General features: G+C 70.7%; 43 protein-coding genes, 1 rRNA gene and 1 riboswitch. Of the genes, 23 read left to right on the plus strand and 21 right to left on the minus strand.

Going from position 1 to position 57,671, the window contains the following annotated elements; translation table 11 throughout:
* Window positions 1-84 (plus strand): 5S ribosomal RNA (gene rrf / locus ACIREE_RS00005); the annotation flags it as partial.
* Window positions 85-218: 134 nt separating this feature from the next.
* Here the strand turns inward: rrf and ACIREE_RS00010 are convergent.
* Genes ACIREE_RS00010 through ACIREE_RS00030 form a run of 5 tightly spaced genes read right to left on the minus strand, consistent with a single transcriptional unit; the run spans window position 219 to window position 5,872 of the window.
* Window positions 219-1,529, minus strand: coding sequence for a DUF58 domain-containing protein (locus tag ACIREE_RS00010; RefSeq protein ID WP_404144305.1), 1,311 nt, complete (start codon window positions 1,527-1,529; stop codon window positions 219-221).
* A gap of 24 nt (window positions 1,530-1,553) precedes the next feature.
* Complete coding sequence (locus ACIREE_RS00015) at window positions 1,554-2,543, minus strand: AAA family ATPase (protein WP_404144307.1); 990 nt, start codon at window positions 2,541-2,543, stop codon at window positions 1,554-1,556.
* A complete protein-coding gene (locus tag ACIREE_RS00020) occupies window positions 2,543-3,838 on the minus strand; it encodes a DUF4350 domain-containing protein (protein ID WP_404144309.1) in 1,296 nt (431 codons plus the stop codon). The genes ACIREE_RS00015 and ACIREE_RS00020 overlap by 1 nt, the downstream gene beginning before the upstream one ends.
* Window positions 3,835-4,527: a DUF4129 domain-containing protein gene (locus tag ACIREE_RS00025; protein WP_404144311.1), complete on the minus strand. Its 693-nt coding sequence runs from the start codon at window positions 4,525-4,527 to the stop codon at window positions 3,835-3,837. Before ACIREE_RS00025 ends, ACIREE_RS00020 begins: the two co-directional genes overlap by 4 nt.
* Before the next feature lie 4 nt (window positions 4,528-4,531).
* A complete protein-coding gene (locus tag ACIREE_RS00030) occupies window positions 4,532-5,872 on the minus strand; it encodes a glycerophosphoryl diester phosphodiesterase membrane domain-containing protein (protein ID WP_404144313.1) in 1,341 nt (446 codons plus the stop codon).
* 140 nt (window positions 5,873-6,012) lie between these two features.
* Here ACIREE_RS00030 and mtnA point away from each other — a divergent pair, with 140 nt between their 5' ends.
* From mtnA to ACIREE_RS00065, 7 genes are all read left to right on the plus strand, one after another.
* Complete coding sequence (gene mtnA / locus ACIREE_RS00035; RefSeq protein ID WP_404144315.1) at window positions 6,013-7,200, plus strand: S-methyl-5-thioribose-1-phosphate isomerase; 1,188 nt, start codon at window positions 6,013-6,015, stop codon at window positions 7,198-7,200.
* A gap of 4 nt (window positions 7,201-7,204) precedes the next feature.
* Window positions 7,205-7,894 (plus strand): two-component system response regulator MtrA, encoded by a 690-nt coding sequence (mtrA, locus tag ACIREE_RS00040; protein ID WP_363198911.1) that lies wholly within the window; start codon window positions 7,205-7,207, stop codon window positions 7,892-7,894.
* Between the two features lies 1 nt (window position 7,895).
* The gene (gene mtrB, locus ACIREE_RS00045; protein WP_404144317.1) at window positions 7,896-10,049 is read left to right on the plus strand and encodes an MtrAB system histidine kinase MtrB; all 2,154 of its coding nucleotides are present in this window, start codon (window positions 7,896-7,898) and stop codon (window positions 10,047-10,049) included.
* An 85-nt stretch (window positions 10,050-10,134) separates the two neighbouring features.
* Window positions 10,135-11,901 (plus strand): LpqB family beta-propeller domain-containing protein, encoded by a 1,767-nt coding sequence (locus ACIREE_RS00050; protein ID WP_404145258.1) that lies wholly within the window; start codon window positions 10,135-10,137, stop codon window positions 11,899-11,901.
* 127 nt (window positions 11,902-12,028) lie between these two features.
* A complete protein-coding gene (locus tag ACIREE_RS00055) occupies window positions 12,029-12,817 on the plus strand; it encodes a ComF family protein (RefSeq protein WP_404145260.1) in 789 nt (262 codons plus the stop codon).
* A gap of 337 nt (window positions 12,818-13,154) precedes the next feature.
* Window positions 13,155-13,856, plus strand: a complete 702-nt coding sequence (hpf, locus tag ACIREE_RS00060) for a ribosome hibernation-promoting factor, HPF/YfiA family (protein WP_404144319.1) — start codon at window positions 13,155-13,157, stop codon at window positions 13,854-13,856.
* A 220-nt stretch (window positions 13,857-14,076) separates the two neighbouring features.
* A complete protein-coding gene (locus tag ACIREE_RS00065; RefSeq protein WP_404144321.1) occupies window positions 14,077-14,826 on the plus strand; it encodes a response regulator in 750 nt (249 codons plus the stop codon).
* 47 nt (window positions 14,827-14,873) lie between these two features.
* Here ACIREE_RS00065 and ACIREE_RS00070 read toward each other — a convergent pair whose 3' ends face one another.
* Together ACIREE_RS00070 and ACIREE_RS00075 are read right to left on the minus strand one after the other, a co-directional pair.
* A complete protein-coding gene (locus ACIREE_RS00070; RefSeq protein ID WP_404144322.1) occupies window positions 14,874-16,037 on the minus strand; it encodes a winged helix-turn-helix domain-containing protein in 1,164 nt (387 codons plus the stop codon).
* A 119-nt stretch (window positions 16,038-16,156) separates the two neighbouring features.
* Window positions 16,157-16,729, minus strand: a complete 573-nt coding sequence (locus ACIREE_RS00075; RefSeq protein WP_404144323.1) for a GNAT family N-acetyltransferase — start codon at window positions 16,727-16,729, stop codon at window positions 16,157-16,159.
* A 197-nt stretch (window positions 16,730-16,926) separates the two neighbouring features.
* Here ACIREE_RS00075 and secA point away from each other — a divergent pair, with 197 nt between their 5' ends.
* Complete coding sequence (secA, locus tag ACIREE_RS00080) at window positions 16,927-19,737, plus strand: preprotein translocase subunit SecA (protein ID WP_404144325.1); 2,811 nt, start codon at window positions 16,927-16,929, stop codon at window positions 19,735-19,737.
* 77 nt (window positions 19,738-19,814) lie between these two features.
* Here the strand turns inward: secA and ACIREE_RS00085 are convergent, their stop codons facing one another.
* Entirely contained in the window at window positions 19,815-20,252 is a 438-nt protein-coding gene (locus ACIREE_RS00085; RefSeq protein WP_404144327.1) for an Rv3235 family protein, read from the minus strand.
* Between the two features lie 311 nt (window positions 20,253-20,563).
* Here ACIREE_RS00085 and ACIREE_RS00090 point away from each other — a divergent pair, with 311 nt between their 5' ends.
* The 3 genes from ACIREE_RS00090 to ACIREE_RS00100 all read left to right on the plus strand — a co-directional run bounded on the left by ACIREE_RS00090 (window position 20,564) and on the right by ACIREE_RS00100 (window position 24,254).
* Window positions 20,564-21,079 (plus strand): DUF6912 family protein, encoded by a 516-nt coding sequence (locus tag ACIREE_RS00090; RefSeq protein WP_404144328.1) that lies wholly within the window; start codon window positions 20,564-20,566, stop codon window positions 21,077-21,079.
* 39 nt (window positions 21,080-21,118) lie between these two features.
* Entirely contained in the window at window positions 21,119-21,793 is a 675-nt protein-coding gene (locus ACIREE_RS00095) for an HAD family hydrolase (protein WP_404144330.1), read from the plus strand.
* Between the two features lie 169 nt (window positions 21,794-21,962).
* The gene (locus tag ACIREE_RS00100; protein WP_404144331.1) at window positions 21,963-24,254 is read left to right on the plus strand and encodes an ATP-binding protein; all 2,292 of its coding nucleotides are present in this window, start codon (window positions 21,963-21,965) and stop codon (window positions 24,252-24,254) included.
* A gap of 932 nt (window positions 24,255-25,186) precedes the next feature.
* Here ACIREE_RS00100 and ACIREE_RS00105 read toward each other — a convergent pair.
* A complete protein-coding gene (locus tag ACIREE_RS00105) occupies window positions 25,187-25,753 on the minus strand; it encodes a DJ-1/PfpI family protein (protein ID WP_404144333.1) in 567 nt (188 codons plus the stop codon).
* Between the two features lie 443 nt (window positions 25,754-26,196).
* On the opposite strand from ACIREE_RS00105, the gene ACIREE_RS00110 reads away from it, so the two are divergent.
* The 4 genes from ACIREE_RS00110 to ACIREE_RS00125 all read left to right on the plus strand — a co-directional run bounded on the left by ACIREE_RS00110 (window position 26,197) and on the right by ACIREE_RS00125 (window position 34,075).
* Window positions 26,197-31,137 carry an NAD-glutamate dehydrogenase gene (locus tag ACIREE_RS00110; RefSeq protein WP_404144334.1) on the plus strand — a complete coding sequence of 1,647 codons (4,941 nt, stop codon included), beginning with the start codon at window positions 26,197-26,199 and terminating at the stop codon, window positions 31,135-31,137.
* A 190-nt stretch (window positions 31,138-31,327) separates the two neighbouring features.
* Complete coding sequence (locus ACIREE_RS00115; protein WP_404145261.1) at window positions 31,328-32,125, plus strand: polyprenol monophosphomannose synthase; 798 nt, start codon at window positions 31,328-31,330, stop codon at window positions 32,123-32,125.
* Window positions 32,122-32,577 (plus strand): GtrA family protein, encoded by a 456-nt coding sequence (locus ACIREE_RS00120; protein ID WP_404144335.1) that lies wholly within the window; start codon window positions 32,122-32,124, stop codon window positions 32,575-32,577. The genes ACIREE_RS00115 and ACIREE_RS00120 overlap by 4 nt, the downstream gene beginning before the upstream one ends.
* The gene (locus ACIREE_RS00125; RefSeq protein WP_404144337.1) at window positions 32,561-34,075 is read left to right on the plus strand and encodes a hypothetical protein; all 1,515 of its coding nucleotides are present in this window, start codon (window positions 32,561-32,563) and stop codon (window positions 34,073-34,075) included. The genes ACIREE_RS00120 and ACIREE_RS00125 overlap by 17 nt, the downstream gene beginning before the upstream one ends.
* 6 nt (window positions 34,076-34,081) lie before the next feature.
* Here ACIREE_RS00125 and ACIREE_RS00130 read toward each other — a convergent pair whose 3' ends face one another.
* A complete protein-coding gene (locus ACIREE_RS00130) occupies window positions 34,082-34,486 on the minus strand; it encodes a VOC family protein (protein WP_404144339.1) in 405 nt (134 codons plus the stop codon).
* Between the two features lie 145 nt (window positions 34,487-34,631).
* Here ACIREE_RS00130 and ACIREE_RS00135 point away from each other — a divergent pair, with 145 nt between their 5' ends.
* The gene (locus ACIREE_RS00135; RefSeq protein WP_404144341.1) at window positions 34,632-35,618 is read left to right on the plus strand and encodes a helix-turn-helix transcriptional regulator; all 987 of its coding nucleotides are present in this window, start codon (window positions 34,632-34,634) and stop codon (window positions 35,616-35,618) included.
* Here ACIREE_RS00135 and ACIREE_RS00140 read toward each other — a convergent pair.
* The 4 genes from ACIREE_RS00140 to ACIREE_RS00155 all read right to left on the minus strand — a co-directional run bounded on the left by ACIREE_RS00140 (window position 35,591) and on the right by ACIREE_RS00155 (window position 41,343).
* Window positions 35,591-37,255: a glycosyltransferase family 2 protein gene (locus ACIREE_RS00140; RefSeq protein WP_404144343.1), complete on the minus strand. Its 1,665-nt coding sequence runs from the start codon at window positions 37,253-37,255 to the stop codon at window positions 35,591-35,593. The genes ACIREE_RS00135 and ACIREE_RS00140 overlap by 28 nt on opposite strands.
* Complete coding sequence (locus tag ACIREE_RS00145; RefSeq protein WP_404145263.1) at window positions 37,255-39,480, minus strand: CDP-glycerol glycerophosphotransferase family protein; 2,226 nt, start codon at window positions 39,478-39,480, stop codon at window positions 37,255-37,257. The genes ACIREE_RS00140 and ACIREE_RS00145 overlap by 1 nt, the downstream gene beginning before the upstream one ends.
* A 113-nt stretch (window positions 39,481-39,593) precedes the next feature.
* Window positions 39,594-40,421: an ABC transporter ATP-binding protein gene (locus tag ACIREE_RS00150; RefSeq protein ID WP_404145265.1), complete on the minus strand. Its 828-nt coding sequence runs from the start codon at window positions 40,419-40,421 to the stop codon at window positions 39,594-39,596.
* 4 nt (window positions 40,422-40,425) lie between these two features.
* Window positions 40,426-41,343: an ABC transporter permease gene (locus ACIREE_RS00155; protein ID WP_404144345.1), complete on the minus strand. Its 918-nt coding sequence runs from the start codon at window positions 41,341-41,343 to the stop codon at window positions 40,426-40,428.
* 174 nt (window positions 41,344-41,517) lie between these two features.
* Here ACIREE_RS00155 and ACIREE_RS00160 point away from each other — a divergent pair, with 174 nt between their 5' ends.
* On the plus strand, window positions 41,518-42,141 hold the full coding sequence (locus ACIREE_RS00160; protein ID WP_404144347.1) for a TetR/AcrR family transcriptional regulator: 624 nt from the start codon (window positions 41,518-41,520) through the stop codon (window positions 42,139-42,141).
* Between the two features lie 366 nt (window positions 42,142-42,507).
* Window positions 42,508-43,284: a class I SAM-dependent DNA methyltransferase gene (locus ACIREE_RS00165; protein WP_404144349.1), complete on the plus strand. Its 777-nt coding sequence runs from the start codon at window positions 42,508-42,510 to the stop codon at window positions 43,282-43,284.
* Window positions 43,285-43,303: 19 nt separating this feature from the next.
* Here the strand turns inward: ACIREE_RS00165 and ACIREE_RS00170 are convergent, their stop codons facing one another.
* Window positions 43,304-43,792: a carboxymuconolactone decarboxylase family protein gene (locus tag ACIREE_RS00170; RefSeq protein ID WP_404144351.1), complete on the minus strand. Its 489-nt coding sequence runs from the start codon at window positions 43,790-43,792 to the stop codon at window positions 43,304-43,306.
* Window positions 43,793-44,010: 218 nt separating this feature from the next.
* Between ACIREE_RS00170 and ACIREE_RS00175 the strand changes: the two genes are divergently transcribed.
* Window positions 44,011-44,904, plus strand: coding sequence for an RNA polymerase sigma-70 factor (locus ACIREE_RS00175; RefSeq protein WP_404144353.1), 894 nt, complete (start codon window positions 44,011-44,013; stop codon window positions 44,902-44,904).
* 30 nt (window positions 44,905-44,934) lie between these two features.
* Here ACIREE_RS00175 and ACIREE_RS00180 read toward each other — a convergent pair whose 3' ends face one another.
* Entirely contained in the window at window positions 44,935-45,981 is a 1,047-nt protein-coding gene (locus tag ACIREE_RS00180) for an NlpC/P60 family protein (protein ID WP_404144354.1), read from the minus strand.
* Between the two features lie 298 nt (window positions 45,982-46,279).
* Between ACIREE_RS00180 and ACIREE_RS00185 the strand changes: the two genes are divergently transcribed.
* Window positions 46,280-46,633 (plus strand): hypothetical protein, encoded by a 354-nt coding sequence (locus ACIREE_RS00185; protein ID WP_404144356.1) that lies wholly within the window; start codon window positions 46,280-46,282, stop codon window positions 46,631-46,633.
* Here the strand turns inward: ACIREE_RS00185 and ACIREE_RS00190 are convergent.
* Window positions 46,611-47,663, minus strand: coding sequence for a tellurite resistance/C4-dicarboxylate transporter family protein (locus ACIREE_RS00190; protein WP_404144358.1), 1,053 nt, complete (start codon window positions 47,661-47,663; stop codon window positions 46,611-46,613). The two genes, ACIREE_RS00185 and ACIREE_RS00190, sit on opposite strands and share 23 nt — an antisense overlap.
* Before the next feature lie 25 nt (window positions 47,664-47,688).
* Window positions 47,689-48,882 carry an NlpC/P60 family protein gene (locus ACIREE_RS00195; protein ID WP_404144359.1) on the minus strand — a complete coding sequence of 398 codons (1,194 nt, stop codon included), beginning with the start codon at window positions 48,880-48,882 and terminating at the stop codon, window positions 47,689-47,691.
* Window positions 48,883-48,888: 6 nt separating this feature from the next.
* Window positions 48,889-49,058: riboswitch (cyclic di-AMP (ydaO/yuaA leader) on the minus strand.
* A gap of 254 nt (window positions 49,059-49,312) precedes the next feature.
* On the opposite strand from ACIREE_RS00195, the gene pcrA reads away from it, so the two are divergent.
* The gene (gene pcrA, locus ACIREE_RS00200; protein ID WP_404144360.1) at window positions 49,313-51,850 is read left to right on the plus strand and encodes a DNA helicase PcrA; all 2,538 of its coding nucleotides are present in this window, start codon (window positions 49,313-49,315) and stop codon (window positions 51,848-51,850) included.
* A 76-nt stretch (window positions 51,851-51,926) separates the two neighbouring features.
* Here the strand turns inward: pcrA and ACIREE_RS00205 are convergent, their stop codons facing one another.
* Both ACIREE_RS00205 and ACIREE_RS00210 read right to left on the minus strand, forming a co-directional pair.
* Window positions 51,927-53,369 (minus strand): peptidoglycan DD-metalloendopeptidase family protein, encoded by a 1,443-nt coding sequence (locus tag ACIREE_RS00205; RefSeq protein ID WP_404144362.1) that lies wholly within the window; start codon window positions 53,367-53,369, stop codon window positions 51,927-51,929.
* Between the two features lie 274 nt (window positions 53,370-53,643).
* Window positions 53,644-54,711, minus strand: a complete 1,068-nt coding sequence (locus ACIREE_RS00210) for a lipase family alpha/beta hydrolase (protein WP_404144364.1) — start codon at window positions 54,709-54,711, stop codon at window positions 53,644-53,646.
* Window positions 54,712-55,120: 409 nt separating this feature from the next.
* Between ACIREE_RS00210 and ACIREE_RS00215 the strand changes: the two genes are divergently transcribed.
* On the plus strand, window positions 55,121-55,537 hold the full coding sequence (locus ACIREE_RS00215; protein WP_404144365.1) for a cobalamin B12-binding domain-containing protein: 417 nt from the start codon (window positions 55,121-55,123) through the stop codon (window positions 55,535-55,537).
* Between the two features lie 213 nt (window positions 55,538-55,750).
* Here the strand turns inward: ACIREE_RS00215 and ACIREE_RS00220 are convergent, their stop codons facing one another.
* A complete protein-coding gene (locus tag ACIREE_RS00220; RefSeq protein WP_404144367.1) occupies window positions 55,751-57,349 on the minus strand; it encodes a DUF5691 domain-containing protein in 1,599 nt (532 codons plus the stop codon).
* Between the last annotated feature and the right edge of the window lie 322 nt (window positions 57,350-57,671).

A 57,671-nucleotide genomic window follows, 5' to 3' on the forward strand; every position in this document is an offset into this window, starting at 1 on the left:
TACATTTCGAACCCGGAAGCTAAGCCTCACAGCGCCGATGGTACTGCAGGGGGGACCCTGTGGGAGAGTAGGACGCCGCCGAACTAAATTTGATAGACAGAAAACCCCCGTCCGGGGATACCGGACGGGGGTTTTCTGCGTTTACGGCGACGTTTGGTTTTCGTGTTTTTGAAGGTTCGGTCCGGTCCGAATAGATACCGGACCGGACTTCGGGGCATTTAGAGGCGGCCGGCGGATTTCAAGGACAGATACGCATCCGCGAGGGCGGGGGCCAACGCAGAGGGGGTCGCGTCCACGACGGTGACGCCGTGACGGGTGAGCTTGTCCGCGGTACGGAGACGTTCTGCTTTGGCCTGGGCCGCTGAGGCCGCGTTGTACAGGGACTCCGTGGTGCCCCGCGACGCGGCCATCATGTCGACCTCGGGATCGGCCACGGAGGCGACGATCACCTTGTGGCGTTTCGTCAGGCGGGAGAGGACCGGGAGGAGGCCCTCCTCGACCGGGGCTGCCTCCAGAGACGTGAGAAGGACGATGAGGGAGCGGCGGGGGGCCGTGTGGAGGGCCGTGGCGGTGAGGCCGCGGGCGTCTGTTTCGACCAGCTCGGGCTCAAGGGGGGCCATGGCGTTGACCAGGGCCGGGAGGACCTGTCCTGCGGTGCGGCCCTGGACCAGGGCGCGGACGCGACGGTCGTAGGCCAGGAGGTCGACGCGGTCGCCGGCCCGGGAGGCCAGAGCCCCCAGGAGCAGGGCCGCGTCCATCGAGGCGTCGAGGCGCGGCGCGTCACCGACTCGACCTGCGGAGGTGCGGCCCGTGTCGAGGACCAGCAGGATGCGGCGGTCGCGTTCCGGGCGCCAGGTGCGGACGGCCACCGCGGAGTGGCGGGCTGTCGCGCGCCAGTCGATGGAGCGGGTGTCGTCCCCGGGGACGTACTCGCGGAGGCTGTCGAATTCGGTGCCCTCGCCTCTGGTCAACACGCTGGTGCGACCGTCGAGTTCGCGTAGGCGGGCCAGTTTGGAGGGGAGGTGTTTGCGGCTGTGGAACGGCGGGAGCACGCGGACCGTCCAGGGGACGGCGTGGGTGCCCTGGCGAGTGAACAGGCCGAGCGGCCCGTACGAGCGGATGGTCACGCGGTCCGCATGGCGGTCGCCTCTGCGGGTGGGCAGCAGGCGGGTCGTGACGCGGCGGCGTTCGCCCGCGGGGACCGTCACGTGGTGGCGGGACGCGTCGTGTTCCGTGCCAGGGAGCCAGGCGCTGGGGGGCCATGCGTCGCGCAGGCGCGCGCGCAGGGGGCGGCGCGACGGGTTGGTGATCGTCAGGGTGACATCGGCCGGGTCTCCCAGGCGTACGGAGGTGTCGCCGGAGCGTGTCAGGCGCAGGCGGCGTACGGGAGCCGCCAGGGCGAAGTCGCAGGCGCAGGCCAGCGCGAGGGGCGTGTTGACGGCGAGGATGCCCGTCCAGCTGGGCTCCCAGATCCCGATGGGGAGGGAGCCCAGTGCGGCGAGCAGGGCCGTACGTCCGGTGAGGGCCATGTCGTTGTCGTCTCCGGCCTCGGGTCAGCGGGGGACGGGGACGTGGGTGAGGAGCGCGTTGATGACCGCGTCCGGGGTGACGCCTTCCATCTCTGCCTCCGGGCGCAGCTGGATGCGGTGGCGGAGCGTGGGGAGGGCGAGGGCTTTGACGTCGTCGGGGATGACGTAGTCGCGGCCGGTCAGCCAGGCCCAGGCACGGGCCGTCGAGAGCAGGGCCGTGGCGCCTCGCGGGGAGACGCCGAGGGTGAGCGACGGCGATTCGCGGGTGGCGCGGCAGATGTCGACCACGTAGGCCGTGATCTCGGGGGAGATCGTGGTCTTCGCGACCGCGGACCGGGCCGCGTCGAGGTCGGCCGTGGTGGCCACCGGGCGGATGCCCGCCGCGTGCAGGTCGCGGGGGTTGAAGCCGGAGGCGTGGCGGTTCAGGACGTCGATCTCGTCCTGGCGGGTGGGGAGGGGGACGTTCAACTTGACGAGGAAGCGGTCCAGTTGGGCCTCGGGGAGGGGGTACGTGCCTTCGTACTCGACCGGGTTCTGGGTTGCCACCACCATGAACGGGTCGGGGAGTGGGCGCGGGGTGCCGTCGACCGTGATCTGGCGCTCCTCCATGGCCTCCAGGAGGGAGGACTGGGTCTTGGGCGGGGTCCGGTTGATCTCGTCCGCGAGGAGGAGGTTGGTGAATGCCGGGCCGGGCTGGAAGGAGAAGCGTGAGGTGTGGGTGTCGTAGACCAGCGAGCCCGTGACGTCGCTGGGCATCAGGTCCGGGGTGAACTGGACGCGCTTGGTGTCGAGTTCGAGGGATGCGGCGAGGGCTCGTACCAGAAGCGTTTTCGCTACGCCGGGGACTCCCTCGAGGAGGACGTGGCCGCGGCAGAGCAGGGCCACGACCAGGCCCGTGACGGTGGGGTCCTGGCCGACCACGGCCTTGGCGATCTCGGCGCGCAGGGCTTCCAAAGAGGCCCGTGAGCTGCGGGGATCGGTCGTGGGCCCGGCATTGTCAGTGGTCGGGTCCATCATGAATGGCGTACCTCTCTTTCGAGGGCGTCGAGGTGGTCGGCGAGTGCGATGAGCGCTGCGTCGGTGGTCGGCGGTGGGCCGAAGAGGAGGGTGTGCAAGTCCTGGGTGGGCGTCGGGAGTTGGCGTGCCAGGGCGGGGAGGAGCGTCTCCGGTGAGTCTGCCTGGGACGGGGGGACGCCGATGAGGGGGGCGAGCTTGGTGCGGGTGGAGATACGCAGGGCCGTGGCGGCGCGGTCGCGGGCGTTCGCCTTGCGGTAGAGGCGGGCGCGGCCTTCGACGGTTTCGGAGGCGCGGATCGCGACGGGCAGCCGCTCGGCGACCAGGGGGCCCAGGCGGCGTGCGCGCCACAGGGCGGCCAGGGCTGCCGCGATGAAGAGTTGCAGGGTGCCCCAGAGCCAGCCCTTGGGGATCAGGTCCAAGAAGCCGCGGTCGTTCTGTGCGTCGCCGGCCGCGGCGTCGTCGGAGAGGGAGGGGAGGTACCAGACCAGATGCGGGCGGGTACCGAGGAGTTGGAGAGCGAGCGAGGCGTTGCCCTGCTCGTCGAGGCGGTCGTTGAGAAGGATGTCGGGGGAGCCGAGGAGCACCGTGTCGCCGGGCGCGGTGGCCAAGGGGAGGCGCAGGAGCGTGGGGGCGCCGTCGCTGGGATAGCAGGCGTCTTCGGCGCCGGTGGACGGCACCTGGTAGCGGTGGCCGCCCGTGTCGGCGGGGCCGGCGCGGCGCGCGGCGGCCAGGTCGCAGCCCGGGGCGAGCGTGGTGTCGGTGCTGGGCGCGGGGTCCACGGTGACACCGGGGGCGAGTCGGCCGACGGATGCGCTGCCGGGGGCGACGAGGAGGGTGCGGCCGCCGGAGTCTCCGGTCGCGGCCGTCAGCTGCTCCTGCTGGTGCGGGGTGAGCAGGTCGGGGGCGGCGACCAGGAGGGTGGTGTCGCGGCCGGTCGCGGCGCGGGCCTCGGCGGTCGTGGTGACGAGGCGGGTGTCCACGCCGCGGTCGGCGAGCAGTTCGGCTACGGCTCGGCTGCCGTACGGGTCGGCGGAGCGCGGGTCGAGCGTGCCGTGCTTCTCGCCGGAGCGGACGGCCGCGATGGCCACGCCGGCGATCAGGAGGAAGGCCAGGGCGAGGGCGATGCCCCGCGTGCGGGTCCAGACCTGGCGGGCCGTGGGGGTGACGGAGGTGGCGTCGGAGACCGGGGCCGGGGGTGGCGGCGCCGTGAGCGTCGCCGAGGGCGTGCCGGTCGGGTGATCGCCTGGGTTTCCGCTGTCCTGGCGGGAGTTCGGGGTGCGGGGCTCGGTCACCGGGGCGCTCCCGGGGCGGTGGTCAGGGACGGGGTCGCGCCTTCCACCTCGGTGTCCAGGGCGGTCAGCCGCCGGTACGTGTCAGGGGTGGCGGTGCGGCCGCCGTACGCGACGTCGTCGAAGTCGCGGGCCGCCGCGTGCAGGCGGTCCGCGTGGCCGGGGAGCGGCCGGGCGGCTTCAGAGGCGGCTTCGTCGGCGGTGCGGCCGGGGCGCGGGACGAGGAGGGCGCGTTCTTCCAGGGACCGGACAAGGGCGCGCATGCGCTCCTGGACGGCCTGGTTCCAGTGGCCCTGGGCGGCGTGCGCCTCGGCGGCCGCGCGGTGTTCGGTGGCGCTGCGGGGGTGGTCGTCGAAGAGGGGCGCGGCCGAGGCGGGCGAGCGGCGGGGGGTGCCCAGGCGCCACCACAGGGCGAGCGCCACGGCGACGACGGCGATCAGGATCACGACCAGGCCGAGCGTGCCGCCCGGAGCGGCGTCGGAGGCGGCGTTGAACAGCTTGTCGACCCACTCCCAGAACTTGTTCAGGGCGCGCACGAACCAGCTCGGGTCGTTCTCGTGGTACGCGGGCTTGGACAGCTCGCGCTCGGCAGCTTCCCGCGCGGGATCGCGCGGGATCGTCACCGGTGGCTCGTCGCCGCCGGCGTTCGTCAGCCGGGCCGCGGCTCTGAGCACTCCCCCTGGCGTGCTCACCGCATCAGCCCCCCGGGGTGGCGCCGGGGGTGCTGCCCCCATAGCCGTGCAGGCCCGCGGCGCCGGCGAGTTCGAGGTCGAGGGCCTCGCGGCGGATGCGCTGGTCGATGTAGAGCAGCACGGTGACGCCCGCCGTGATCGGGAAGGTGATGGTGGAGCCGACCACGGCGCCGATGCCGCTGATGATCAGGAAGGTCCAGCCCACGTCGGTGCCGGTGTCGAGGAAGCTGCCGAGGCCGTCGCCGCTGACCGCTCCCGCGATGAGGCTGAACGGGACCAGGATGATCGACGCCACGACGCCGGCGATGATCGACGCGAGGATCTGGATGCCGAAGACCCGCCACCACGAGCCGCGGACGAGTTTGGTGGAGCGGCTCATGGCCTTGCGGATGGTCTGCTTCTCCAGCATCAGCGCGGGCGAGGCCAGCGAGAAGCGGAACATCAGCCAGACGGCGACGACGAATCCTGCGCTGCCCCCGATGACGCCGAGGGCGAGCCCGCCGGTGGACGAGCCGAACACGGCGACGAGGATGCCGGGGACCGTGCCGACGAAGACGATCGCGGCGGCGATCAGCGGCAGCAGCAGCGTCAGGCCGAGCAGCCGCAGGAGCTGCGGGCGGGCGTCGCGCCAGGCCTCTCCGATGGTCACCGAGCGGCCGAGCACGGCACGGCTGGTGACGGTGGTGAGCAGGGCCGTGGCGACGATGGTGCCGAGCAGCGTGACCACCTGCACCACGCCGGTGCCGATCAGGAGCCCGCCCATGGCGCGGGTGACCTCGCCGGCGCTGGCGGTCGGGTCGTCGAGGGCGTCGGTGGTCGAGTCGTCGAGGACGAAGCCCTGGAGGAGGACGACGAGGAGTTGGGTGATCACGGCGACGGTGAGCGAGATGCCGAGGACGGTGCGCCAGTACGTGCGCATCGTGGACACCGCGCCGTCGAGGATCTCGCCGACGCCGAGCGGGCGCAGCGGGATGACGCCGGGCTTGGCGGCGGGTGGCGGGCCGCTGCCCCAGGCACCGGGGCCCCAGCCGCCGGGGTTGCCGCCGTAGCCGCCGGGCCCGCCGGGGGGCCGGTTGCCCCAGCCTTGTCCGCCCCAGCCCTGGCCGCCCTGGCCGGGAGCCGGGGGCGGGGGTGGCGGGGTCTGGCCGGAGCCGGGGGCGGGCGGCCCGGAGGGGGCCGACCACTGGGCGGGCGGCGGCTGCTCCTTGGACCACTGAGGGCCCTGGCCCGCGGCGTCCTGCGGGCCGGCGCCCTGGGCGTCGCCGCTTCCGTCGTCCTGGCCGTTGCCGTCGGGGCCGTCGGAGGGGGCGGATCCGGGCGATGCCCAGCCCGGAGTGTCGTTCATCGTCGCTCCTTCAAGGTGCCCGTCCGCGGTCGCGGCGGCAGGTTGGCTGCCATCGTGCCATGGGGTGGGCGCCAGGTGACCTGGGCCCGTAAGGGCTGTACACCTTCAATTGTCGGCCCGGTACGGGGCAGACTGGGCGGATGGCTGATCAGTATGCGCAATCCGGCGAGGACATACGGCCCAGCGAAGACATACAGCCCAAGACTGTCGATCTGTCGGCGATCCGGTGGGAGGAACCGGCCGAGGGACCGGTTCTGGTATTGCTCGACCAGACGCGGCTGCCCGCCGAGGAAGTCGAGTTGGTGTGCACGGATCCGCAGGGTCTGGTGCAGGCGATCCGGTCCCTTGCCGTGCGAGGGGCCCCGCTGCTCGGCATCGCGGGTGCGTACGGGGTGGCGCTCGCGGCCGCCCGCGGGTTCGACGTACGGGATGCGGCGGACGCGCTGGCGGGGGCGCGGCCCACCGCGGTCAATCTCGGGTCCGGCGTGCGCAGGGCACAGGAGGCGTACCGGGCCGCGCTCGCGAGCGCGCCGGGGGACGGGCCGGCCGCGCGGGAGAGGGCCGCGGCGGCGGCGCTCGCCGCCGCTCGGGCTCTGCATCAGGAAGATGCCGAGGCCAGTGCCAAGATGGCCGGGTACGGGCTGCGGTTGCTCGATGAACTGCTGCCCGGTGGAAACCACCGCATTCTGACGCATTGCAACACCGGGGCGTTGGTGTCCGGAGGGGAGGGCACCGCCTTCGCCGTGGCGCTCGCCGCGCACCGCATGGGGCAGCTGCGCCGGCTGTGGGTGGACGAGACGCGTCCGCTGCTGCAGGGTGCACGTCTGACCGCTTACGAGGCCGCGCGGCACGGGATGGCGTACACGCTGCTCACGGACAACGCCGCGGGGTCGCTGTTCGCCGCGGGTGAGGTGGACGCGGTCCTCATCGGGGCGGACCGGATCGCCGCCGACGGTTCGGTGGCCAACAAGGTGGGGAGCTATCCGCTCGCCGTGTTGGCGCGATATCACCACGTGCCGTTCATCGTGGTGGCCCCGGTGACGACCGTGGACCTGGAGACGGCCGACGGCGCGTCCATCGAGGTGGAGCAGCGGGCCGGACATGAAGTGACGGAGGTCACGGCGCCGCAGGCGCCGCTGGCCGGAATGGAGGCAGGAGGCGGAATTCCGGTGGCACCGTTGGGAACGCAGGCGTACAACCCCGCGTTCGACGTGACGCCGGCTGATTTGGTGACGGCAATCGTCACGGAGTGGGGCGTTGTTTCGCCTGTGACAGCTGAGAGCCTGGGTGAGCTGTGTTCCAGGTCACGCCAGGTAACGAGTAGCTAATGGGATGATGTGGTCCATGAAGGGACGAGTCCTTGTCGTCGACGACGACACGGCACTGGCCGAGATGCTCGGCATTGTGCTGCGTGGTGAAGGTTTTGAGCCGTCGTTCGTAGCTGACGGCGACAGGGCGCTGGCCGCTTTCCGTGAGACCAAGCCCGATCTGGTTCTCCTCGACCTGATGCTGCCCGGTAGGGACGGCATCGAGGTGTGCCGCCTGATCAGGGCGGAGTCCGGGGTTCCGATCGTGATGCTCACGGCTAAAAGCGACACCGTCGATGTCGTCGTGGGCCTGGAGTCGGGCGCGGACGACTACATCGTGAAGCCGTTCAAGCCGAAGGAGCTGGTCGCCCGGATCCGGGCGCGGCTGCGGAGGTCGGAGGAGCCCGCCCCTGAGCAGCTGGCCATAGGTGACCTGGTCATCGATGTGGCCGGGCACTCGGTGAAGCGGGACGGGCAGTCGATCGCGCTGACGCCGCTCGAGTTCGACCTGCTGGTCGCTCTCGCGCGCAAGCCGTGGCAGGTGTTCACGCGTGAGGTGCTCCTCGAGCAGGTCTGGGGCTACCGGCACGCCGCGGACACCCGCCTGGTCAACGTGCATGTGCAGCGGCTGCGTTCGAAGGTCGAGAAGGATCCCGAGCGGCCGGAGATCGTGGTGACCGTCCGCGGCGTCGGTTACAAGGCAGGGCCGAGCTGACGTGTCCCGGGACAGTGCCGCTTCGGCGCCCGGCAAGCCGGGGTCTCGCTCGGAGCGGCCTGTGGGACCGGCGGCCGGGCGCGGCTCCTGGCTGCGCCGGCTGACGGACGGCGGGCTGCTGCTCCAGGGCGGGATGAACGGCAGCCCCGTGCTGCGCCTGTTCACCCGATGGGTGCGGCGCCCGCTGCTGCCGGCTATGCGGCTGTGGCGGCGCAACATCCAGCTGAAGGTCGTCGTCACGACGCTGCTGATGTCGCTCGGTGTGGTGCTGCTGCTCGGCATCGTCGTCATCGGCTCTGTACGGAACGGGCTGCTCGACGCCAAGGTGAAGGCGTCGCAGAGCCAGGCCGAGGGCGGTTTCCGCGCGGCCAAGGACAAGGCGGACCTGACCGTGACCGGCTCGGGCGGCGGCGCGTCCGACGAGAGCCGCGCCAGTCAGGTTCCCAACAGCTGGCTGAGCGACCTCGTCACGCAGCTCTCCAGCGGCGGCAAGGGCGCCTTCGACGTGGTGACGCTCAGCCCCGCTGACGCCGACAGTGGTAGCGGGCGGGGGCCGCGAGGCTCCGGCAGCGTGGTGCCGGACCGGAGCGTGCCCGACGACCTGCGCGCGCGGGTCGACCGGATGACCGGTGCGTCGCAGGAGTACGCGCGGATCGTCTACAGCAGTGGCGACTCGCAGCCCGCCCTGGTCATCGGCAAGCGGCTCACCGACCCGCAGGGCCAGGCCTACCAGCTGTACTACCTCTTCCCGCTGTCCCAGGAGGAGAAGTCCCTGGGCCTTGTGAAGGGCACACTCGCGACGGCCGGACTGTTCGTGGTCGTCCTGCTGGGGGCCATCGCGTGGCTCGTCGTACGGCAGGTCGTCACCCCTGTGCGGATGGCGGCCGGGGTGGCCGAGCGGCTCTCGGCGGGGCGCCTCCAGGAACGTATGAAGGTGACCGGCGAGGACGACATCGCGCGCCTCGGCGAGGCCTTCAACAAGATGGCGCAGAACCTGCATCTGAAGATCCAGCAGCTGGAGGATCTGTCGCGGATGCAGCGGCGGTTCGTGTCCGACGTGAGCCATGAGCTCCGGACGCCGCTGACGACCGTACGGATGGCCGCGGATGTCATTCACGAGGCGCGGGTCGACTTCGATCCGGTGACCGCGCGCTCCGCGGAGCTGCTCGCCGATCAGCTGGACCGGTTCGAGTCGCTGCTGGCCGACCTTTTGGAGATCAGCCGGTTCGACGCCGGTGCGGCCGCGCTGGAGGCCGAGCCGATAGATCTGCGCGAGGTCGTACGCCGGGTCGTCGGCGGTGCCGAGCCGCTCGCCGAGCGCAAGGGCACGCACGTGCGCGTCGTCGGCGACGAGCAGCCGGTGGTTGCCGAGGCGGACGCCCGGCGCGTGGAGCGCGTCCTGCGCAACCTGGTCGTGAACGCCGTGGAGCACGGTGAGGGCAAGGACGTAGTGGTGCGGCTCGCGGCCGCGGGTGGCGCGGTCGCCGTGGCGGTGCGCGACTACGGTGTCGGGCTCAAGCCGGGCGAGGCGACCCGGGTGTTCAGCCGTTTCTGGCGGGCCGACCCGGCACGCGCGCGTACCACCGGCGGTACCGGGCTCGGCCTGTCGATCGCCCTGGAGGACGCCCGACTGCACGGCGGCTGGCTGCAGGCATGGGGTGAGCCGGGCGGTGGTTCGCAGTTCCGGCTCACGTTGCCGCGGACGGCGGACGAGCCGCTGCGCGGTTCGCCGATACCGCTGGAGCCGGAGGATTCACGGCGCGCCCGTGAGTCCGGCGCCGCGGGGCCGCAGGGAGCCGGAGGCAGGAAGCTCGCGACGGTGCCGGCCCAGACACCGCCCCGGCCGGCGCAGGCGCCGATAGCGCCGCGTTTCACGCAGGCCGCGGTGCCGGCCGATCCGACGGCGCTGCCGGGCAGCGGCTCGCGCGTGGTGTCCCGCGGCGGCGCGAGCGTGCCGCGGCAGCCTGAGGAGCGCGCGGAGCGGGTCGGTGACGTGGGCCCGGTCGAGCCGGTGGACGCGCCGGAGCGGGACGAGAACGGGATGGACGGGACGCACAGCGGTTCCGGTGCGTGGCGGGGTGACGTGGCCGTGGGCGGACGTCGTACCGCGGAATCCGACGAGCGCGGCGAGGGGAGCGACGGTGGCCGTGAGTGAGCAGCGGGCGCCGCGTCGGCGGCGCGGGGTACGGGCCGGCGCGCTGGCCGGGTGCGGTGTGATCGTGCTCGCCGGGTGCGCGTCGATGCCGGACAGCGGCGGGCTCGAATCGGTCGAGGCGTCGCAGCGGCCGGACTCGCAGGTGCGGGTCTTCGCGCTGCCGCCGCGGGACGGCGCCAGCCCGTCGAGCGTGGTCGACGGCTTCCTGGAGGCGCTGACCAGTGACGATCCTTCGTACGCGATAGCGCGTAAGTATCTGACGCCGCAGGCCGCGAAGGGCTGGCGGCCCGGGCACAGGACCGTGGTGCTCGCCGACGGGCCGAGCCCGCGGCCGGAGAGCCCGCAGAACGCGGGGGGCGAGGGCCGTTCCTTCGTGCTGTCGGGCAGCCAGGTCGCCGAGGTCGACCAGCAGCAGGCCTACCAGCCGAAAGCGAAGCGGTACGAGACGAACCTGCACCTGTCGATGATCAAGACCGCCAAGGGGAACCAGTGGCGGATCGACAGCCTGCCTACGGGCGTCGTGCTCGGCAAGAATGACTTCACGCGCATCTACCAGTCCGTCAACAAGTACTACTACGCGGTGGATTCGGGGTCCGAGGACGGGGCCCCGCAGCGGCAGCTCGTCGCCGACCCCGTCTTCGTGCGGCAGTGGACGGACCCGCTGACCGAGACGGTCAAGGAGGTCCTCGCCGGGCCGACGCGCTGGCTGGACCGCGGGGTGCGGACGGCGTTCCCGACGGGCGCGGAGCTGAAGGACGGCGTGCAGTCGCTCGCCCCGGACGACGCGAACAAGCTGACGGTGCCGCTGAAGTTGAAGAAGGACGCCGACACGGTCACCATGACCAAATGCAAGGAGATGGCGGCCCAACTGCTGTTCTCCCTGCGGGACTTGTCGTCGTCGAGCGTGAGCGAGGTCGCGCTCAAGCGCCCCGACGGCAGCCTCATGTGCGCGCTGGACAAGGACGACGCCGACTCCTTCGTGGCGCCGCGCAGGTCTCCCGTCCCGGACAGCCAGTACTTCCTCGACGGCAAGGGCCGGCTCGTACGGATGGCCGGCACCAGCCACTCCGACAAGGAACCGGATCGGGTGCAGGGGCCGCTCGGCGAAGGTGTGCAGCCCCTTCGCTCCGTGGCGGTCTCACGTGATCAGGAGCGCGCCGCGGGCGTGTCGAGCGACGGACGGTCGCTGTACGTGGCGTCGTTCGTCAGCAGCGCCTCCCTGGGGGACGCGCTGGTGCACAGCCAGGCCGCCGACGCGAAGGACGGTCTGTCGACGCCCAGTTGGGACGGGCGGGGAGATCTGTGGGTGGCCGACCGGGACAAGAAGAACCCGCGGCTGCTCGCGTTCGGGCAGGGACTCGGCGACAGGATGCAGGAGGTCTCCGTCGAGGGGCTCGCCGCCGATGCCCGGATCGAGACGGTGAAGATGTCCGCCGACGGCCTGCGCATCGCGCTGCTGGTGAAGGAGAAGGACACGACGACGCTGCGCATCGGACGCGTCGGGCGGCAGTCCGACGGAAAGGGCGGGGTCGAGCTCTCGGTGGCCGATCTGCGCTCTGCCGCACCCGACATGGAGGACGTCACGGCCGTGTCGTGGGCGGGTGGCAGCCGGCTCGTGGTGGTCGGCAGGGAAGCCGGTGGGCTGCAGCAGATGCGGTACGTGCAGTCCGACGGGTCCACGCCGACCGGGCAGGCCCTGCCGGGGCTGACCCGGGTGAGCGAGATCTCGGCGTCCGAGGACGACAGGTTGCCGCTGCTCGCGCACTCGGACGACGGTGTCGTGCGGCTGCCCTCCGGGGCCGCGTGGCAGTCGGTGCTGAAGGACGGGACCGCGCCGGTCTATCCGGGGTAGTGGTCGGGCCGGGCTGGGGACCCGTCCCGTTGTGGCGCTCAACTTCCCCGTCAGCGCTGTCCAGTTGTCCACAGGGTGTTGTCCACAGGGGTGGCCGCCCGGCGTGGGTGTTGGCACAGTGGTGGGTATGCGGGGGTGGTGGCAGGACCTCTCCGACCTGGTGCTGCCGGCCCAGTGCGCAGGCTGCGGCAGGTCTCGTACGTCGCTGTGTGCGCGGTGCTCGGCGGCGTTGCGCGGCGCTGTGCCCGGCCGGGTGCGCCCGCGGCCGGAGCCGCCGGGGCTGCCCGTCGTGCACGCGGCCGCGCCGTACCGGGACGCGGTGCGGGCCGTGCTGCTCGCCCACAAGGAGCGTGGTGCGCTCGGGCTCGCCCGGCCGCTCGGCGTGGCCCTCGCGGGGGCCGTGCGGGAGGGGCTGCCCGCCCGGGAACAGGGGGGCGGCGCGGGAACCGTGGCGCTCGTCCCCGTGCCCTCCGCGCCCCACGCCGTGCGGGCGCGCGGGCACGACCCGATGCGGCGGATCGCGTACGCGGCGGCGGCCGAGCTGCGTCGGACGGGCGTGCCCGCCAGGGTGCTGGCCGTCCTGCGGCAGCGGCGCCCGGTGGCCGACCAGGCGGGACTCGACGCCAGGCGGCGGCTGGCGAACGTGACCGGTGCGCTGGAGGCGGCGGGCGGCAGCGCCGGGCTGTTCCGGGAGGTTGGCCGGATCGTGCTGGTCGACGACCTCGTGACGACCGGTGCTTCGCTCGCGGAGGCGGCCCGCGCAATACATGTATTGACCCGTTCGGCAGCGGGTAGCGGAGAAGGCGGAGCGGGCCGGGAACGCTTCGCGGTGGATCCCGGAATGGCGGGGCCCGTCATGGTTCAGGCCGCCGCGATCGCCGCTTCTCCGGATTCCTTCGAAATAAACCGGAACTGACTGAGATTCTGTGTCGTTGCAGGTAGAGAGAGGGTTATTTCATCTGAATGGAGGTACGCGCCAGTAGAGGGTGACGACATCCGTCCGGGCGAGATATGTTCGGTTGTGAGGAACTTGGCTGTAAAAGACAGCCGCCGTACCTCGCATATCGGAATGCCGTGCCGTGGGATTGCACAGAGATTCTCGCAATCACCCGGGACGGTGGGGTGGAGATCTTGTCCGCGGGGGAGGAGGAGGTGGACGTCACCGAGTCCGAGGCTCCGGGAGTGGCCGGAGCCTGGTGCAAAAGGGAGAAGCTCCGCCTCAGAAGCGGAGCTATCCGGGAACGGAGTTCTGCGTGGACATCGTCGTCAAGGGCCGCAAGACCGAGGTACCGGAGCGGTTCCGCAAGCATGCGGTCGAGAAGCTGAAGCTGGACAAGATCCAGAAGCTCGACGGCAAGGTGATCAGCCTCGACGTCGAGGTGTCCAAGGAGCCCAACCCCCGACAGGCCGACCGGTGCGACCGCGTGGAGATCACGCTGCGCACGCGCGGCCCGGTGATCCGGGCGGAAGCCGCGGCCAGCGACCCGTACGCGGCGCTCGACCTCGCCACGGACAAGCTGGACGCGCAACTGCGCAAGGAGCATGGCAAGCGGTCGACGCGGCGCGGTACGAAGCGGATCTCGGCGGCCGAGGTCGCCGAGCGAGTCCCCGACGCGGCCACGCTGAACGGGGACGGTTCGATCGCCCGGGACGAGACCGAGGGCGACGGCGTACCGACCACCAAGATGGGATCGCTCGAGGTCCAGGGCGAAGGCCCGCTCATCGTGCGCGAGAAGACGCACGTGGCTGCTCCCATGACGCTCGACCAGGCGCTCTACGAGATGGAGCTGGTCGGGCACGACTTCTATCTGTTCGTCGACTCCGAGACCAAGGAACCGAGCGTCGTCTACCGGCGCCACGCCTACGACTACGGCGTCATTCACCTCAGCACCGACCCCATGGTGACCGAGGCCGAGGTGCGCAGCGCCGACGCGGGTGACGCCATCGGCGGCTGAGCCCGCCCGGGCACGACGTGTCCGAAAATCCACTCATCCGGTGCCCCTGGAGTGCGTGTGCGCCCCCGGGGGCACCCTTGTGCGACCCCCTGGTGCACCGCACCGTCCTCGCGCGGGCGCCGCGGCATGAAATCATGGCGGCGCCGGGTCAACCGGCGTGACGGCGCCTCGGGTTGGCGCGGCGCAGGAAGACGGGCCACGGCCTTCAGGGGGAGGAACGATGGCGGACAGCTTCGGACCGATGCGGGGCGAGGACGCCGGTGCCGCCGACGGCGCAGGCATGGGGCCGGACGCGGGCTCCCCGCGCAAGGAGCCCATCCGGGTCCTTGTGGTCGACGACCACGCGCTGTTCCGGCGCGGCCTCGAGATCGTCCTCAAGGCCGAGGAGGACATCCAGGTCGTCGGTGAGGCGGGGGACGGCGCGGAGGCGGTGGACAAGGCGGCCGACCTGCTGCCGGACATCATCCTCATGGACGTCCGGATGCCCAAGCGGGGCGGCATCGAGGCGTGTACCTCCATCAAGGAGGTGGCACCCAGCGCCAAAATCATCATGCTGACGATAAGTGATGAGGAAGCTGATCTCTACGACGCGATCAAGGCGGGCGCGACCGGCTATCTCCTCAAGGAGATCTCGACCGACGAGGTGGCCACGGCCATTCGCGCGGTGGCCGACGGGCAGTCGCAGATCAGCCCGTCGATGGCGTCCAAGCTGCTCACCGAGTTCAAGTCGATGATCCAGCGCACCGACGAGCGCCGGCTCGTGCCCGCGCCCCGGCTGACCGACCGGGAGCTCGAAGTGCTCAAGCTCGTCGCCACGGGGATGAACAACCGGGACATCGCCAAACAGCTGTTCATCTCGGAGAACACCGTGAAGAACCACGTGCGCAACATCCTGGAGAAGCTGCAACTGCACTCCCGGATGGAGGCCGTGGTCTACGCGATGCGCGAGAAGATCCTCGAGATCCGCTAGCTCGGTGCCTGGCGCAGTGCCCAGCGCATTGCCTTTCCGCAAAGGCCCTAGGTCAGCGCTTTGACGAGGGCCTGCTTGAGGGGTGCGTCCTCCATGCGCTCCACTCGGACGCTGTCGCAGCCGACCCAGCCCGCCGCCTCCAGCAGGGCCCCGGCGACCGCCGGCACCGCCTTCGGACCGTCCAGGGAGACCTGTCTGGCGACGAGCGTGGTGCCTTCGCGGCCCGGGTCGACCCGGCCCACCAGGCGGCCGCCGGACAGGACCGGCATCGCGAAGTAGCCGTGGACGCGCTTCGGCTTGGGGACGTACGCCTCCAGGCGGTGCGTGAAGCCGAAGAGCCGCTCCGTGCGCGCCCGCTCCCAGACCAGGGAGTCGAAGGGCGACAGAAGCGTGGTGCGGTGGCGGCCGCGGGGGACCGACGCCAGCGCCGCGGGGTCGGCCCAGGCGGGCTTGGACCAGCCCTGGACCGTCACCGGGACCAGGCCGGTGGCCTCGATCACCGCGTCGAACTGCTCGCTCTTCAAGCGGTGATAGTCCGCGATGTCGGATCGGGTGCCGACACCCAGCGCCTCGCCGGCCTGGCGGAGCAGACGGCGCACGCACTCCCGGTCGTCGATGTCGTCGTGGAGCAGCTCGGCGGGGATCGCGCGCTCCGCCAGGTCGTAGACCCGCTTCCAGCCGCGGCGCTCGACGCACACGACCTCGCCGTACATCAGCGCGCGCTCGACGGCGACCTTCGACTCCGACCAGTCCCACCACTCGCCCTTGTTCTTCGCGCCGCCCAGCTCCGTGGCGGTGAGCGGACCCTCCGCGCGCAGCTGCTTGATCACCTGCTCGTACGCCCCGTCGGGCAGGTCGTGGTGCCAGTGCGGGCGGGTGCGGTAGGCGCGGCGGCGGAACGCGAAGTGCGGCCACTCCTCGATCGGCAGGATGCAGGCCGCGTGCGACCAGTACTCGAACGCGTGGCCGTCGGTCCAGTACGCCGCCTCGACCTGTCTGCGGCCGACCGCGCCCAGGCGCGCGTACGGAATCAGCTCGTGGGAGCGGGCCAGCACCGAGATCGTGTCGAGCTGGACCGCGCCGAGGTGGCGCAGCACCCCGCGGACCCCGCCCTGACGGTTCGGGGCGCCGAGGAAGCCCTGGGCGCGCAGCGCGATGCGGCGGGCTTCGTCTGCGGAGAGATCGGCGGCGGGACGCGGCAAGGTCGTCATGCCCGAAACGATAGAGGCGGCCACTGACAGTCAGGAGAGCCGGCCACCGACGGTCAAGAGTTAGCCGCAGACAGCCAGGAGAGCCGGACACCGACGGTCGGAGAGTCGGCCGCCGACAGTCAGGCGGGTGCCGGCAGGTAGGGCAGCGGGCACGGCAGGCCCAGGTCCGACGGGAGCAGGGCGCCGATCCAGCAGTCGCGCAGCACTCCCTTGTTGAGCAGGCCCGAGCGCAGCACCCCCTCGATCGTGAAGCCGGCCTTCTCGGCGACCGCGCGCGAGCCCACGTTGCCCACTTCGGCCCGCCACTCCAGGCGCGTACAGGCGAGGTCGAGGAAGGCCCAACGGGCCAGGCCCAGCACGGCTTCCCGCATGTAGCCGCGGCCGCGGTGCTCCTTGGCCGTCCAGAAGCCGATCTCCCAGCTGCCCACGCGCGGGTGGTGCAGCGAGGCCGCGCCGATGATCGGCCCGAACTCCTGCGCCCGCAGGGCGAACGTGTACTCCGTGTCGGTGCGCCAGCCGTCCGTGACCATGCGGTGGATGAAGTATTCCGCGTCCACGCGCGCGTAGGGCGAGGGAATGGGCACCCAGCGCTGTATCTCGGGATCCTGCACCGCCGCGCACACCTCGTCGATGTCGGCGGGTACGAACGTGCGCAGTTGCAGGCGGCCGGTGGTCAGCGTCACGGGGTCCATCGCCCGATTCTGCTCGGGGACGAGAAGGGACGCCATCACTTTTCGTGTCCCATACCGGCACCTTCCGAGCCCCCTGTCCGTTGGACCTCACGGCAGACCTCCCGGCGCGGTGGGGTCCTCGCATACGATGGCCGTTGCTCAGGCTGTCGCTTGAGTAACCGACCGTGCCAGGCCCGACCGGCAAGGAGACCAACCGCGTGTCCGTCCTCCAGAAGATCATGCGTGCAGGCGAAGGCAAGATCCTGCGCAAACTGCACCGCATCGCGGACCAGGTCAACTCCATCGAAGAGGACTTCGAGAGTCTCTCCGACGCCGAGCTGCGCGCCCTGACGGATGAGTACAAGCAGCGCTACGAGGACGGCGAGACCCTCGACGACCTGCTGCCCGAGGCCTTCGCGACCGTCCGTGAGGCCTCCCGGCGCGTCCTCGGCCAGCGCCCCTACGACGTCCAGTTGATGGGCGGCGCCGCGCTCCACCTCGGCTACGTGGCCGAGATGAAGACCGGTGAGGGCAAGACCCTGGTCGGCACGCTGCCGACGTACTTGAACGCGCTGTCCGGCAAGGGCGTCCACCTGATCACGGTGAACGACTACCTGGCCGAGCGCGACTCCGAGATGATGGGCCGCATCCACAAGTTCCTGGGGCTGAGCGTCGGCTGCATCCTGGCGAACATGACGCCGGTGGAGCGCCGCGAGCAGTACAACTGCGACATCACCTACGGCACGAACAACGAGTTCGGCTTCGACTACCTGCGCGACAACATGGCGTGGTCGCAGGACGAGCTCGTCCAGCGCGGCCACAACTTCGCGGTGGTCGACGAGGTCGACTCCATTCTCGTCGACGAGGCCCGTACGCCGCTGATCATCTCCGGCCCCGCCGACCAGGCCACCAAGTGGTACGGCGACTTCGCCAAGCTCGTCACGCGCCTCAAGAAGGGCGAGGCGGGCAACCAGCTGAAGGGCATCGAGGAGACCGGCGACTACGAGGTCGACGAGAAGAAGCGCACCGTCGCCATCCACGAGCCCGGCGTCGCCAAGGTCGAGGACTGGCTGGGCATCGACAACCTCTACGAGTCGGTGAACACCCCGCTCGTCGGGTACCTGAACAACGCCATCAAGGCCAAGGAACTCTTCAAGAAGGACAAGGACTACGTCGTCATCGACGGCGAAGTCATGATCGTCGACGAGCACACCGGCCGTATCCTCGCCGGCCGCCGCTACAACGAGGGCATGCACCAGGCGATCGAGGCGAAGGAAGGGGTGGACATCAAGGATGAGAACCAGACCCTGGCGACCATCACCCTTCAGAACTTCTTCCGCCTCTACAGCAAGCTCTCCGGCATGACCGGTACGGCGATGACCGAGGCCGCCGAGTTCCACCAGATCTACAAGCTCGGCGTCGTCCCGATCCCGACGAACAGGCCGATGGTCCGCAAGGACCAGGCGGACCTGATCTACCGCACCGAGGTCGCGAAGTTCGACGCGGTCGTCGACGACATCGCGGAGAAGCACGAGAAGGGCCAGCCGATCCTCGTCGGTACGACGTCGGTCGAGAAGTCCGAGTACCTCTCGCAGCAGCTCAGCAAGCGCGGCATCCAGCACGAGGTGCTGAACGCGAAGCAGCACGACCGCGAGGCGCCGATCATCGCCCAGGCCGGCCGCAAGGGCGCCGTCACCGTCGCCACGAACATGGCCGGCCGTGGTACCGACATCAAGCTCGGCGGTAACCCGGACGACCTGGCCGAGGCCGAGCTGCGCCAGGCGGGCCTCGACCCCGTCGAGCACGTCGAGGAGTGGGCCGCGGCCCTTCCCGCCGCCCTGGAGAAGGCCGAGCAGGCCGTCAAGGCGGAGTTCGAAGAGGTCAAGGACCTCGGCGGGCTGTACGTCCTCGGTACCGAGCGGCACGAGTCGCGGCGTATCGACAACCAGCTGCGCGGTCGTTCCGGCCGTCAGGGCGACCCCGGTGAGTCGCGCTTCTACCTCTCGCTCGGCGACGACCTGATGCGGCTCTTCAAGGCGCAGATGGTCGAGCGCGTCATGTCGATGGCGAACGTGCCGGACGACGTCCCGATCGAGAACAAGATGGTCACCCGCGCCATCGCCTCCGCCCAGTCGCAGGTCGAGCAGCAGAACTTCGAGACGCGTAAGAACGTCCTGAAGTACGACGAGGTGCTCAACCGGCAGCGCGAGGTCATCTACGGCGAGCGCCGCCGCGTTCTTGAGGGCGAGGACCTGCAGGAGCAGGTCGTGCACTTCATGGACGACACCATCGACGAGTACATCGGCGCCGAGACGGCCGAGGGCTTCGCCGAGGAGTGGGACCTCGACCGGCTGTGGGGCGCCTTCAAGCAGCTCTACCCGATCAAGGTGACGGTGGAGGAGCTGGAGGAGGAGGCCGGTGACCGGGCCGGTCTGACCGCCGAGTTCATCGCCGAGGCCGTCAAGGACGACATCCACGCGCAGTACGAGGAGCGCGGGGAGCAGCTCGGCGCCGACATCATGCGTGAGCTGGAGCGCCGCGTGGTGCTCTCCGTGCTCGACCGCAAGTGGCGTGAGCACCTCTACGAGATGGACTACCTCCAGGAGGGCATCGGCCTGCGCGCCATGGCGCAGAAGGACCCGCTGGTCGAGTACCAGCGCGAGGGCTTCGACATGTTCACCGCCATGATGGAGGGCATCAAGGAGGAGTCCGTCGGCTACCTGTTCAACCTGGAGGTCCAGGTCGAGCAGCAGGTCGAGGAGGTCCCGGTCGAGGACGCGGCGCCCACCACGTCGCTCGACAAGGAGGACGCGGTTCCGGCGCAGGCCGGCGCGCGTCCGGAGATCCGGGCCAAGGGCCTCGACGCTCCGCAGCGGCCCGACCGGCTGCACTTCCAGGCGCCGAACGCCGAGGGTGGCGTCGACGAGGGCGACTTCCTGACCGAGGACGGGCCGGCGCGGTCCGAGTCGGACGGGCTGACCCGGGCCGAGCGCAGGAAGCAGTCGAAGGGCCGGCGTCGCAAGAAGTGACCGTCCTTCTTTGAAGGATGTTTTTCGAAGGGCCGGGCACGGTGTGCCCGGCCCTTCGTGTGCAGAACGTCGTGGTCTCAGAACGTCTCACGGGGCGGGCGGCCGTCCAGTTCCACCGCTGTGACGCGCCAGCGGTGGTCGTGGGAGAGGTGGAGGCGGAAGGCCAGGGCGTGCAGGCGGGGGCCCGCGGTGATGCGGGCGAAGACCTCGTAGGTGCCGGTGGACGGTTCGAAATGGCCGATGCCGTGGATCGTCGGCCGCGGGCCCTCGGTGCCGAGGGGCCGCCGGGCCACCAGCCACAAGAGGTCGTCGTACGCCTGGTCGGCGGTGTGGCGGGCGAACCAGTACGGGGGCTTGTGGCCGGACAGGACCAGGAGCAGGCGTTGGGTGAAGAGCTCGGTCGGGTGCGGCGGAGCCTGCGGCGGCACCCGGCGGTCGGCCGGCCGCCGGGAGTCCCGGCGGGACGGGGGCCGGGTGGTTCCGCGGGGCCCCCGCCTGGTCATCACCTTCTGCATGGCGCCTCCGGATACCAGTCAGTAACTCTGTGTGGGGATCTTGTACGGGCTCCGGCGAGGCCCGCGCAAGAGAGGACGGAGCCGGTCGGCGAGGAGCGCCGAGTTCACTTATCCGAGTGATCGGGCGGTGAACGGGCCGGGAACCGGGCGGGCGGGGCCGGGTGTGGGGGCCGGTCCCGTTGACGTGTGCGCGAGGTGCGGTCGGCAGTCCGAAGGGGGACTCCCGCACGTATCCTGGAGGTCCCGTTGACCATGAGCACGGCTCCGAACGACCCTGGGCACGGCTCCGAAGACGACGAAAGCGGCCCGTCATGCGTGTGTACGTACCTCTGTCCCTGCCCCGACTCGCAGAGGCGTACAAGGTGGGCGAGCTGGGTCCCGCGCCGCTGACCGCCTACGCCGTGACGCCCGCGCTGCGCGAGTGGTACGTCTCCGACGACATCGAGGAGCTGGAGTACGCGGCCCTCAACCGCGCCGCGCTCGCCTCGCTGCGGCTGCTCGCGGGGGAGCCCGACGCGGCGCGGCGCCGGGTCGTCCTCGCCGTGGACGTGGCGGACAAGGCCGCCGTGGTCGACCCCGACAGCGGACTCGACCCGACCGCGCTCGGCGAGGTCTCCGTGCGCGAGACCGTGCGGCTGGCCAAGGCCGCCGCCGTGCATGTGGACGCGGACGACGCCGAGGCCGATGTCACCGCCGCCGCTGCCGCGCTCGGCGCCGCCGACCACGGTGACGACGACGCCCAGTTCGTGGTGGACGGGGCCGAGGACCACGAGTTGCTGTGGTTCGCCACGCAGGAGATCGCGAACCTAATGGGCCGCGAGGCCTGAGGCGGTCGGGGCTGGGAGCGCGAAGGGTATTTTCTCCCTATGGGCAAGCACATAGCGGGCGCGCACATCGTCTGGGACTGGAACGGGACCCTGTTCCACGACAACGACGCGATCATCCGCGCCACCAACGCCGCTTTCGAGGAGATCGGGCTCGCCCCGATCACGTTGGAGAAGTACCGCGCTCTGTACTGCGTGCCGGTGCCCAAGTTCTACGAGCGGCTGATGGGGCGGCTGCCCACGGCCGCCGAGTGGGACGTGATGGACGAGGCGTTCCATCGGCACTACGCGCTGCACTCCGTGGCGTGCGGGCTCGCCGAGGGCGTGGAACCGCTGCTCGCCGGATGGCAGGACGCCGGGCGCAGCCAGTCCATCCTGAGCATGGCAGGGCATGAGCAACTGGTCCCGCTGGTACGCCGGTTGGGTATCACCGAGCGGTTCGTCCGGGTCGACGGGCGGACCGGCCCCTCCGGGGGCAGCAAGGCCGAGCACATGGTGCGGCACCTGGGCGAGCTGCGGGGTGTGGCGCCGGAGCGGACCGTCGTGATCGGGGACGCCGCGGACGACGCCGTCGCCGCGCTCGGCGCGGGCGCGCAGGCCGTGCTCTACACGGGCGGATCGCACGACCGGGCCGGCCTCGAAGGGGTGGGGGCGCCCGTCGTGGACACGCTCGCGGAAGCGGTGCGCGAGGCGGAGCGGATCGTCGCCGCGGCCTGAACCGCGACTCGGGCGCACCTCGCGCCCCTGCGTCAGGCCCCCGCGCGTCTTACCTCACGGGTGGTGTTCGCGGGGCGTCTGTGCCGACTTTCGCTCACGCTCCGCAGGGCGCTGCGTACCCTGTGGTGAGTGCGATGGTGCGGTGCGGCGCGACGGGGGGACGGGAAACATGGGGTTCGCCTTCGGACAGCGGCGCGGTGGTCAACTACCGGCCGAGGTCACCACGTTCGTCGGCAGGTCGGACGAACTGGCGCAGGTGAAGGCCGCGTTCGAGCGGGCCAGACTGGTCACGCTGGTCGGGCCCGGCGGTGTCGGCAAGAGCCGTACCGCGCTGCGGGCGGCGGCCGGGCTCGTCGGGCGGTTTCCCGACGGCGTGTGGCTGGTCGAGCTGAGTGCGCTGCGCGACCCCGAGCTGATCCCCGTGACGCTCGCCGCCGTGCTCCAACTGCCCGACCAGGTGGGCATGGAGCCGCTCGACGTGATCGTCGAGCATCTGCGCGGGAGGCAGCTGCTCATCGTCCTCGACACATGCGAGCACCTCGTCGACGCGTGCGCGATGCTCACCGATGTTCTCTTGCGCGAGGCGGCGGGGGTGAGCGTCCTCGCCACCAGTCGCCAGCCGCTCGACGTACCCGGCGAGCACTGCTGCGTCATCGCGCCGCTCGGGCCGGGCGACGCCCTGGAACTGTTCGTGCAGCGGGCCGCCGCCGTCGTGCCCGGATTCACCGTGACCGACGCCAACCGCGAGCAACTCTCCGCACTGGCCGCCCGGTTGGACGGAATCCCGCTCGCTCTGGAACTGGCCGCGGTGCGGTTGCGGGCGGTCTCCCTCGAGCAGCTGGTGGAGCGGCTCGGCCAGCGGTTCGAGGTGCTCACGGGCGGCCGGCGAACATCCCTGACGCGGCATCAGACGCTGCGCGCGGCCATCGGCTGGTCGCACGAACTGTGCACGCCGCACGAGCGGCTGCTGTGGGCGCGGCTGTCCGTCTTCGCCGGATCCTTCGAACTGTCCGCTGTCGAAGTGGTGTGCGCAGGAGGTGAGTTGGCCGAAGAAGAGGTCCTGCAGTGCCTGATCGGGCTCGTCGACAAGTCCGTCGTCCAGCGCATCGGGGAGAACGGCGGCCGGTACCGGCTGCTCGACACGATCCGTGAGTACGGTGCCGAGTGGCTGGCGCAGACCGGGCAGGAGGCGGCCGCCCGGGAGCGGCACTTCTCGTACTACCGGGAACTCGGCCGACGCTACTGGGAGGAATTCCTCACGCCCGCGCAGCCCGCGCACTACCGGCTGCTGCGCGCGGAGAAGTCCGATCTGCGGGCCGCGCTCGAGTACGCGTACCAGAGCCGTGAGCTGGCGGCCCAGGGGCTGTGGCTCGCCGCGCAGCTCGGCCCCTTCTGGCGGGCGCTCGGCGCGCTCTCCGAGGGGCGCTACTGGATCGAGAAGGGGCTCGGGCTCCTCGACGAGGTGGGCGAGGAGCAGGCGTGGGGGCGGTTCATGGTCGCCCTGTTCGCGGTCTGGACCGGGGATCTGCCCGGTGCCCTCGAACTGTTCCACCGGGCGGTCGTGGTGGCCCGGGAGTCCGGCACCGACCGCGTGGAGCTGTTCTGCGAGGCCTACCTCGGCGGCCTCCACGCGCTGTGCGGGGAACCCGACGGGCTGGCGGCGCTGGAGGACGCGCGGCAGCGGATCGTGGCGCGTGGCGACGGGCTCGGCATCGCGGTCGTCCACTACGAGAGCGCGCTGCTGCTCGGAGTGCTCGGCGACACGGACCGTGCGCTGGAACTGTGCCGGGTCGGCCTCGCGTACCTGGAGGAGACCGGTGAGCGGCAACTGTTCGCGTCCACGCTCCTGGTGCACGGGCTGATCCGGTGGCTCGGCGGGGCGCGCGCGGAGGCCCTCGCGTCGCTGTGCCGGGCCCTGGAAGCCGCCGCCGAGGTCGACGAGGTGCTCATCGCCGCGATGTGCTGCCTCGGGCTCGGCTGGGCGGCCGCACACGAGAAGCGGTATGTCCGGGCCGCCTGGCTGCTCGGGTACGCGCAGAACGCGCGGCGGCTGGCTGCCGGGGACCCCATCGCCATGCTGCCGTCGCTCTTCGACGAGCAGGAGGCCGTGCGGGGCGCTGTGCAGCGGGCCCTGGGGGACGCGGAGTTCCGGCGGTGGACCGAGGTGGGGGCGCGGCTTTCCGGGGCCCGGGTGCTGGAGGCCGTGCGGGCCGGTGCCGATACGCCGGGGCCCGTGGTTCCCGCCGCGCGGGGCGTCGGGGGTGATGCGCTGACGCGGCGCGAGCGGGAGGTTGCCGCGTTGGTGGTCGAGGGGTTGTCCAACCGGGAGATCGCGGAGCGGTTGGTGATCTCGAAGCGGACCGCTGACGCGCATGTGGAGCATATTTTGGCGAAGCTGGGGGTGGGGTCCCGGACGGAGGTCGCCGACGGTTGGGGGCGGGTCGAGAGTTCGGGGGGTTGAGGGGGCGGGGGTTTGGGGTGGGGGGTGGTGAGTGCCGGTGGTCGGGTGCCGGTTGTGGGTGGCTGGTCGCGCAGTTCCCCGCGTCCCTGGCAGGGCTGGTCGTTGCCGGGGCGTCGGGAGGCGGGAGATCGGTCGCGCTCGCGTGGTGGAGCAGCCCCGCGTCCCTGGCGGGGCTGGTCGTTGCCGGGTTGCCGGGAGGCGGGAGTTCGGTCGCGCTCGCGCGGTGGAGCCGCATATGGAAACAGCCCCGCGCCCCGGGCGGCCTGCAACTGGTCCGGCTCGCGCGCCTAAGTCGTGCGACGTCACAGTCCCGCGCCCCTGAGCCGCGCATCGACGCCACTCCGCTGCCCGCCCCCCGGGCCGCAACAACGCTGCCCCCGCCCCTAGGGCCCGTCTTCAAACTCCCTCCCCCAGCCTTCGGCCGGGAGGTGCCCCCAGCCCCGCGACGCCTGGCACGCTCCCCCAGCTACCGCTGGGAGGTGCCCCCACTCGCCGCACCGGGCACAAGGCCAAGTACGTCCAGTACGAGGCCTTGCACCCGGCACTCCCCCAGCCTTCGGCCGGGGGGACCCCCAGAGCACGCACCAGACGCCGCGGGGCCGCCCTTCGGGCTGGGGGCACCTCCCAGCGTTAGCTGGGGGAGGGAGTTTGAAGACAGGCCCTAGGTATACGGACACCCCACCCCTACGCGGATATGCGTATACCTGTCTCCCGGCATACCGATGCCCCGCCCCCTCGGCCCCGCTTAGCTGTATGCGCGCCGAGCTTCGGGACGAAGTGTGTGGCGGGGTGTCGGGCAGTAATGGTCAACTCCCCACGGCTGTCGTGGCAACGGCCCTCGTTGTGGTGCCCGGAGCGCGGTGCGTCACGGTGGCTGCCCTCGTCGGCGGGGCAGCCACCCCTCGCGCAGTCCGCCGTGACCCCGCGGGCTGTCAGACCGCGGGTGCCTTCGCCCGCAGCACCGTGAGGAACTCCCGCATCCAGGCGGAGTGGTCCGGCCAGGCGCGGGCCGAGACCAGGGTGCCGTCGACGACCGTCTCCGCGTCCTGGAAGGTGGCGCCGGCCGCCTGCATGTCCGGCTCGAGCGCGGGATACGCGGTCACGCGGCGGCCCCGCAGGCCGTCGATCGCGGCGGTCAGGAGCGGGCCGTGGCAGATCTGGGCGACGGGCTTGTCGGTGTCGAAGAAGGACTTGACGATCTTGCGGAGTTCGCCGTCGCCGCGCAGGTACTCCGGTGCCCGGCCGCCCGGGATGACAAGAGCGGCGTACTGGCCCGGGTCGACCTCCGCGAAGGACAGGTCGGCCGGCCAGGTGTAGCCCGGTTTCTCCGTGTACGTATCGAAGCCGGGCTCGAAATCGTGGACCACGAAGCGCAGCTGTTTACGGTTCGGGGCCGCGATGTGGACCTCGTATCCCTCCTCGCGCAACCGTTGGTACGGGTAGAGGACCTCCAGCGACTCCGCCGCGTCGCCGGTCACGATCAGGATTTTGGGTGCCATTGGTCACACGCTCCCCTCGACGATCCGGTATCCGCCGTCGTGCCCAACGTGCCGCTGCCCAGTCCTCCTGGCAAGAGGGCGCGGTTCTGTGCAGAGTGTCAAAGTTCCGGCGCTTGTTTTGTACATATACAGCTCATGACGGGTCCCCCAGGAGGAGCGATAGCCTGGTCCCGTGATCAGCGCGATATCTCGCGGGGGCATCGTCGCCCCCTGCCCGCGCCGGGAGCACACGCGTCGCCACAGCGACCGTGCCCGGCGCGCAGCCGCTGATCGTTTCGGGCAGATGGCCAGTTCGTTGAAAATGGCGCATTTCCGTCCGCCCTTCTTCCAATCCGGCATAACGTCGAGTCAGACCGGACACCCCGCGTCGCGGCGTTATGTCGAGCGATTCATGATCGTCACGTCTACGTCACGCAATGGCGCGCGACAGGAGCCAGAGGACAATGCAGACCAAGCTGGACGAAGCCAAAGCCGAGCTGCTCGCACGGGCCGCACGGGTAGCTGAGAACAGCCCGGTAGGGGGGCACCTACCGACTGGGGCATCGGACGGGGGCCCTCCTGGCCCCCTCGACCAGGAAACCGTGCTCGCGTTCCTGCAGCGCTACTACCTGCACACCGCAGCCGAGGACCTCACGGACCGCGACCCGGTCGACATCTTCGGAGCTGCGTACTCGCACTACCGACTCGCCGAGAACCGGCCGCAGGGCACCGCGAACGTCAGGGTCCACACCCCGACCGTCGAGGAGAACGGCTGGACCTGCAGCCACTCCGTCGTCGAGGTCGTCACCGACGACATGCCCTTCCTCGTGGACTCCGTCACCAACGAGCTGTCCCGGCAGGGCCGCGGCATCCACGTCGTCATCCACCCGCAGGTCGTCGTCCGCCGCGACGTCACGGGCAAGCTCCAGGAAGTACTGCCGGCCGGCAGCACCGCCGAGGGCCACGACGTGCTCACCGAGTCGTGGATCCACGTCGAGACGGACCGCGAGACCGACCGCGCCGACCTCAAGCAGATCACCTCCGACCTGTTGCGCGTCCTGTCCGACGTGCGCGAGTGCGTCGAGGACTGGGAGAAGATGCGCGACGCGTCGCTGCGCATCGCCGACGAGCTGCCGCGCGAGCCCACCGCGGGCGACCTGGACGCGCAGGAGGTCGACGAGGCGCGTGAGCTGCTCCGCTGGCTGTCCTCCGACCACTTCACGTTCCTGGGCTTTCGCGAGTACGACCTCACCGACGACGACTCGCTCGCCGCCGTGCCCGGCACCGGTCTCGGCATCCTGCGCGCCGACCCGCAGCACGAGGGCGACGACCACCACCCGGTCTCGCCGTCCTTCAACCGGCTGCCGGACGACGCCCGCGCCAAGGCCCGCGAGCACCGCCTCCTCGTACTGACCAAGGCCAACAGCCGCTCCACCGTGCACCGGCCCAGCTACCTCGACTACGTAGGCGTGAAGAAGTTCGACGCCGAGGGCAATGTCGTCGGTGAGCGCCGCTTCCTCGGGCTCTTCTCCTCCGCCGCGTACACCGAGTCGGTGCGCCGCGTCCCCGTCATCCGCCGCAAGGTCGCCGAGGTCCTCAAGGGCGCCGGCTTCTCGCCCGCCAGCCACGACGGCCGCGACCTGATGCAGATCATGGAGACGTACCCGCGCGACGAGCTGTTCCAGACCCCGGCCGACGAGCTGCGGGCCATCGTTACGTCCGTGCTGTACCTCCAGGAGCGCCGCCGGCTCCGCCTCTACCTGCGCAAGGACGAGTACGGGCGCTACTACTCGGCCCTCGTCTACCTGCCGCGCGACCGCTACACCACGGGCGTGCGGCTGCGGATCATCGACATCCTCAAGGAGGAACTCGGCGGCAACAGCGTCGACTTCACCGCGTGGAACACCGAGTCGATCCTCTCCCGGCTGCACTTCGTCGTCCGGGTCCCGCCCGGCACCGAGCTGCCGCAGCTCTCCGACGCCGACAAGGACCGCATCGAGGCCCGGCTCGTCGAGGCCGCCCGGTCCTGGGCCGACGGCTTCGGCGAGGCGCTGAACGCCGAGTGCGGCGAGGAGCGCGCCGCCGAGCTGCTGCGCCGCTACGGGGGCTCGTTCCCCGAGGGCTACAAGGCCGACCACTCGCCGCGCGCGGCCGTCGCCGACCTGGTCCACCTGGAGCAGCTCAAGCACGGCGGCAAGGACTTCGCGCTCTCCCTGTACGAGCCGGTGGGCGCGGCCCCCGGCGAGCGCCGCTTCAAGATCTACCGGACCGGTGCGCCCGTCTCGCTCTCCGCCGTCCTGCCGGTGCTCCAGCGCCTGGGCGTCGAGGTCACCGACGAGCGCCCGTACGAACTGCGCTGCAGCGACCGTACGACCGCGTGGATCTACGACTTCGGCCTGCGCCTGCCCAAGCCGGCCAACGGCGGCGGGGACGACCTCGGCGCCGACGGCCGCGAGCGGTTCCAGGAGGCCTTCGCCGCCACCTGGATGGGGCTCGCCGAGAACGACGGCTTCAACTCCCTCGTCCTCGGCGCCGGGCTGACCTGGCGGCAGGCGATGGTGCTGCGCGCGTACGCCAAGTACCTGCGCCAGGCGGGCTCCACGTTCAGCCAGGACTACATGGAGGACACCCTCCGCACGAACGTCCACACCACCCGGCTGCTCGTATCCCTCTTCGAGGCGCGGATGTCGCCGGAGCGGCAGCGCGCCGGGACCGAGCTGATCGACGGGCTGCTCGAAGAGGTCGACGGCGCCCTCGACCAGGTGGCCTCGCTCGACGAGGACCGCATCCTGCGGTCCTTCCTCACCGTCATCAAGGCGACGCTGCGGACCAACTTCTTCCAGGAGGCGGGCGGCGGTGAGCCGCACGCGTACGTCTCCATGAAGTTCGACCCGCAGGCCATCCCGGACCTGCCCGCGCCGCGGCCCGCGTACGAGATCTGGGTGTACTCGCCCCGCGTCGAGGGTGTGCACCTGCGCTTCGGCAAGGTCGCGCGCGGCGGCCTGCGCTGGTCCGACCGGCGTGAGGACTTCCGTACCGAGATCCTCGGCCTGGTCAAGGCGCAGATGGTGAAGAACACCGTCATCGTGCCGGTCGGCGCGAAGGGCGGCTTCGTCGCCAAGCAGCTGCCCGACCCGAGCGTGGACCGGGACGCGTGGATGGCCGAGGGCATCCGCAGCTACAAGACGTTCATCTCGGCGCTGCTCGACATCACCGACAACCTGGTGGCCGGCGAGGTCGTGCCGCCCAACGACGTCGTGCGGCACGACGAGGACGACACGTACCTCGTGGTGGCGGCCGACAAGGGCACGGCGACGTTCTCCGACATCGCCAACGAGGTCGCGGGCAGCTACAACTTCTGGCTCGGCGACGCCTTCGCCTCCGGCGGCTCCGCCGGGTACGACCACAAGGCCATGGGCATCACCGCGCGCGGCGCCTGGGAGTCCGTCGAGCGGCACTTCCGGGAGCTGGGCGTCGACACCCAGTCCGAGGACTTCACGGTCGTCGGCGTGGGCGACATGAGCGGTGACGTCTTCGGCAACGGGATGCTGCTCAGCGAGCACATCCGGCTCGTCGCGGCCTTCGACCACCGGCACATCTTCATCGACCCGAAGCCGGTCGCGGAGACCTCGTACGCCGAGCGCCGCCGGATGTTCGAGCTGCCGCGCTCGTCGTGGGCCGACTACAACAAGGAACTGATCTCCACGGGCGGCGGCATCTTCCCGCGCTCCGCCAAGGCGATCCAGCTCAACAACCACATCCGCACGGCCCTCGGCATCGAGTCCCGCCAGGCGAAGATGACCCCGGCCGAGCTGATGAAGGCCATCCTCCAGGCCCCGGTCGACCTGCTGTGGAACGGCGGCATCGGCACGTACGTGAAGTCCTCGGCGGAGTCGAACGCGGACGTCGGCGACAAGGCCAACGACGCGATCCGGGTCGACGGTCACGCCGTGCGGGCCCAGGTCATCGGCGAGGGTGGCAACCTCGGAGCGACCCAGCTGGGCCGCATCGAGTTCGCCCGCACCGGCGGCAGGGTCAACACCGACGCGATCGACAACAGCGCCGGCGTGAACACCTCCGACGTCGAGGTCAACATCAAGATCCTGCTCAACGGCCTTGTCGCGGAAGGGGACTTGACGGTCAAGCAGCGCAACAAGCTGCTCGCCGCGATGACCGACGAGGTCGGGCACCTCGTGCTGCGCAACAACTACGCGCAGAACGTGGCGCTCGCCAACGCCGAAGCCCAGTCGCCGTCCCTGCTCCACGCCCACCAGCGATTCATGCGCAGGCTCGGCAAGCAGGGCCACCTCGACCGGTCCCTGGAGTTCCTGCCCGCCGACCGGCAGATCAAGGAACTGCTCAACTCCGGGCGCGGGCTGAGCCAGCCGGAGCTGGCCGTCCTCCTCGCGTACACGAAGATCACGGCCGCGGAAGAGCTCATCCACACGAGCCTGCCCGACGACGACTACCTGCGCCGCCTGCTGCACGCCTACTTCCCGCAGCCGCTGCGCGAGAAGTACGGCGAAGCGATCGACGGGCACGCGCTGCGCCGCGAGATCATCACGACGGTTCTCGTCAACGACACGGTGAACACCGGCGGTTCGACGTTCCTGCACCGGCTCCGCGAGGAGACCGGGGCGTCCCTCGAAGAGATCGTGCGGGCGCAGCTCGCGGCCCGCGAGATCTTCGGGCTCAGCGAGGTGTGGGACGCGGTGGAGGCGCTCGACAACGTCGTCGCCGCCGATGTCCAGACCCGGATCAGGCTGCACTCGCGCCGGCTCGTCGAGCGTGGCACGCGGTGGCTGCTCAACAACCGGCCGCAGCCGCTGCAGCTGGCCGAGACGATCTCCGCGTTCAAGGACGGCGTCACCGAGGTGTGGGCCGCCATGCCGAAGATGCTCAAGGGCTCGGACGTCGAGTGGTACCAGTCGATCTCCGACGAGCTGACCGGCGCGGGTGTGCCGGAGGAGCTGGCCGGGCGGGTCGCCGGGTTCTCGTCCGCGTTCCCGACGCTCGACATCGTGCAGATCGCCGACCGTATGGGCAAGGACGCGCTGGACGTCGCCGAGGTGTACTACGACCTCGCCGACCGGCTCAACATCACCCAGCTCATGGACCGCATCATCGAGCTGCCGCGGGCCGACCGCTGGCAGTCGATGGCCCGCGCCTCGATCCGTGAGGACCTGTACGCGGCGCACGCCGCCCTGACGGCCGACGTGCTGGCCGCGGGGAACGGGACGTCCACGCCGGAACAGCGGTTCAAGGCGTGGGAGGAGAAGAACGCGCCGATCCTGGGCCGGGCGCGCACCACCCTGGAGGAGATCCAGGGCTCGGACGCCTTCGACCTGGCGAACCTGTCGGTGGCGATGCGGACGATGCGCACGCTGCTGCGCGTGCACACGTAGGGGTTCCGTGAAGTAGGGGCTACGTGAAGGGGCGCCCCGGGCCGGTCAAGTACCGGGCCGGGGCGCCCCCGTCTCCGTTCCGATTCCGACGTCCGACCCGGCGGGGGAACTCGACATTCAGCGATAAACAGGGCATTACGTCTAATGTAGAACTGATTGTCTGACAGATCAGGGAGAGCCGATGCCGTCGATGCCCTCGAAGCCGTCCGGTCCTGACGCGCAACCGTCGAGCCGTGCGGTCGCACTGCCCGCCGACTGGGCCGCGACGCCGCTGACCGTCGTCATGCCGACGTACAACGAAGCGGGAAACCTGCCCGGGATGGCCGAGGCGCTGATGGCGCTGGACCTGCCGGGCCTGCGCCTCCTCGTCGTCGACGACTCCAGCCCCGACGGGACGGGCGAGATCGCCGAGGAACACGTCCGCCGGTTCGGCCCCGAGCGGATGGCCGTCCTGCACCGGGCGGGCAAGGAGGGCCTCGGGCGCGCGTACGCCGCGGGCATGGGGCAGGCCGTCGCCGACGGCGCGCACTTCGTCCTGCAGATGGACGCCGACGGCAGCCACCCCGCCGCGAAGGTCCCCGACATGCTGGGAGTCGCCCTCGCGACCGGCGCCGGCGTCACCATGGGCAGCCGCTACGTCCAGGGCGGCACCCTCTCCGAGGCCTGGGGAGCGCACCGCCGCCTGCTGTCCCGCTGGGCGAACGCGTACGCGGGCACCATCCTCGGCACCCGGGTCCGCGACATCACCGGCGGCTTCAACCTGTGGCGCGAGGACACGCTGCGCGCCATCGACCTGGCCTCCGTGGACAGCGCGGGCTACAGCTTCCAGGTCGAGATGAAGTACCGGGCGCTGCGCCGCGGTTACACCGTGATGGAAGTGCCCATCCACTTCGAGGACCGCACGGTCGGCGAGTCCAAGATGAGCCTGATGGTGCAGCTGGAGTCCGTCGCCATGCCATGGAAGCTGCGCGCGAGGTCGCGCCGGTGACCACGACGTCCTACGCGCCGCCGCGCCCCGCCGGCGTGCGGCTGCGCCGCCTCTCCTTCGAGGTCGTGAAGTTCGGCGTGGTCGGCGGCAGCGGTGTCGTCGTGAACCTGCTCGTCTTCAACTGCCTCCTGCACGGCCTGGGTTCGACCCCGATGGCGGCCACGGTGGCGGCGAGCTGCGTGGCGATGGCCACGAACTACCTCGGGTTCCGTTTCTACGCCTACCGGGACCGCGCGGCCCGCACCCGCCGTCAGATCGCCCTCTTCTTCGTCTTCAGCGGGATCGGCGTGGCGATGGAGAGCCTGCTCTTCTACGCGGGCTACCACGGCGCGGGCCTGACCGGGCCGCTCGCCTCGAACATCGCGAAGGCCCTCTCGATCCTGCTCGCCTCCGCGTTCCGCTTCCTCGTCTACCGGACGTGGGTCTTCCAGCACCATGCGCGCCGCCGCTAGCTGGACGGCGCGGGCCGCCGCTCTGCTGCTCCTCGTCCTCCTGCTCGCGGTCGTCGTACGCCTGCCGTGGGCCGGCGACCTCGGCATCCACGCCGCCACGATCGAGCGCCTGCGCCGCGACCTGCTCGACCCGGGCGATCCGCTGGTCGCGGCCGACGCCCCGAGCCCGTACTACACGCCCTGGACACTGCTGCTCGGCTGCGTCGCGAAGGTCACCGGGCTCGGTGTCTTCGTGGTGCTGCGGATCGCGGCGCTGGTGTCGCTGGCGGTGCTGGTCACGGGGGTGTGGTCGTTCGTCGGTACGTTCTTGGAGAGTGCGGCCCAGGAGGGCGCGGCCCAGGAGGGCGCGGCCCGGGAGAGTGCGGCCGGGCGGTGGCGGCGGAGCGCCGTGGTCGCCCTGGTGCTGCTCTCGCTGGTGCTGCTGTGGGGCACGGTCCTGTTCCGCTGGAGCGGCTTCCTGGGCCTCGACTCCCTTGCCCTGACGGTCTCCTACCCCAGTTCGTTCGCGCTCGGCGCTTCCTTCTGGCTGTGGGCGCTGCTGCGCCGGGCCACGGCCTGGGCGCACTTCCTGGGGGCGGGCATCCTGTGGGCGGTGATCCTGCTCAGCCACCAGTTCACCGGGGTGGTCGCCTCGCTCGGAGCGGCGGCGATGGTGCTCGGGGCGCGGCCGTGGCCCGGGAAGGCGGCATGGGTGCGGCTCGGCGCCGGGCTCGTGCTGGGCGTGGCGCTGCTGGCTGTCTGGCCGTACTACTCCTTCTTCGATCTGTTCGGCATCGGCGGCCTGGAGGAGATCCACCGCTCGCTGTACCGGGACCTGCCCGGCCGGTGCTGGCTGGTGGCGCTCGTCGGCGGCGCGGCGCTCGTGCTCCGATGGTGGCGTGACCGGCGCGATCCGCTGGTCCTGTTCTGCCTGTTCGGGGCCGTGCTGTTCGCGGCGGGCGGGCTGAGCGGGCACTGGTCATGGGGCCGGGTGCTGCCCGCGGTGCTGGTCCCCGCGCAGGTCGCGGCGGGCCTGGAGGTGTTCTGCGCGCCGCGCCGCGCGGTGCGGGCCGGGTTCGGCTGGGTCGTCGCCGCGGCGCTGGTCCTCGGCGCGTGGACCCAGTCGGGGGTGCTGGGCTACGTCCTGCCGCGCTCGGTCCTGCCGTCCGCGATCGCCGCCAAGTACCGGGAGCCCTGGGCCGGTTACCACTGGATCACGCCGTGGGTGAAGTACGGGGACGTGGTGCTGGCCAAGAAGTTGCCGGCCCGGCAGATCCCGGCCTACGGGGCATACACGGTGGCGCCCGGGTACCCGGATTTCTTCCTGGGGGACGAGAAGGCGCGGCTCGCGGCGGTGCGCACGTATTTCGCGGCGGGCACGTCGCGGAACCGGCGGACGGACGTACTGCGGCGGTACGGGGTGCGCTGGGTCGTGGCGTATCGCGGCGACGGCGGGCTGCCGTTGGAGCGGGTCGCCGTGGGCCCGCGCGGGCAGATCCTGTACCGGGTGTGGAGCTAGCCCGCGTCAGCGCGCGAACTTCTTGATGGCCGCCTCCGTGACCGGGGTGAAGAAGTTGACGAGGTTGCCGTCGGGGTCGCGGAACAGCAGCGACCGGTTGCCCCAGGGCATCGTGGTGGGCTCGGCGACGAACTCGGTGACGTACTCGGAGTCGGCCAGGTCCCGGTGGACGCGGTCCACGTCGTCGACGAGGAACTCGGTGATCACGCTGTGGTTCTCCGCCGGACGGGCGGAGCCAGGGGCGAACAGCGGGACGGTGCGGGTGCTCGCGATCGCGAGCGTGGCGGCCGGGGTGCTGAGCTCGGCGAAGTCCTCGGTGGCCCAGGCCGCCCGCACCCCGGTGGCGCGCTCGTAGAACCCGACGAGGCGGGCGACGTCGCCGGTGATGATGCGGATCGAGACGAAGTTCATGGGGATCTCCTGTGGTGCTGAAGCTGCTGTTCTTGCTGTTCCTGCTGCTCTGGCCGGCGTTGCTGCCGTGCCGGTGTCGCTGTGCTCGCAGCCTAGGAGAAATAGAGGACAGAATCGGTCCGGTATCGGCGCTAGGCTCTGAAACATGCCTCGCCCCGCCGCTCGCGTACTGACACTTCTGGAACTGCTGCAGTCGGGCGGCACCCGCACGGTCGCCGAGCTGGCCGAGCGGCTCGGCGTCGAGGGCCGCACCGTGCGCCGCTATGTGGGCCAGCTGATCGACCTCGACGTGCCCGTGGAGTCGGTGCGCGGCCGCTACGGCGGGTACCGGCTCGCTCCCGGGTACCGCCTGCCGCCGCTCATGCTCAGCGACGACGAGGCGCTGGTCGTGCTGCTCGGCCTGATCGCGGGGCGCAGGACCGGGCTGATGACGGCGGGGCACACCGCGAGCGAGACGGCATCGGCCAAGATCCGGCGGGTGCTGCCCCGACACGTCGCCCACCGGCTCGACACGCTGCTGGAATCCCTCGCCTTCACGGACCGGCCGGGGGAGTTCGCCGCCCCGGACGCCGGAGTCCTGCTCACCGTCGCCGACGCGGTGCGCCACCACCGCCCGGTCTCGATGCGCTACACCGACGGCGGGGGACGGCGCAGCGAACGCACGCTGCACGCCTACGGGATCGTCGCCCACTCGGGGCGGTGGTACGTCACGGGCCACGACGGCCACAGCGGCGAGGAGCGGACCTTCCGGCTCGACCGCATCACGGACGCGCGGGCCCTGCCCGGCTCGTTCGAACCGCCCGAGGGCGCGGGATCGGCGGAGCGCCTGCTGACGGGGTTCGCCACGGCCGAGTACCGGCACGAGGTGACCCTGCGCGTCCAGGGGACGGAGGAGCAGATCCGCGCCCACCTGCCCGCGAGCGTCGCGATCCTGGAGGAAAACGGTCCGCGGGACGGGCGTGAGGGCTGGCTGAACGTCCGGCTGCGGGCGGAGCGCCTCGACTGGCTGCCACCGGTGCTGGCCGCGCTCGACCGGCCGTTCGTCATCGAAGGCCCCGACGAACTGCGGTCCCTCGTCGGGGAGTTCGCAAAGCGCCTCGCGTCCTACGCGCGGGCCAGCCGCACCGCCTGACGCACCTTGCGGGCCAGCGACGTGCCTGCCACCCGGCGCGCGACGGGCTGCACCAGCCTGGCCGTAAGACCCACCGGTTCCCACCGCACCTGCAACCGCCCGGCGCCCCGCCCCTCCGGCTCCACGGTCACCCGGTGATGGTCGAAACGGGACGTGAACGCGGGGAAGTCCAGCGGGGCGAGCAGCAGCCCGGTGTTGCGCAGGCCCCCGGCGGCCTGGAGCTGCAGCAGCGGATGACGGATCCCGGCGAAGCCCTGCGCCGGCAACACGGCGGCGGCCAGGTCGAGGAGGACCCGCCCCTCGAAGACCCCGGGGCGTACCGGATCGAGCCGGAACCGGACGGTCAGCCGTTTCCGGCCGGGGGAGATGACCAGCGACGCGACCTGAGGGCCGACCGGCAGGCGAAGCCCGGGGTCGTACGTCCGCACCCGCAGCCGCACGGACGCGGGCCCCGGGCCCCTTTCGAGCCGCACGATCTCGTGCCGGAACTGGGCCCGGGGGAAGGGCAGTGTCTCCAACGCGAGGTCGGACAGGCACAGTTCACGCAGCCCGGCCTCGGTCGAGGGGACCTCGGTGCCCCAGTAGACGACTCCGGCCGGGTCCGCGACGGTGGCCCGCGGGGCGATTCCGTGGCCGAGCCCGCGCGCCGCGATCCGCGCGTCGTCGAGGCGGTCGTCGCGCACCAGCTGCAGCACGACCCGCTCGGCGCGCGGCAGCTGCGCGTACGCCCCGGTGGTGAGCCGCGCCAGATACGGGTTGACGAGGTCGGCGAACCCGGTCAGCCACGCGTCGTCCCGGTAGGGCAGGTCGCCCGCGTACATCCGGAAGTCGTGCTTGAGGAACTTGTAGTCCTTGGCCTCGCGCAGTGCCGGGCTGTAGCCGCCCCGCGTCAGGAAGTCGTCGATGAGTTCCTGTACGTGGATGCGGTCGCCGACGTTGCTCAGCTTGTGCCGCTGGTTGGAGATGGAGGCCGCTGACTCCGCGGCGTAGGGCTCGATGTACCAGCGGTAGACCCGCTCCGGGACGATCGTGAAGGCCTTGGCCAGGCAGTAGGCCTGCGCGGAGAAGAGCTGGTCCTCGTAGTGGATGCCCTCGGGGAAGCGCAGGTCATGGCGGTCCAGGAAGGCGCGGGCGTACATCTTGCTGGTCGACAGGTGCTCGAAGAACAGGCCGGGTTCGGCCTCGATGCCGTTCACCGTGCGGCGCTCGGCGACCAGGTGCGGCATCCAGACGGAGGTGCGGCCGGTGTCGACGCGGATCCGCTCGACCGCGCCCATCGCGAAGTCGATGTCGGGCCGTTCACGGTGCGCGGCGAGCAGCAACTCGACAGCTCGCGGCGGGAGTTCGTCGTCGCTGTCGAGGAACATCAGATACGGCGCGCGGGCGATGTCGATGGCCCGGTTGCGTGGGGCGCTGCAGCCGCCGGAGTTCTCCGGGAGGCGCAGATAGGTGATGCGGGAGTCACCCGCGGCCAACTCCCTGGCTACGGCCGGGGTGTTGTCGGTGGAGTGGTCGTCGCTGATGACGATCTCGATGTTCGCGTGCGTCTGCGCCAGGAGCGAGGCGACGGCGCGCGGGAGGCGCTCCGCGTCGTTGAAGACGATGACCGTGACGGTGACGTCCGGGGTGAGTGCCATCAGCGGGTCGCCTCCTCGGGCGTGGGGGCGGGGGTGCGGGCTTCGACCGGCACGACCGGCGGCAGTGCCTCCTCGGGTTCGCCGAGGAAGACACGGCGCACGACGCGCTCGGCGGCGTGCCCGTCGTCGAACTCGCAGAAGCGGCGCCGGAAGTGGGCGCGGGCCTCGGCGGAGGCCTCGTCGCGCCACGCGTCGGACGTGAGGAGTTCCGTCAACTCCCCTTCGGTGCGCGCGACATGACCCGGCGGCTCCGCCATCAGGTCGAAGTAGACGCCGCGGGTCTTCGCGTACGTGTCCCAGTCGTCGGCGTAGCTGATGATCGGGCGGTCCAGGTTGGCGTAGTCGAACATGATCGACGAGTAGTCCGTGATCAGCGCGTCCGAGGCCAGGGCCAGCTCCTCCACCGGGTCGTACGCGGAGACGTCGATGACATGGCCGCTGCGGCGCAGGGTGGCGAGCGGGGAGGCCGTGCCGCCGTAGAAGTAGTGGCCGCGGACCAGGAGGACCGTGTCGTCGCCGAGGCGTTCGGAGAGCGCGGCGAGGTCAAGGCGCGGGGTCCAGCTCGCCTCGTAGTCCCGGTGGGTCGGCGCGTAGAGGATCGCCCGTCTGCCGGGGGCGATGCCGAGGCGGTCGCGGATCGCGCGGATGTCGGCGGCGCCCGCGCTGTAGTAGACGTCGTTGCGCGGGTAGCCGTGGTCGAGGGAGACGTAGCGCGAGGGGTAGGCGTGCTCCCACATGCGGGTGGAGTGGCCGTTGGCGCTGACGCTGTAGTCCCATTTGTCGACGCGGGAGAGCAGCGCGTCGAAGTCGAGGCCCTTGGACGCCGTCGGGTAGTCGCGCTGGTCGAGGCCCATCTTCTTCAGCGGTGTGCCGTGGTGCGTCTGCAGGTGTACCGCGTCCGGACGCTTGACCACCGCGTTCGGGAAGTTGACGTTGTTGACGAGGTACTTGGCGCGGGCCAGCACCTCCCAGTAGCGGCGCGTGCCGGGCACGACGTGGTCCGTGCCGGGCGGCAGCAGCGGCTCCGCGGCCTTCGAGACGACCCACACGGGGTGGATGTGCGGCGCGAGTTCGGCGAGCTTCGCCGATATCGCCCCGGGGTTGCAGGCCACACCGCGATCCCAATAGGCGGAGAACACAGCCGAGTTGGGGTCGACGGGCCCGCGCAGCACCTTCTGGTAGTGCAGGTCCCGTACCTTGACGCCGAACTTCTTCTTGCCGGTGCGCACCGCCTTCTTCAGGTCGCGCCGCTTGTGGTTCGCGCTCTGGAACGCGCGGTACTTCGTGTACGCGTCCTCTTCGAGGAGGCGCCGCCGGATGCCCTCCAGGCCCGCGGGCCGCCGGTACCCCTCCGGCTGCCAGCGCACGGCCGCCGCGGACGCCCGGTGGAAGAACTCCCGCGCCACCTCCTCCGGCATCGTCTGGCGGGCCACGATCCGCATCGACTCCGTGGCCATCAGGTCGTACAGGACGGCGCGCGGCCGGACCGGGGTGTCCAGCCGTTGCATGATCCGCTGCAGGTTCTCGTACGCCCCGACGATCCCGTACCGCTGCTCGGCCGTCACAGCCGGCAGGCTCTCGGTCCGCAACTGCCGTACGTCGACGATCGCTTGCTCCAGGCAGGCGATCCGCTCGGCCAGGATCAGGGAGGCGCGGGAGGCGAAGATCTCGGCGGACGCCTCCTCGGCGTCGGCCAGTTCGGCGCGGTGCTCCTGCCAGAACGCGGCGCGCAGGACGCGATTGGCGAGCAGCGGCGCCACGCGCAGCAGGTGGGGGGCGTCGGCGAGGGGCAGGTCGCGGCGCCCCACGCGGGCCAGGCGCCCGGCGTCGCAGCCGTTCCCGCCGGTCGTGCGCCAGGTCGAGCGGACGTGGTCCGCGACGACGACATCCACCTGTCCCGCCGCGTCCTCCACCTCGGCCAGCCGGTCGAGCAGCGCCCGCGGCGCGCCTGTCGGCACCCGGTCCTTCGCGTGCACGAACCAGAGCCAGGTGCCGGCCGCCCGCTCGGCGCCCGCGGCGCGCGCGGCGGAGTCGGAGGTGTCGCCCGGCAACGGTATGACGGTGCCGCCGTGCCGGGCCGCGACGGAGTGCGCGGTCTCGCCGACGGCGGCCGTCAACAGCTCGGTGCCGGGCGGGAGTTGACCGGCGATGCTGTCCAGGCAGGCACCCAGCAGGCCCTGCACGTCGCGGCCGTACACGATGACACTCAGCCGGGTCCTGGCCATGACCTGCACGCGGGCTCCTTATCCTCTTCTGTTCACCGTCCAGCGCACCATATTTGCACTAAACGGACAAAAGGGTAAGTTCACTGCGCCATTGGTGGACCGTGTAGTGGGCCTCAGGAGGGAAGAGGTGCTTTGGGGCGTTTAGGTTGCGTCTTGGCCGGATTCGTGAACGCCTCGTACTCCTTGAGGACATCCTCCGTCGGCCCGTCCATCCGCAGCTCGCCACGCTCCAGCCACAGCACCCGGTCGCACGTGTCGCGGATCGACTTGTTGCTGTGGCTGACCAGGAAGACGGTGCCCGCGTGCTTGCGCAGCTCGCGGATCCGCTGCTCGGAGCGCTTCTGGAAGGAGCGGTCGCCGGTGGCGAGGGCCTCGTCGATCAGCAGCACGTCGTGGTCCTTGGCGGCCGCGATGGAGAACCGGAGCCGGGCGGCCATGCCGGACGAGTACGTGCGCATCGGCAGCGTGATGAAGTCGCCCTTCTCGTTGATGCCCGAGAAGTCGACGATCTCGTCGTAGCGGTCGCGGACCTGTTCGCGGCTCATCCCCATGGCGAGCCCGCCGAGCCGTACGTTGCGCTCGCCCGTCAGATCGTTCATCAGGGCGGCGTTCACGCCGAGCAGCGAGGGCTGCCCGTCGGTGAAGATGCGCCCGTTCTCCACGGGCAGCAGGCCGGCCACGGCCTTCAGCAGGGTCGACTTGCCGGACCCGTTCGTGCCGATGAGCCCGATGGCCTCGCCGCGGTAGGCGGTGAACGAGACGTTCCGTACGGCATGCACCGTGCGTACGCCGGACCGCTTCTCGGCCCTCTTCTTCCCGCCCAGCATCCGGTTGAGGGCGGCGGTGGCGGTGCCCCGGCCCGCGCCCGTGCCGTTGACGCGGTAGACGATGTCGACGCCGTCGACGATGACGGTGGGAACGGTCCCGTCCCGGTCCTTCATGAGGTCAGCCACGGCCGTACGTCTCCTCTGCCTTCCAGAAGTAGATGAACCCGCCGACGCCGACGAGGAGTGCCCAGCCCAGGGCCAGGGGCCACACGTGCGGCGGCAGCTGGCCCGCGGTGTAGCTGTCGATCAGCGCGAAGCGCATCAGGTCGATGTAGACGGCGGCCGGGTTGGCCCGCAGCAGCACGATCACGATGTGCGGCAGGTCCTTGTCGCCGATCAGGTGGTTCAGGCTCCACATCACGCCGGACAGGTACATCCACGTACGCAGCAGGAACGGCATGAGCTGCGCGATGTCCGGGGTGTGGGCGCCGATCCTGGCCGTGATCAGAGCGAGCCCGGTGTTGAAGGCGAACTGCAGCAGAAGCGCCGGGATCACCAGGAGCCAGGACGCCGACGGCGGGACGCCGAAGCAGAGCAGGATCACCACGAGCGCGCACATCGAGAACAGCAGCTGCTGGAGCTGCTGCAGGCAGAACGAGATGGGGAGCGAGGCGCGCGGGAAGTGCAGCGCCCGCACGAGCCCGAGGCTGCCGGAGATCGCCCGCGTGCCCGCCATCACCGACGACTGCGTGAACGTCCACACGAAGACGCCCGTGACCAGGAACGGAACGAAGTCCGGCACGCCCCTGCTGGTGCCCATGAGCACGCCGAAGATGAAGTAGTAGACCGCCGCGTTCAGCAACGGCGTGGCCACCTGCCAGACCTGCCCGAGCTTCGCCTGGCTGTACTGCGAGGTCAGCTTGGCGGTCGAGAAGGCGGTGATGAAGTGCCGCCGCTGCCACAACTGGCTCACGTACGTGCCCAGGGAGGGGCGGGCACCGCTGACGGTCAGCCCGTACCGGGCCGCGAGGACCGCGGGGTCCGTCACGTCGGGGGTGGGGACCGGTGTGGGAGGCGTGTCCAGGACCTGACTCACATCCGCTGCTTTCACTCGGGGGAGGGGACTGCTCGGGATCGCGCTTCGCGCAACGGAGGCCTGCTGTTTGCCTGCCGTTTACGTCGGGACGGGCCCGTATCGTCGTGACGTGAGAGTAGGCCCGTTCCACGTCGCAACGCAACCGTTTCGTCGTTACGGAACTATGCTGGCCGGATGACGACCAACGCCGACTCCTCCAAGCCGACGCGTCGCCGGGCCCCGGCCGGAGCCGCCGTCCTCCGCGAGGACGTGACCGACGCCATCCGCACCGCCGTCTTCGAGGAACTCGCCGCCGTCGGCTACGCCCGGATGTCCATCGAGGGCATCGCGCGCCGCGCGGGCGTCGGCAAGACGGCGGTCTACCGCCGCTGGCGCTCGAAGCTCCACCTCGTCCTCGACCTGGTCTCCGCCATAGCGGTACAGGGCCTGCCCGCCCCCGACACCGGCTCCCTCCAGGAGGACCTGCTGCTCCTGTACCGGGTGACGTCCCGGGCCCTGAAGCACCCGGTGGCCGGCCAGATCATCCCCGACCTCCAGGCGGAGGCGGCCCGCAACCCGGACATCGCCGACGCCATGCAGAAGGCCCTGCGGGAGGGCCAGCACGGGGTGGCGAACGGCATCGTGCGGGCGGCCGTGGCGCGCGGAGACCTGCGCGACGGGCTCGACGAGGAACTCGCGCTCGACCTGATCTCCGGCCCGCTGTACTGGCGCGCGATCGTCGTGCGGACCCAAGAGCTGCCGAAGGGCCACCTGAAGCGACTGGCGACGGCCACGGCGGCGGCGCTCAAAACGCTGTAGCGCCCCGGTCCGCAACCGGTGCCCGGGTCACTGGGCCGGCGCCGCACCCGAGTGGTCCCTGGGCCGACAGCCGACGGCGCCGCACCCGAAATGCCAGACGCTCCACCGGACGGCACTCGAAATGCCAGACGCCCCACCGGTCCGCACACGCAATGCGACGGGAGGGGACGTGTCGGGGTGCCCCCGCAGGACACCGCGGGAACTCAGCGCCGGATGACCGCCCATGGCGCAATCAGGGTTGGAGACCGATCCGGCCGAGGAGGTACCCCGACACGGCCCCGCCCCACCCACTCGACAGGGCGCAACGGCCCGGCAACGCCCGAAAACCCCGCGACCCACCCCACCCTCCACCGCTACCGTCCTCCCATGGTCAACGGAGACTCGGCCCCCGAACCCGCCCCCGACCCCGACGGCTACTTCCCGGAACGGATCGCGGCGACGTACGACCAGTCGTCCGCCCGGATGTTCACCCCCGAAGTCCTCGACCCCACGGTCGACTTCCTCGCCCAACTCGCGGACACCGGACCCGCGTTGGAGTTCGGCATCGGCACGGGACGGATCGCCCTCCCGCTCGCCGAGCGCGGCATCCGCGTACACGGCATCGACCTGTCCAGGGCGATGGCCGCCCGGCTGCACGCCAAGCCGGGCGGAGACCAGATCCCCGTCCACATCGGAGACTTCGCGAACACCACGGCCGGCGGCGCGACCTTCTCCCTCGCCTACCTGGTCTTCAACACCATCATGAATCTGACCTCGCAGGACGCGCAGGTCGACTGCTTCCGGAACGCCGCGACCCACCTCGCCCCCGGCGGCTGCTTCGTCATCGAGACCGGCGTACCGGACCTGCGCCGACTGCCGCCGGGGCAGGAGGCCGTGCCGTTCCACGTGAGCGGGACGAAGTGGGCGTTCGACCGGTACGACGTGGCGACGCAGGCCATGAGCTCGAACTACGTCGAGGTGGACCCGGCGACCGGCCGGGGCTCGTACTGGACCATCCCCTTCCGGTACGTCTGGCCCGCCGAACTCGACCTGATGGCACGGCTCGCCGGGCTGCGCCTGCGCGAACGATGGAGCGGGTGGAACCGCGAGCCCTTCACGAGCGAAAGCGGAGCGCACGTGTCCGTATGGGAGAAGCCCGGCTGACCCGCCCGTACGTCCCGGGTCAGCCGAACTGGCCGGGCTGGTAGTCGCCGCCGGCCATCCGGTTGATGACGCCCATGCGGTTCGAGGCGTTGATGAGGGAGATGAAGAGGAGCAGGGCGGAGAGCTGCTCCTCGTCGTAATGCTTGGCGGCGTTCGCCCAGACCTCGTCCGGGACGCCCCCCGCGGCGTCGGCGATGCGCGTGCCCTGCTCCGTCAGTTCGAGGGCGGCGCGCTCGGCGTCGGTGTACACGGTGGCTTCGCGCCAGGCCGCGACCAGATTGACGCGGACCGCGCTCTCTCCGGCGTGCGCGAGATCCTTGCTGTGGGCGTCGGTGCAGTAGCCGCAGCCGTTGATCTGGCTGGCCCGGAGCATCACCAGATCCTGGGTCGCCTTCGGCAGCCGAGAGCCGTCGATGAGCGCCCGGCTGGCCGAGGCGAAGTGCTTCAGGGCTTTGGCCACGACGGGGCTGCTGCCGAAGAGATCAAGTCGGGGTGCGTGGGATTCCATGATGTGGTCCTCACTCGTGTTGTTGGCATGGACGAACACGAGATGCCGGTGGCAGGCCCGATGTGACGACGCGGAAATGTGAGGTGAGCCACACGGTTCGGGGTGTCACGAAACAACATCGACCGGCGTCTCATGCGCGGGAAGGCCAACACCCACGGATCCCCAACGAGAGCCAAAACCCACTGAGCCCTAGCGAGAGCCACCACAGAGGAGCCCCCATGGCAGTCCCGCCGCAGACCACCGCGCCTGACCCCGCCACGGAGGCGTTCGTGGCCCACCGCAACCTGCTGTTCACGGTGGCCTACGAGATGCTCGGCTCGGCCGCGGACGCGGAGGACGTCCTCCAGGAGACGTGGCTGCGCTGGGTCGGCGTAGATCTCACCACCGTGCAGAACCAGCGCGCGTACCTGGTCCGGATCACCACGCGCCAGGCGCTGACCCGGCTGCGCACGCTCGGCCGCCGCAGGGAGACGTACGTCGGCCCCTGGCTGCCCGAGCCGCTGCTCACCGCGCCCGACGTGGCCGAGGACGTGGAGCTGGCCGACAGTGTCTCGATGGCGATGCTGCTCGTCCTGGAGACACTCGCGCCGACGGAGCGTGCGGTGTTCGTGCTGCGCGAGGTCTTCGACCTCGGGTACGACGAGATCGCCGAGGCCGTCGAGAAGAGCCCGGCGGCCGTCCGGCAGATCGCGCACCGGGCGCGGGCACACGTCGCGGCGCGACGGCCGCGCGGTTCCGTGTCGCAGGCCGAGACCCGGGGCGCGCTGAAGGCGTTCCAACGGGCCGTGGAAACAGGCGACTTGCAGGGCCTGCTGGACATTCTCGCGCCGGATGTCGTCTTCCTGGGTGACGGCGGCGGAGTCGTACGGGCCGCGCTGGAGCCCGTAGTGGGCGTCGAGAACGTGGCGTACGTGCTGGGCAGGATCGCCTCCGCGGTGTCGGCCGAGCCGACTCAGATCAACGGCGCTCCGGCGCTGATGCTCCGGGACGGCGACGAGATCATCGCCGTCCTCGCGGTACGGATCGACGACGGCCTGGTCACGGGTCTCTACGCCGTACGGAACCCGGAGAAGCTGTCGCGCGTGGAGCGGGAGGCGCCGGTGAGCCGGTGAGCCACAGGATGGCTCACGCCACAGGATGGCTCAAGCAACCCGCGCGGCCCCCACGAACGGCATCTGGTCGATGGGCGCGATGCGCACGGGCGCGCTCGGATTCGGGGCGTGGATCATCTGGCCGTTGCCGATGTAGAGGCCGACATGGCTGATGCCGGAGTAGAAGAACACCAGGTCGCCCGGCTGGAGTTGGGAGCGGGAGATGCGCTGCCCCGCGTTGATCTGCGCATAGGTGGTGCGCGGAAGCGAGACACCCGCGGCGCGGTACGCGGCCTGCGTCAGGCCCGAGCAGTCGAAGGCGTTCGGGCCGGTGGCGCCCCAGACGTAGGGGCTGCCGAGAGCGTTCTGCGCGAAGGAAATCGCCGCCTGTACGCGGGAGTTGCCCGAAACGTTGCCCAGGTCTCCGCGGGGTGTGGAGCGGGAGGCGCGGTCGGCGGTGCCGGGGGTGGCGAGGGGGCGCTCCGCGGGGGTGAGCCGGTCGAGCAGCTGCCGGGCGTCCGCCAGCTTCCTCGTCACGGTTTTCTTCTGCTTCTCCAACTCCGCCTGCTTCGCGCGCAGTTCGGCGAGCTTCCCGTCGGCCTGCGTGTGCAGCTGGTCGATCTCGCGCAGGTCTTTGCGGACGCGGGTGATGGTGGCGGCCTGCCGGGTACCGACGCGGTCGGCGAGGGACGCCTCGTCGAGGTAGTGGTCGGGGGAGGAGGAGAGGAGCAGCTGGACGGACGGGTCCACGCCGCCCGTGCGGTACTGCGCCGCCGCGACCGTACCCAGCTTCTGCCGCTGGGTGTTGAGGGCCTCGGTCCTGCGGGAGGCCTCGTCCTGCAGCGAGCCGACCTTCTTGCGGGCCTGTCCGGCCTTCTCCTTCGCGCCGTTGTACTTGTCGGTGGCGACCTCCGCCTCCCGGTAGAGCCGATCGACCTTCGCCTTCACCTGGGCGGGGCTGAGGTTCGGCTCCGCGTGCGCCGTGCCGCCTTCGACGGCGGTGGCGGTGGCCGCGGAGACGAGAGCGAGGGTGGCCGCGGTGCGGATCGTACTGCCACTGAGCGAACGCCGTTTCGGCTTGCGATGCGCTGCGGGCACGAAGAGCCACGTCCTTCCGGTACGTACTACCGCCGGTCGCGCGTCCGGCGGCGGCCCGCACAGGGGAGCGGGCCGCCGCCGGACCTTTCTCGGCGGTGGTGTCCGACTGCCGCCCCTGGCCCGGGCGGCGGTGGGGAGCCGGGCACCTGAGGAAGGACGCTAAACCTCGGCGTAACGGGTTGGCGTCGGATTGTTCGGAACTGGCTCGTTTGTTACGGGTGGTGGCAGAGAGTGACAGGCGGTTGTCCGGGGACGCCGCCGCACGGAGCGAACCGGCACCCCATTAGGCTCCGGAACCATGGACGTACTCATCCATCTCTTCGTCGGCCTGCACATCATCGGCATCGCCGCGCTCCTCGGCGGCTTCCTCACGCAGATGTCGGCGATCGGGCGGGGCACCGCCCGTTTCAACAAGGCCATGCTGCACGGCGCGCTGACGATGCTGGTGACCGGCGTCGCCCTGGTTGGCCTGAATCAGGCCGACGACAACACCGTGAACAACATCAAGATCGGTGTGAAGCTGGCGATCCTGATCGTCATCCTCGGCATCGTGTACGTGAAGCGCGACGAGGAGAAGGCGGAGAAGGGCTTGTTCGCGGCGGTCGGTGGCCTGACCGTGGCCAACATCTTCATCGCCGTTCTCTGGACCTGACCCGTTCTCTGGACCTGCCCCGTTCTCCGGACCTGACCCGTTTACCGGACCTGCCCCGTGCTCGTGCTGAGGACCTGACCCGTTCCGTGGACGTGACCGCCCCCACGGCGGTGCCGAGCCAGACGGCCACCGCGATCCACAGCAGCACCTGCCCCGGCCCCTTGAGCCAGGACGCCTCGACGGCGGTGGCCACCGACAGCATCGCCACCGCCGTCATCCCCATCGGGAACACCGTCGACCAGCGCCGCACGTCGTACGTGAACCGCGGCCGAAGCACCTCCGCCACCGCGAGCACCACGTACCAGGCCACATCCAGCGCGAGCAGCACCCCGCACATGCCGCGCAGCACCCCGGTGACGTCGGAGTTCCAGAGGTCACCGGCCCGCCCCGCGAGCACCAGCTTCGCCGCGGCGAGCGCCGAGATGGCGAGCGCCCCGCCCGCGACCCAGTGGTCCCCGGCCCCCGTGAACACCTGCCGGAGATCGAAGCGGGTGAACGCGGCGACGTACATCACGATCCCGAACCAGAACACCACCACCGCCGCGTAGCCGAGCCACTCCACGCCCAGGCCCGCCGACAGCGTCGCCCCGAGCACGGCGAGACCCTGCGTGGCCACGCAGGCGAGGAAGACGGCCCCCGGCATCCGTGGCGTCCAGTGCCGTACGACGACGAGGAGCAGCCCGGGCCAGGCCAGTACGGCGATCACCAGCAGCGTCTCGGAGAGCCCCTGCCAGTCCAGGAGGGAGAACCGGGTGCCGAGCACGCACGTCGCCGCGACGGCGGTCAGCGCGGGCGGGGAGTCCGCCTCGTGCCGCCAGCGGCTGCGGTCCCGTAGGAGACGGAGCGCGAAGTCGGCCGCCAGAAGCACCCAGAGCGCCGCGGCGAGCACCAGGAGGATGCCGGACAGGACGGCGTACCCGGTCAGGTGAAGGCCGACCGAGACGATGCCGGTCGCCATGACAGCGGCGCCGGCGGCGGGCGGGAGCTGGGACCAGAAGGGCCGCGGGATCACGTTCGGGCGGTGCTGCACCGCCCGAACGTAACCGCGGCCGAGGTCAGGCGGGGCGCACCACGCTGTGGATCGACCCGGTGCCGTCGTAGTAGATGGACTCCTCGCGGACGTACGCGCCCGGCTTCGGCGCGTGGATCATCATGCCGTCGCCGAGGTAGAGGCCGACGTGGCTGATGTCGTCGTAGAAGAACACCAGGTCACCGGGTTGGATGTCGGAGAGGGAGACCGTCCTGCCGACCTCCACCTGGTCCCACGTGGTGCGCGGCAGCGAGATGCCGGCGGCCTTCCACGCGGCCTGGGTGAGGCCTGAGCAGTCGTACGAGTCCGGGCCGGTGGCGCCCCACACGTACGGCTTGCCCTCCTGGGTCTTGGCGAACGCGAGCGCCTTCGCCGCCTTGGCCGCGTAGCCGGACGAGGTGCCGGTCGACGGGTCAGACAAACCGGAACCGGCACCGGAGCCGGAACCCGAGCCGCCCTCCTGCTGCGCCGCGTCCTCGGCCGCCTGCCGCTTCTTCTTCTCCTCGGCCTTCTGCTTCTGCGCGAGTTCCGCGGCCTTCTTGCGGGCCGCCTTTTCCTTCTTCTTCTCGATCGCCGCGAGCCGCTGCTTCTCCTCGGCGGTCAGCTTGGACAGCAGCACGCGCGCGTCGGAGAGCTTTGTCTGCACGCTGTGCTTCGAGGTCTTCAGGTCGGTCTGCGACGAGGTGAGCTGCTGGAGGTTCTCCTGCGCCTCCGTGCGCTTCTTCGCCGTCGTGCGCTGCTGCTCCTGGTAGTCGTCGACCGCCTTCTTCTGGCTGGCCGTCATCCTGCTCATCAGCCGGTTCTGCGCGAAGTAGTCCTCGGGGTCGTCCGCGAGGAACATCGTCGCCGTGTCGCTGATCCCGCCCGAGCGGTACTGCTGTGCGGCGAACCGGCCCAGCTCCTGGCGGGCCGTGTTCATCTTCTCGGTGCGCTGCGCGATGTCGTCGAGGAGCTTGTCGACCTGCTTCTTCTTGCTGTCGGTCTGCTCCTTGGCGGAGTTGTACTTCTGTGTGGCGGTCTCGGCCTGCCGGTACAGGCTGTCGACCTTCTTCTGCACCTCTTGGAGGCTCGGCTTGGTCGGCTGCGCGGGAGCGGCCTGCGCCGTCTGCGAGAGCAGCGCCACGGAAGTGAGGGCGGCGGTCGTGATCCCGACCGCGGGGGTCGTGCGAAGGCCGCCGGACATCCGGGAGCGGCTGCGCGGCTTGCGGTGCGACGCCAAGGAGGCGACTCCTTCCGTGGTCCGCCTACCGAGTTAGCTGTCGGGTTCGGGCCTACGGAAGGCTGCCCTACGGTCGACTGCCCGGCGCTGCCGGGCCGTTGAGCCGATTCACCCCAAGGTCGGTTGGGTCCCCGGTTCCCTGCCTCACGGCGTACGGGACTCGGCGGGGGCTGCCCGCTCGCCGCGTTGTTCGCGTCGGGGGGACGGACTGCCCGCGCAGCACCGTAGCCAACTCGTGTTGCTGCTGTGAAGGTTGATGTTCGATATGCCCGATACATTTTCGTGACCTCGGCGACACCGGGAGGTCGGAGGCCTGCCCGGTCGCGGATAGTCATGGCCTGGTCGCGGAACGTGGCGCGAAGTCCATATACGGGCGGTGTCGTGAAGGTGGGAGCCGGGTGTCAGTGGGGCGGCCTAGACTCGTAAGGCGATGAGCAGCCTCTTTGACGACAGCTTCCTGGCAGGCCTCCAGAACCGGACCGAGGAGCCCCCGCCGCCCGACAGCGAGCACGAAGGACCGGAGCCGGAGCCGATCCCGGACGATCTGTTCGGCGGGAAGTTCGACGTGCCCCCGGCCAGGGACGCGTACTACCGCGACGGCGCCCCGCGCCCGGCCCTCGACCCGGCAGCGCTCCTGGACGGGCTGAACGAGAACCAGCGGGCGGCCGTCGTGCACGGTGGCGCCCCGCTGCTCATCGTCGCGGGCGCCGGCTCCGGCAAGACCCGCGTCCTTACCCACCGCATCGCCTACCTGCTGGCCGAGCGCGGTGTGCACCCCGGCCAGATCCTCGCGATCACCTTCACGAACAAGGCCGCGGGCGAGATGAAGGAGCGCGTCGAGTCCCTCGTCGGACCGCGCGCGAACGCGATGTGGGTCTCCACCTTCCACAGCGCCTGCGTGCGCATCCTGCGGCGCGAGAGCAAGAAGCTCGGCTTCACCTCTTCCTTCTCGATCTACGATGCCGCCGACAGCAAGCGGCTCATGGCCCTGGTCTGCCGCGACCTGGACCTCGACCCGAAGAAGTTCCCGCCGAAGTCCTTCAGCGCCAAGATCTCGAACCTGAAGAACGAGCTGATCGACGAGGAGGACTTCGCGGCGACGGCGGCCGACGGCTTCGAGAAGTCCGTCGCCCAGGCCTATGCGATGTACCAGTCGCGGCTCAGGGAGGCCAACGCCCTCGACTTCGACGACCTGATCATGACGACGGTGAACCTGCTGCGCGCGTTCCCCGACGTCGCCGATCACTACCGCCGCCGCTTCCGGCACGTCCTGGTCGACGAATACCAGGACACGAACCACGCGCAGTACGCGCTGGTGCGCGAGCTCGTCGGACCGGCCCAGGACGCCGAGGGCAACGACGCGGACCCGGCCGAGCTGTGCGTCGTGGGCGACGCCGACCAGTCCATCTACGCGTTCCGTGGCGCCACGATCCGTAACATCCTCCAGTTCGAGGAGGACTACACGGACGCGACGACGATCCTCCTGGAGCAGAACTACCGCTCCACGCAGACGATCCTGACCGCGGCCAACGCGGTCATCGAGCGCAACGAGTCGCGCCGCCCGAAGAACCTGTGGACGAACGCGGGCGCGGGCGCCCAGATCACCGGCTACGTCGCGGACACCGAGCACGACGAGGCCCAGTTCGTCGCCGAGGAGATCGACCGGCTCACGGACGCGGGCGACGCGAAGTCCGGCGACGTCGCCGTCTTCTACCGGACGAACGCGCAGTCCCGTGTCTTCGAAGAGATCTTCATCCGCGTCGGCCTGCCCTACAAGGTCGTCGGCGGCGTCCGCTTCTACGAGCGCAAGGAGGTCAGGGATGTCCTCGCCTACCTGCGGGTGCTGTCGAACCCCGAGGACTCCGTCCCCCTGCGCCGCATCCTGAACGTGCCCAAGCGCGGCATCGGCGACCGCGCCGAGGCCATGATCGACGCCCTCTCCCAGCGCGAGAAGATCTCCTTCCCGCAGGCGCTTCGCCGGGTCGACGAGGCCTACGGGATGGCGGCCCGCTCGACGAACGCGGTGCGGCGGTTCAACACCCTCATGGAGGACCTGCGGACCATCGTGGAGTCGGGCGCCGGCCCGGCCACGGTCCTGGAGGCCGTCCTGGAGCGCACCGGGTACCTCGCGGAATTGCAGTCCTCGACGGATCCGCAGGACGAGACCCGTATCGAGAACTTGCAGGAACTCGCCGCCGTCGCGCTGGAGTTCGAGCAGGAGTCGGCGAAGGCACTGGCCGAGTCCGATTCCGAGTCCGAGCCCGACTCCGATTCCGAGAATGAGATGGGGAATCAGGGTGAGGGTGAAGCGACCCGTGGTGATCTCTCCGCCTTCCTGGAGCGTGTCGCGCTCGTCGCCGACTCCGACCAGATCCCCGACGAGGAGGACGACGGCAGCGGCGTCATCACCCTGATGACCCTGCACACCGCCAAGGGCCTCGAATTCCCTGTGGTCTTCCTGACCGGCATGGAGGACGGCGTCTTCCCGCACATGCGGTCCCTGGGACAGACCAAGGAGCTGGAGGAGGAGCGGCGCCTCGCGTACGTCGGCATCACGCGCGCGCGGGAGCGGCTGTATCTGACGCGGTCCTCCATGCGCAGCGCCTGGGGACAGCCCTCGTACAACCCGCCGTCCCGCTTCCTGGAGGAGATCCCGGAGGCGCATCTGGAGTGGAAGCGCAAGGGCGGCTCCGCACCGGCGCCTTCGACCAAGGGCATCGGCGGCGGAATCGCCGCATCCCTGTCGTCGTCCCGCTCCCGCACGACCCCCGCGTTCGCCACGCGCCGCGCCAACGAGAAGCCGGTGGTCGCCGTGGCTGTCGGCGACCGCGTCACGCACGACCAGTTCGGCCTCGGCACGGTGGTCGGCGTGAGCGGATCAGGGTCGAACGCGGAGGCGACGATCGACTTCGGCGACCCCAAGCCGAAGCGTCTGCTGCTGCGGTACGCGCCGGTCGAGAAGCTGTAGGCGGTTCCGGGCTCCAGGCTCTGGGTTCCAGGCTCGGGGTTCCAGTTTTCTGGGTTCCCGTTTCTGGGTTCCCGTTTTACGTCGGGTCGAGGCCGTGGCTGCGGAGCCACGGCAGCGGGTCGATCGCCGAACCGCCGCCGGGTCGTACCTCGAAGTGCAGGTGCGGCCCGGTCGAGTTCCCCGAATTGCCCGAGTGCGCGATCACGTCACCGGCCTTCACCGGCCCGCTCATCACGGTGTGCGAGGAGAGGTGGCAGTACCACGTCTCCGTACCGTCCTTGGCGGTGACTATCGCCATGTTCCCGTACGCGCTGTTCCACTGCGTGCGCACGGTCCCGTCCGTCGCCGACATGACCTCGGTCCCGTACGAGACGGGGAAGTCGATGCCGGTGTGCACGGACATCCAGTTGATGCCGGCCTGCCCGTAATAGGCGCTCAGCCCGTGCCGCTTCACCGGCAGCGCGAACTTGGGCCGCATCGCCTCCTTGTGCGCGGCGGCCTCGGCGGCCTTCTTGCGGTCGGCCTCCTGCTTCGCCTTCAGGTCGATCCGCTCCTGCGTGCGGCTCGCCCGGTCGGCGAAGTCACCCGCGTCCGCGGACAGATCCTTGAGCTGCGTGTCCAGCTTGTTGTTGGCGACGGACGGCTTCACCGCGCTCGCGTCGGGTGCCGACGCGGCCTGTGTCTCCTTGCCGTCGTCCTCGCCGCCGATGCCGCCCACGGACGCCGCCGCGACCCCGGCGACGCCGACCACACACACCGACGGCACGGCGATGGTCAGCAGAGCGGAGCGCTTGGCGGGCGTGCGGCGCCGGGACCGGCCGCCACGAGGGGCCGCGCGCCGCGTGAACTCCGGCTCGGAGGACGCGGCTTGGGGCTCGGCGGGGTCCGGTACGGGAACGGGGCCGAGCTCCGGGTCCGCGTTCGGCACCGGGTTCGGGTGCGGGTTCGGCTCCGGTTCTGGTAGGTCCGGCACGTAGTCGTGCATGGCTGTTCCGTCGGAGACTCCTCCGTCGGAGTTCCACGCCGTCGCGTCGTACGCACCCGTGTCGTAGGCCGTCGTCCCGAAGACCGGCGCCTCGAAAGTCTGCGTGTCGTAGGTCTGCGCGCCCCACTGGCCGGTGTGCTGCTGCTCGTAACCGGCGTTGTCCACCGCCCACATGGCGGTCGTGTCATAACTGCCCGTGTCGTACGCGGAGGTGGTGTATGCCGATGTGTCGAACGTCGAGGTCTCGAACGTTGGGGTCTCGAACGTCGATGTGTCGTACGGCGACGCCGTGTAGGGGGCGGCGTACTGCTGCTGGTGTTGCTGCTGTTCGCCGCTCGTGTGCCACTGGCCCGTGTCGTAGGAGCCCGTGTCGTAGGCGGCGGTGGCGTAGGTACCGGTTTCGTGGGAACCCGTGTCGTACGGGCCGTTGCCCGGGAGGTCGCCGAAGAGAGGATCAGCTACGAAGCTGGTCGTCGTGGAGTAACCGTCGTACGCCGCGTAGTGCGCGGTCCCCGACGGATGACGGTCGTTCACCCACTTCTCTTTCGCCTCGACAACAGGGCTGCCAGAGCAGTGCGGCGACTGTACCCGGCAGTACGTGGGCGCGACAATCTTCGGCCGGTTTCACGCCCCGCGGAATGGGGCAATCAGCCGCCTTTCGGTGAACTGTGGGCACAGCTTTGGCGCTGGGTTCGAGGTGCGTTCGACGTTTCGCCGGATTTGCCCGTCCGTGCGCGAGCGGTTCTCAGGTCACCGTCACGCCTCGCTGTCACGCCTCGCTGTCACGCCTCGCTGTCACGCCTCGCTGTCACGCCACGGTCAGGCCGCCGAACGAGTCGGCGGCGCGGGCTCCTTCCGTCGTCGCGTCGACGTCGAGTGCCTGGCGGACGCCGGTCGCGACGGCCGGGTGCACCGGCAGCGCCAGATGACCGATGCCCGTCACCCGCACGTTCTGCACGAGAAGGTCCGGGTGGTCCACGCAGGCCGTCTCCAGCGGCACCATCAGCTGGTCGAGATCGCTCCAGAAACTCACGAAGCGCGTACGACAGCCCGGGGCCGGCCTCTTCAACTCCTCGACCACCGACGAACCCGGGCGCATCTGCCGCACGATCGGATGCGCGTCCGCGAGCGGCACGGCCCGGGTTCCGGCGTGCGGAGTTCCGAGCGTGACGAGGGTGCGCACCCGCTCGTCGCCGCCCAGGCACTGCACGTAATAGCGGGCTATCAAACCGCCCAGACTGTGGCCCACGATGTCGATACGCTCCTGGCCCGAGCGCTCGCACAACTCCTCGACGTGCCGGGCCAACAGGGCCGCCGCGGTCCGTATGTCGCAGGTCAGTGGCGAGTAGTTGAGCGACTCGATCCGCTGCCTGCCGTGCTGGATCAGGGAACGGCGCAGCAGGACGAAGATCGAGCGGTTGTCGATGAAGCCGTGCAGCAGCAGCACCGGGGGCTTCTCGCGGGCGGGCAGGCGCGGCGCTTGCGCCAGGCCGCCCAGGTCGCCCGTGCCGCCCAGGTCGCCCGTGCCTCCCGTGCTGCCCGTGCCGCCCGTGCCCTTCAGGCCGGCGGTCAGGTCATCGGTCACGTCATCGGCCAGGTCGGCGGTCAGGTCAGCGGTCAGGTCGGCGGTGGCGGTCGCGTTCTCCAGGTTCTCCGGGTCCGCCGGGGTGAGGGCGGCGTCCGACGACGCCATGAGCGGCAGTGCCGCCGGATGCCGCCGCTCCGGAAGAATCCCCGAGGGATAGAGGAGCAGATGCCCCGCGAGAATCGCCAGCTCCAGCGCGGTCGCCTTCAGGAGCGCGAGCGACAGACCCGCCAGTCCGGTCGGCAGCAGGTGGCAGAGCGGGCGAAAGGGCAGGGCCCTCGTGACCTTCATCGGTCGACCTCCCGTCGGCACGCGGGGGAGGCCTCTGTCCCCCGTGTGCACTCATGAGGAGCCGAGCGAAGCAAGCCCACGATCGGGCCGATGTGCCGACCCGTCCATCCGTACGACGGCCGAACGCACCATGCCACCGTGACGTGCGGCTGTCGGCGCGGTGGCCGGGTGACCTCGAAGCGGCTCCCCGCGCGCCTGTACCGGATGGGCTGATATGCCGACCGATACGGTTGCGGCGCGCAGCGAACGTGTCCCACTGTGTGATTTCCCCCTCGCTGAGCACCGTGAAACGGCCGGTTGCGGGATGCTGTCGATAACGTTCGTTCACTTCGGATATCCGGGATGGGGTATCCGGCACCCGGGTGCGGGTACCAAGGCCCCGGGGGTCAGTCACTTCATGGAGGCAGTGATGGGTGTGGCAGCCGGTCCGATCCGCGTGGTCGTCGCGAAGCCAGGACTCGACGGCCACGATCGCGGGGCCAAGGTGATCGCGCGGGCGCTGCGCGACGCCGGCATGGAGGTCATCTACACAGGCCTGCACCAGACGCCCGAGCAGATCGTGGACACCGCCATCCAGGAGGACGCCGACGCGATCGGCCTGTCCATCCTCTCCGGCGCGCACAACACCCTCTTCGCCCGCGTCATCCAACTGCTCAGGGAGCGCGACGCCGACGACATCAAGGTCTTCGGCGGCGGCATCATCCCCGAGGCCGACATTGCCCCGCTGAAGGAACAGGGCGTCGCGGAGATCTTCACGCCGGGCGCGACCACCGCGTCGATCGTGGACTGGGTCCACGCCAACGTCAGGCAGCCGGCCGGGGCGTAGGCCTCCGGCGGGGAGCGGGCTGTGGGGCGGGCGGTGGCTACCGCCCCGGTGGGGGTGCGTTGGCTTCTGGCCCGGTGGGGTGTGGTGGTTTCTGCCCCGGTGGGTGCGTTGGCTTCTGTCTCGGTGGGGTGTGGTGGCTTCTGTCCCGGTGGGGGTGAGTTGGCTTGTGCACTGGGGGCGCGTGTTGGCTGCAGTTTCGGTGAGGCGTAGTGGCTACTGCCTTGGTGGAGCCAGTTCGTCGCGCATTGCTCGGCGTAGCCGCAGCGTGCCCACCAATCGCTGGAACGCCTCCGCCCAGTAGCCCCCTGCTCCGGGCGCCGCATCCTCTGTTTCCTCGACCGCAGCCGTGAGTCCCTCCAGGCGCACGGCCTCCTCCGGGTCCAGGCACCGCTCGGCCAGCCCCATCACTCCGCTGAAACTCCACGGGTAACTCCCCGCGTCCCGCGCGATGTTCAACGCGTCCACGACAGCCCGCCCCAGCGGCGGCGCCCAGGGCGTGGCGCACACCCCCAGTAGCTGGAACGCCTCGGACAGGCCGTGCGCCGCGATGAACCGCGCGACCCACTCCGCCCGTTCCGCCCCCGGCAGCGCCGCGAGCAGCTTCGACCGCTCCGCGAGCGAGACCGCGCCGGGGCCCCCCGCGTCCGGCGCCGTCGGGGCGCCGAGCAGCGCCCGTGACCAGCCGATGTCACGCTGACGCACCGCCGCCCTGCACCACGCCGCGTGCAACTCGCCCCGCCAGTCGTCGGCGACCGGCAGCGCCACGAGCTCCTCCGGAGTGCGGCCGTCCAGTCTTTCCGGCCAGCGGCCCAGGGGAGCCGAATCCACCAACTGGCCCAGCCACCATGACCGTTCACCCCTGCCCGTAGGGGGCTTGGCCACCACTCCGTCGCGCTCCATCGCCGCGTCGCACTCGTGCGGGGCCTCCACGACGACCGTCCGCGTCGCCCGGTCGAGGGCCACGCAGGAAAGTGCTCGGTCCGCCATCCGTCCGGCCAGCGCCGAGTGCGGGAGAGCGGAGAGCAGCTCGGCGGCTGTCGCCCGGACGTTGCGGCTGCGGTCGGTCAGCGCCTGTTCCAGGAACGGCTCGTCCGTGTCGCCGAGGCCCGCGCGCAGCGAGTCCAGGAACATGAGGCGGTCCTCTGCGCGCTCCGTGCTCCAGGTGTTCTCCAAAAGGACGCGGGCCGCCTCGGGGTCGTGTGCGCGGATCGCGGCCAGCAGCGCCACTCTCTCCGCGAAGAGGCCCTCCGTCCACAGGAGTTGTACCTGCTCCGTCTCCTCTGGCGCGGGTAGCGCGGTGCCCGCGCCCGGGGTGGCGCGCAGGGCGAACTTCCAGTCCGGGTTGAGGCGGGCCAGCCACAGGGCGCGGGGGCCGGCGAACGTGAGGGCCCCCTGGCGCAGGTCCGTGCGGCCGCGGGCCGCGTCCAGTAGGGCCGGGAGGAGTTCGGGTGGGGGTGCGTAGCCGTGGTCGTTGGCCGTGGTCAGCCACTGCGGGAGCAGTTCGAGGAGGTCGGGGGCGGCGCCTCGGCGGGTGGTGGAGGTGCCCGGTCGGTCCGTGAGGAGCATGGCCAGGCGGTTGCGGGCTGTGGGGGGTAGTGGGGGGCGCGGGTCCGCTGCCGCGGGGGCGGGTGGGGTGGCGGCGGGGGCGGGTCGCAGGCCTGCGCGGCGTCGTACGGTCTGTACGGCTGCCTCGTCGAGGAGGGCGACCGGGGTGAGGGACGAGCGGCGCTCCGTGCCGAGCAGGGCGGTCGTCACCAGGTCGTCCCAGTTGCTACGGCGTGTAGTGGTGGTGGTGGCTGTCGGGCCGGTCATGCCTTCCCTCCGGTTTGTTGGCTCTTGTCGGCGTGCGCTTTGCGTACGGGGGTCGGTGGGGCGGGGCCGTGTCGGGGTACCTCCTTGGCCGGATTGGTCTCCACGCGGCGCTGCGCTTTGCGTACGGGGGTGGTTGGGGCGGGGCCGTGTCGGGGTGCCTCCTCGGCCGGATTGGTCTCCACGCGTGTTTGCGCCATGGGCGGTCATCCGGCGCTGAGTTCCCGCGGTGTCCTGCGGGGGCACCCCGACACGTCCCCTCCCGTCGTCTTGCGAGTTGCGGCCGGTGGAACGTCTGGCATTTCGAGTGCCGACCGGTGGAGCG

Origin of the sequence: Streptomyces sp. NPDC102467 (assembly GCF_044765445.1) — a bacterium.
Classification (GTDB): Bacteria; Actinomycetota; Actinomycetes; order Streptomycetales; family Streptomycetaceae; genus Streptomyces.

Bases quoted from the DNA above. Each gene is read 5' to 3' on its own strand.
- ACIREE_RS00010 (WP_404144305.1), bottom strand. From the start codon at position 1,529: ATGGCCCTCACCGGACGTACGGCCCTGCTCGCCGCACTGGGCTCCCTC.
- ACIREE_RS00015 (WP_404144307.1), bottom strand. From the start codon at position 2,543: ATGGACCCGACCACTGACAATGCCGGGCCCACGACCGATCCCCGCAGC.
- ACIREE_RS00030 (WP_404144313.1), bottom strand. From the start codon at position 5,872: ATGAACGACACTCCGGGCTGGGCATCGCCCGGATCCGCCCCCTCCGAC.
- mtnA (WP_404144315.1), top strand. From the start codon at position 6,013: ATGGCTGATCAGTATGCGCAATCCGGCGAGGACATACGGCCCAGCGAA.
- mtrA (WP_363198911.1), top strand. From the start codon at position 7,205: ATGATGTGGTCCATGAAGGGACGAGTCCTTGTCGTCGACGACGACACG.
- ACIREE_RS00050 (WP_404145258.1), top strand. From the start codon at position 10,135: ATGCCGGACAGCGGCGGGCTCGAATCGGTCGAGGCGTCGCAGCGGCCG.
- ACIREE_RS00055 (WP_404145260.1), top strand. From the start codon at position 12,029: ATGCGGGGGTGGTGGCAGGACCTCTCCGACCTGGTGCTGCCGGCCCAG.
- ACIREE_RS00065 (WP_404144321.1), top strand. From the start codon at position 14,077: ATGGCGGACAGCTTCGGACCGATGCGGGGCGAGGACGCCGGTGCCGCC.
- ACIREE_RS00070 (WP_404144322.1), bottom strand. From the start codon at position 16,037: ATGACGACCTTGCCGCGTCCCGCCGCCGATCTCTCCGCAGACGAAGCC.
- ACIREE_RS00075 (WP_404144323.1), bottom strand. From the start codon at position 16,729: ATGGACCCCGTGACGCTGACCACCGGCCGCCTGCAACTGCGCACGTTC.
- ACIREE_RS00085 (WP_404144327.1), bottom strand. From the start codon at position 20,252: ATGCAGAAGGTGATGACCAGGCGGGGGCCCCGCGGAACCACCCGGCCC.
- ACIREE_RS00090 (WP_404144328.1), top strand. From the start codon at position 20,564: ATGCGTGTGTACGTACCTCTGTCCCTGCCCCGACTCGCAGAGGCGTAC.
- ACIREE_RS00095 (WP_404144330.1), top strand. From the start codon at position 21,119: ATGGGCAAGCACATAGCGGGCGCGCACATCGTCTGGGACTGGAACGGG.
- ACIREE_RS00100 (WP_404144331.1), top strand. From the start codon at position 21,963: ATGGGGTTCGCCTTCGGACAGCGGCGCGGTGGTCAACTACCGGCCGAG.
- ACIREE_RS00105 (WP_404144333.1), bottom strand. From the start codon at position 25,753: ATGGCACCCAAAATCCTGATCGTGACCGGCGACGCGGCGGAGTCGCTG.
- ACIREE_RS00110 (WP_404144334.1), top strand. From the start codon at position 26,197: ATGCAGACCAAGCTGGACGAAGCCAAAGCCGAGCTGCTCGCACGGGCC.
- ACIREE_RS00115 (WP_404145261.1), top strand. From the start codon at position 31,328: ATGCCCTCGAAGCCGTCCGGTCCTGACGCGCAACCGTCGAGCCGTGCG.
- ACIREE_RS00125 (WP_404144337.1), top strand. From the start codon at position 32,561: ATGCGCGCCGCCGCTAGCTGGACGGCGCGGGCCGCCGCTCTGCTGCTC.
- ACIREE_RS00130 (WP_404144339.1), bottom strand. From the start codon at position 34,486: ATGAACTTCGTCTCGATCCGCATCATCACCGGCGACGTCGCCCGCCTC.
- ACIREE_RS00135 (WP_404144341.1), top strand. From the start codon at position 34,632: ATGCCTCGCCCCGCCGCTCGCGTACTGACACTTCTGGAACTGCTGCAG.
- ACIREE_RS00140 (WP_404144343.1), bottom strand. From the start codon at position 37,255: ATGGCACTCACCCCGGACGTCACCGTCACGGTCATCGTCTTCAACGAC.
- ACIREE_RS00145 (WP_404145263.1), bottom strand. From the start codon at position 39,480: ATGGCCAGGACCCGGCTGAGTGTCATCGTGTACGGCCGCGACGTGCAG.
- ACIREE_RS00150 (WP_404145265.1), bottom strand. From the start codon at position 40,421: ATGAAGGACCGGGACGGGACCGTTCCCACCGTCATCGTCGACGGCGTC.
- ACIREE_RS00160 (WP_404144347.1), top strand. From the start codon at position 41,518: ATGACGACCAACGCCGACTCCTCCAAGCCGACGCGTCGCCGGGCCCCG.
- ACIREE_RS00165 (WP_404144349.1), top strand. From the start codon at position 42,508: ATGGTCAACGGAGACTCGGCCCCCGAACCCGCCCCCGACCCCGACGGC.
- ACIREE_RS00170 (WP_404144351.1), bottom strand. From the start codon at position 43,792: ATGGAATCCCACGCACCCCGACTTGATCTCTTCGGCAGCAGCCCCGTC.
- ACIREE_RS00175 (WP_404144353.1), top strand. From the start codon at position 44,011: ATGGCAGTCCCGCCGCAGACCACCGCGCCTGACCCCGCCACGGAGGCG.
- ACIREE_RS00185 (WP_404144356.1), top strand. From the start codon at position 46,280: ATGGACGTACTCATCCATCTCTTCGTCGGCCTGCACATCATCGGCATC.
- pcrA (WP_404144360.1), top strand. From the start codon at position 49,313: ATGAGCAGCCTCTTTGACGACAGCTTCCTGGCAGGCCTCCAGAACCGG.
- ACIREE_RS00210 (WP_404144364.1), bottom strand. From the start codon at position 54,711: ATGAAGGTCACGAGGGCCCTGCCCTTTCGCCCGCTCTGCCACCTGCTG.
- ACIREE_RS00215 (WP_404144365.1), top strand. From the start codon at position 55,121: ATGGGTGTGGCAGCCGGTCCGATCCGCGTGGTCGTCGCGAAGCCAGGA.
- ACIREE_RS00220 (WP_404144367.1), bottom strand. From the start codon at position 57,349: ATGACCGGCCCGACAGCCACCACCACCACTACACGCCGTAGCAACTGG.